General features: G+C 58.0%; 45 protein-coding genes and 6 pseudogenes (1 of these 51 running past the window's edge). 20 read left to right on the top strand and 31 right to left on the bottom strand.

Translation table 11 applies throughout. From position 1 onward, the window contains the following. Nucleotides 1–578, bottom strand: partial view of a DUF1236 domain-containing protein gene (locus tag LAC81_RS37950; protein ID WP_223730700.1) — the 5' portion only. It extends 202 nt beyond the left edge of the window; 578 of the gene's 780 nt are visible here — the first part of the coding sequence; its start codon is at nucleotides 576–578; the stop codon falls past the left edge of the window. Nucleotides 579–854: 276 nt separating this feature from the next. After that, on the bottom strand, nucleotides 855–1,070 hold the full coding sequence (locus tag LAC81_RS37955; protein ID WP_223730701.1) for a hypothetical protein: 216 nt from the start codon (nucleotides 1,068–1,070) through the stop codon (nucleotides 855–857). Nucleotides 1,071–1,289: 219 nt separating this feature from the next. Between LAC81_RS37955 and LAC81_RS37960 the strand changes: the two genes are divergently transcribed. After that, nucleotides 1,290–1,505: a hypothetical protein gene (locus LAC81_RS37960; protein WP_223730702.1), complete on the top strand. Its 216-nt coding sequence runs from the start codon at nucleotides 1,290–1,292 to the stop codon at nucleotides 1,503–1,505. A gap of 178 nt (nucleotides 1,506–1,683) precedes the next feature. Here the strand turns inward: LAC81_RS37960 and LAC81_RS37965 are convergent. The 3 genes and pseudogenes from LAC81_RS37965 to LAC81_RS37975 all read right to left on the bottom strand — a co-directional run bounded on the left by LAC81_RS37965 (nucleotide 1,684) and on the right by LAC81_RS37975 (nucleotide 6,336). Beyond that, nucleotides 1,684–2,378 (bottom strand): annotated as a pseudogene (locus LAC81_RS37965) (IS5 family transposase). Nucleotides 2,379–2,450: 72 nt separating this feature from the next. Beyond that, on the bottom strand, nucleotides 2,451–2,867 hold the full coding sequence (locus LAC81_RS37970) for a response regulator (RefSeq protein WP_223730703.1): 417 nt from the start codon (nucleotides 2,865–2,867) through the stop codon (nucleotides 2,451–2,453). Beyond that, nucleotides 2,848–6,336 carry a chemotaxis protein CheB gene (locus tag LAC81_RS37975; RefSeq protein ID WP_223730704.1) on the bottom strand — a complete coding sequence of 1,163 codons (3,489 nt, stop codon included), beginning with the start codon at nucleotides 6,334–6,336 and terminating at the stop codon, nucleotides 2,848–2,850. The genes LAC81_RS37970 and LAC81_RS37975 overlap by 20 nt, the downstream gene beginning before the upstream one ends. A gap of 249 nt (nucleotides 6,337–6,585) precedes the next feature. Between LAC81_RS37975 and LAC81_RS37980 the strand changes: the two genes are divergently transcribed. Both LAC81_RS37980 and LAC81_RS37985 read left to right on the top strand, forming a co-directional pair. After that, nucleotides 6,586–7,566 carry a chemotaxis protein CheB gene (locus tag LAC81_RS37980; protein ID WP_223730705.1) on the top strand — a complete coding sequence of 327 codons (981 nt, stop codon included), beginning with the start codon at nucleotides 6,586–6,588 and terminating at the stop codon, nucleotides 7,564–7,566. 170 nt (nucleotides 7,567–7,736) lie between these two features. Then, the gene (locus tag LAC81_RS37985; protein ID WP_223730706.1) at nucleotides 7,737–7,910 is read left to right on the top strand and encodes a DUF1328 domain-containing protein; all 174 of its coding nucleotides are present in this window, start codon (nucleotides 7,737–7,739) and stop codon (nucleotides 7,908–7,910) included. 126 nt (nucleotides 7,911–8,036) lie between these two features. Here the strand turns inward: LAC81_RS37985 and LAC81_RS37990 are convergent, their stop codons facing one another. From LAC81_RS37990 to LAC81_RS38010, 5 genes are all read right to left on the bottom strand, one after another. Continuing rightward, nucleotides 8,037–8,276 (bottom strand): hypothetical protein, encoded by a 240-nt coding sequence (locus LAC81_RS37990; RefSeq protein WP_223730707.1) that lies wholly within the window; start codon nucleotides 8,274–8,276, stop codon nucleotides 8,037–8,039. 149 nt (nucleotides 8,277–8,425) lie between these two features. Then, on the bottom strand, nucleotides 8,426–8,701 hold the full coding sequence (locus LAC81_RS37995) for a DUF982 domain-containing protein (RefSeq protein WP_223730708.1): 276 nt from the start codon (nucleotides 8,699–8,701) through the stop codon (nucleotides 8,426–8,428). A 34-nt stretch (nucleotides 8,702–8,735) separates the two neighbouring features. Beyond that, nucleotides 8,736–9,071 carry a hypothetical protein gene (locus LAC81_RS38000; protein ID WP_223730709.1) on the bottom strand — a complete coding sequence of 112 codons (336 nt, stop codon included), beginning with the start codon at nucleotides 9,069–9,071 and terminating at the stop codon, nucleotides 8,736–8,738. A 105-nt stretch (nucleotides 9,072–9,176) separates the two neighbouring features. After that, nucleotides 9,177–9,764: a cysteine hydrolase family protein gene (locus LAC81_RS38005; RefSeq protein ID WP_223730710.1), complete on the bottom strand. Its 588-nt coding sequence runs from the start codon at nucleotides 9,762–9,764 to the stop codon at nucleotides 9,177–9,179. A gap of 90 nt (nucleotides 9,765–9,854) precedes the next feature. After that, entirely contained in the window at nucleotides 9,855–10,112 is a 258-nt protein-coding gene (locus tag LAC81_RS38010) for a hypothetical protein (protein ID WP_223730711.1), read from the bottom strand. A 662-nt stretch (nucleotides 10,113–10,774) separates the two neighbouring features. Between LAC81_RS38010 and LAC81_RS38015 the strand changes: the two genes are divergently transcribed. Then, complete coding sequence (locus LAC81_RS38015; RefSeq protein ID WP_223730712.1) at nucleotides 10,775–12,886, top strand: catalase; 2,112 nt, start codon at nucleotides 10,775–10,777, stop codon at nucleotides 12,884–12,886. 72 nt (nucleotides 12,887–12,958) lie between these two features. Here LAC81_RS38015 and LAC81_RS38020 read toward each other — a convergent pair. After that, nucleotides 12,959–13,913 (bottom strand): annotated as a pseudogene (locus LAC81_RS38020) (3'-5' exonuclease). Nucleotides 13,914–14,729: 816 nt separating this feature from the next. Between LAC81_RS38020 and LAC81_RS38025 the strand changes: the two are divergent. Next, entirely contained in the window at nucleotides 14,730–14,951 is a 222-nt protein-coding gene (locus LAC81_RS38025; protein ID WP_223730713.1) for a hypothetical protein, read from the top strand. Nucleotides 14,952–14,992: 41 nt separating this feature from the next. Here the strand turns inward: LAC81_RS38025 and LAC81_RS38030 are convergent, their stop codons facing one another. From LAC81_RS38030 to LAC81_RS38040, 3 genes are all read right to left on the bottom strand, one after another. Further along, nucleotides 14,993–15,178 (bottom strand): DUF3606 domain-containing protein, encoded by a 186-nt coding sequence (locus tag LAC81_RS38030; protein WP_223730714.1) that lies wholly within the window; start codon nucleotides 15,176–15,178, stop codon nucleotides 14,993–14,995. Between the two features lie 195 nt (nucleotides 15,179–15,373). Continuing rightward, on the bottom strand, nucleotides 15,374–15,664 hold the full coding sequence (locus tag LAC81_RS38035) for a hypothetical protein (RefSeq protein ID WP_223730715.1): 291 nt from the start codon (nucleotides 15,662–15,664) through the stop codon (nucleotides 15,374–15,376). After that, nucleotides 15,661–15,843, bottom strand: a complete 183-nt coding sequence (locus LAC81_RS38040; RefSeq protein WP_223730716.1) for a DUF3606 domain-containing protein — start codon at nucleotides 15,841–15,843, stop codon at nucleotides 15,661–15,663. Before LAC81_RS38040 ends, LAC81_RS38035 begins: the two co-directional genes overlap by 4 nt. Before the next feature lie 172 nt (nucleotides 15,844–16,015). Between LAC81_RS38040 and LAC81_RS38045 the strand changes: the two genes are divergently transcribed. After that, on the top strand, nucleotides 16,016–16,264 hold the full coding sequence (locus LAC81_RS38045) for a hypothetical protein (RefSeq protein WP_223730717.1): 249 nt from the start codon (nucleotides 16,016–16,018) through the stop codon (nucleotides 16,262–16,264). Between the two features lie 445 nt (nucleotides 16,265–16,709). Here LAC81_RS38045 and LAC81_RS38050 read toward each other — a convergent pair whose 3' ends face one another. The 3 genes from LAC81_RS38050 to LAC81_RS38060 form a co-directional block, all read right to left on the bottom strand. Next, a complete protein-coding gene (locus LAC81_RS38050; RefSeq protein WP_223730718.1) occupies nucleotides 16,710–17,075 on the bottom strand; it encodes a hypothetical protein in 366 nt (121 codons plus the stop codon). Nucleotides 17,076–17,971: 896 nt separating this feature from the next. Then, entirely contained in the window at nucleotides 17,972–18,199 is a 228-nt protein-coding gene (locus LAC81_RS38055) for a hypothetical protein (RefSeq protein WP_223730719.1), read from the bottom strand. A gap of 90 nt (nucleotides 18,200–18,289) precedes the next feature. Next, nucleotides 18,290–19,612: a PQQ-dependent sugar dehydrogenase gene (locus LAC81_RS38060; protein WP_223730720.1), complete on the bottom strand. Its 1,323-nt coding sequence runs from the start codon at nucleotides 19,610–19,612 to the stop codon at nucleotides 18,290–18,292. A gap of 68 nt (nucleotides 19,613–19,680) precedes the next feature. Between LAC81_RS38060 and LAC81_RS38065 the strand changes: the two genes are divergently transcribed. Beyond that, nucleotides 19,681–20,400 carry a hypothetical protein gene (locus LAC81_RS38065; RefSeq protein ID WP_223730721.1) on the top strand — a complete coding sequence of 240 codons (720 nt, stop codon included), beginning with the start codon at nucleotides 19,681–19,683 and terminating at the stop codon, nucleotides 20,398–20,400. A 300-nt stretch (nucleotides 20,401–20,700) separates the two neighbouring features. Here LAC81_RS38065 and LAC81_RS38070 read toward each other — a convergent pair whose 3' ends face one another. Then, on the bottom strand, nucleotides 20,701–20,868 hold the full coding sequence (locus tag LAC81_RS38070) for a hypothetical protein (RefSeq protein ID WP_223731084.1): 168 nt from the start codon (nucleotides 20,866–20,868) through the stop codon (nucleotides 20,701–20,703). 24 nt (nucleotides 20,869–20,892) lie between these two features. On the opposite strand from LAC81_RS38070, the pseudogene LAC81_RS38710 reads away from it, so the two are divergent. From LAC81_RS38710 to LAC81_RS38090, 4 genes and pseudogenes are all read left to right on the top strand, one after another. Further along, nucleotides 20,893–20,976 (top strand): annotated as a pseudogene (locus LAC81_RS38710) (hypothetical protein); the annotation flags it as partial. A 134-nt stretch (nucleotides 20,977–21,110) separates the two neighbouring features. Next, complete coding sequence (locus LAC81_RS38080; RefSeq protein WP_223730722.1) at nucleotides 21,111–21,686, top strand: sensor histidine kinase; 576 nt, start codon at nucleotides 21,111–21,113, stop codon at nucleotides 21,684–21,686. A gap of 2 nt (nucleotides 21,687–21,688) precedes the next feature. Further along, on the top strand, nucleotides 21,689–22,030 hold the full coding sequence (locus LAC81_RS38085) for a response regulator (protein ID WP_223731077.1): 342 nt from the start codon (nucleotides 21,689–21,691) through the stop codon (nucleotides 22,028–22,030). Nucleotides 22,031–22,123: 93 nt separating this feature from the next. Continuing rightward, nucleotides 22,124–23,401, top strand: a complete 1,278-nt coding sequence (locus tag LAC81_RS38090) for an HWE histidine kinase domain-containing protein (protein WP_223730723.1) — start codon at nucleotides 22,124–22,126, stop codon at nucleotides 23,399–23,401. A gap of 28 nt (nucleotides 23,402–23,429) precedes the next feature. On the opposite strand, the gene LAC81_RS38715 is transcribed toward LAC81_RS38090, so the two are convergent. Next, complete coding sequence (locus LAC81_RS38715) at nucleotides 23,430–23,741, bottom strand: hypothetical protein (protein WP_223730724.1); 312 nt, start codon at nucleotides 23,739–23,741, stop codon at nucleotides 23,430–23,432. A 181-nt stretch (nucleotides 23,742–23,922) separates the two neighbouring features. Here LAC81_RS38715 and LAC81_RS38720 point away from each other — a divergent pair, with 181 nt between their 5' ends. The 3 genes from LAC81_RS38720 to LAC81_RS38110 all read left to right on the top strand — a co-directional run bounded on the left by LAC81_RS38720 (nucleotide 23,923) and on the right by LAC81_RS38110 (nucleotide 26,308). Then, nucleotides 23,923–24,216: an HWE histidine kinase domain-containing protein gene (locus tag LAC81_RS38720; RefSeq protein WP_223731078.1), complete on the top strand. Its 294-nt coding sequence runs from the start codon at nucleotides 23,923–23,925 to the stop codon at nucleotides 24,214–24,216. Nucleotides 24,217–25,368: 1,152 nt separating this feature from the next. Continuing rightward, nucleotides 25,369–25,683, top strand: coding sequence for a PepSY domain-containing protein (locus LAC81_RS38105; protein ID WP_223730725.1), 315 nt, complete (start codon nucleotides 25,369–25,371; stop codon nucleotides 25,681–25,683). A 28-nt stretch (nucleotides 25,684–25,711) separates the two neighbouring features. Continuing rightward, nucleotides 25,712–26,308, top strand: a complete 597-nt coding sequence (locus tag LAC81_RS38110) for a general stress protein (RefSeq protein ID WP_223730726.1) — start codon at nucleotides 25,712–25,714, stop codon at nucleotides 26,306–26,308. 71 nt (nucleotides 26,309–26,379) lie between these two features. Here the strand turns inward: LAC81_RS38110 and LAC81_RS38115 are convergent, their stop codons facing one another. The 3 genes from LAC81_RS38115 to LAC81_RS38125 form a co-directional block, all read right to left on the bottom strand. Further along, a complete protein-coding gene (locus LAC81_RS38115) occupies nucleotides 26,380–27,909 on the bottom strand; it encodes an HlyD family type I secretion periplasmic adaptor subunit (RefSeq protein WP_223730727.1) in 1,530 nt (509 codons plus the stop codon). 5 nt (nucleotides 27,910–27,914) lie between these two features. Continuing rightward, nucleotides 27,915–29,675: a type I secretion system permease/ATPase gene (locus LAC81_RS38120; RefSeq protein WP_223730728.1), complete on the bottom strand. Its 1,761-nt coding sequence runs from the start codon at nucleotides 29,673–29,675 to the stop codon at nucleotides 27,915–27,917. Between the two features lie 68 nt (nucleotides 29,676–29,743). Then, complete coding sequence (locus LAC81_RS38125) at nucleotides 29,744–33,871, bottom strand: beta strand repeat-containing protein (protein ID WP_223730729.1); 4,128 nt, start codon at nucleotides 33,869–33,871, stop codon at nucleotides 29,744–29,746. A 607-nt stretch (nucleotides 33,872–34,478) separates the two neighbouring features. Here LAC81_RS38125 and LAC81_RS38130 point away from each other — a divergent pair. Further along, the gene (locus LAC81_RS38130; RefSeq protein ID WP_223730730.1) at nucleotides 34,479–34,736 is read left to right on the top strand and encodes a hypothetical protein; all 258 of its coding nucleotides are present in this window, start codon (nucleotides 34,479–34,481) and stop codon (nucleotides 34,734–34,736) included. Between the two features lie 372 nt (nucleotides 34,737–35,108). Here the strand turns inward: LAC81_RS38130 and LAC81_RS38135 are convergent, their stop codons facing one another. After that, nucleotides 35,109–35,807, bottom strand: coding sequence for a hypothetical protein (locus LAC81_RS38135; protein WP_223730731.1), 699 nt, complete (start codon nucleotides 35,805–35,807; stop codon nucleotides 35,109–35,111). A gap of 293 nt (nucleotides 35,808–36,100) precedes the next feature. Between LAC81_RS38135 and LAC81_RS38140 the strand changes: the two genes are divergently transcribed. Next, complete coding sequence (locus LAC81_RS38140; protein ID WP_223731079.1) at nucleotides 36,101–36,742, top strand: response regulator; 642 nt, start codon at nucleotides 36,101–36,103, stop codon at nucleotides 36,740–36,742. Between the two features lie 50 nt (nucleotides 36,743–36,792). On the opposite strand, the gene LAC81_RS38145 is transcribed toward LAC81_RS38140, so the two are convergent. The 4 genes from LAC81_RS38145 to LAC81_RS38160 all read right to left on the bottom strand — a co-directional run bounded on the left by LAC81_RS38145 (nucleotide 36,793) and on the right by LAC81_RS38160 (nucleotide 46,151). Continuing rightward, entirely contained in the window at nucleotides 36,793–37,251 is a 459-nt protein-coding gene (locus LAC81_RS38145; RefSeq protein ID WP_223730732.1) for a hypothetical protein, read from the bottom strand. A gap of 868 nt (nucleotides 37,252–38,119) precedes the next feature. Next, nucleotides 38,120–39,472 carry an HlyD family type I secretion periplasmic adaptor subunit gene (locus LAC81_RS38150; RefSeq protein ID WP_223730733.1) on the bottom strand — a complete coding sequence of 451 codons (1,353 nt, stop codon included), beginning with the start codon at nucleotides 39,470–39,472 and terminating at the stop codon, nucleotides 38,120–38,122. Continuing rightward, nucleotides 39,469–41,202, bottom strand: a complete 1,734-nt coding sequence (locus LAC81_RS38155; RefSeq protein ID WP_223730734.1) for a type I secretion system permease/ATPase — start codon at nucleotides 41,200–41,202, stop codon at nucleotides 39,469–39,471. Before LAC81_RS38155 ends, LAC81_RS38150 begins: the two co-directional genes overlap by 4 nt. Before the next feature lie 8 nt (nucleotides 41,203–41,210). After that, nucleotides 41,211–46,151, bottom strand: coding sequence for a beta strand repeat-containing protein (locus LAC81_RS38160; RefSeq protein WP_223730735.1), 4,941 nt, complete (start codon nucleotides 46,149–46,151; stop codon nucleotides 41,211–41,213). A gap of 941 nt (nucleotides 46,152–47,092) precedes the next feature. On the opposite strand from LAC81_RS38160, the gene LAC81_RS38165 reads away from it, so the two are divergent. Both LAC81_RS38165 and LAC81_RS38170 read left to right on the top strand, forming a co-directional pair. Then, on the top strand, nucleotides 47,093–47,278 hold the full coding sequence (locus LAC81_RS38165; RefSeq protein WP_223730736.1) for a hypothetical protein: 186 nt from the start codon (nucleotides 47,093–47,095) through the stop codon (nucleotides 47,276–47,278). Nucleotides 47,279–47,971: 693 nt separating this feature from the next. After that, the gene (locus tag LAC81_RS38170) at nucleotides 47,972–48,502 is read left to right on the top strand and encodes a hypothetical protein (protein WP_223730737.1); all 531 of its coding nucleotides are present in this window, start codon (nucleotides 47,972–47,974) and stop codon (nucleotides 48,500–48,502) included. A gap of 150 nt (nucleotides 48,503–48,652) precedes the next feature. On the opposite strand, the gene LAC81_RS38175 is transcribed toward LAC81_RS38170, so the two are convergent. Beyond that, entirely contained in the window at nucleotides 48,653–49,822 is a 1,170-nt protein-coding gene (locus tag LAC81_RS38175; RefSeq protein ID WP_223730738.1) for a zinc-dependent alcohol dehydrogenase, read from the bottom strand. Nucleotides 49,823–50,044: 222 nt separating this feature from the next. Between LAC81_RS38175 and LAC81_RS38180 the strand changes: the two are divergent. Beyond that, nucleotides 50,045–50,473: pseudogene (locus tag LAC81_RS38180) on the top strand (molybdopterin dinucleotide binding domain-containing protein); the annotation flags it as partial. Nucleotides 50,474–50,573: 100 nt separating this feature from the next. On the opposite strand, the pseudogene LAC81_RS38185 reads toward LAC81_RS38180, so the two are convergent. From LAC81_RS38185 to LAC81_RS38195, 3 genes and pseudogenes are all read right to left on the bottom strand, one after another. Next, nucleotides 50,574–50,762: pseudogene (locus LAC81_RS38185) on the bottom strand (hypothetical protein); the annotation flags it as partial. After that, nucleotides 50,757–50,954, bottom strand: a pseudogene (locus tag LAC81_RS38190) (hypothetical protein); the annotation flags it as partial. The pseudogenes LAC81_RS38190 and LAC81_RS38185, both read right to left, overlap by 6 nt. Before the next feature lie 303 nt (nucleotides 50,955–51,257). Next, on the bottom strand, nucleotides 51,258–51,512 hold the full coding sequence (locus tag LAC81_RS38195) for a hypothetical protein (RefSeq protein ID WP_223730739.1): 255 nt from the start codon (nucleotides 51,510–51,512) through the stop codon (nucleotides 51,258–51,260). 101 nt (nucleotides 51,513–51,613) lie between these two features. Between LAC81_RS38195 and LAC81_RS38200 the strand changes: the two genes are divergently transcribed. Then, nucleotides 51,614–52,462, top strand: a complete 849-nt coding sequence (locus LAC81_RS38200; protein WP_223730740.1) for a DUF1206 domain-containing protein — start codon at nucleotides 51,614–51,616, stop codon at nucleotides 52,460–52,462. Nucleotides 52,463–52,884 lie beyond the last annotated feature (422 nt).

The following is a 52,884-nucleotide window of genomic DNA, read 5'->3' on the forward strand; positions in this document are numbered from 1 at the left end:
TTTTCTTCGCGGATCACCTGTGTAATTTCGGTCTTTTGCTTGACAGTCACATTTGTCGTAGTCGAATTGGAACCCTGTGTTTCCTGGGTCGACTGGGATTTGCTCTGGTTTGACTGTTTCGTGCTACCTTGATCGGTGTTCTGCTCCGTGGAGCTCTGACCGTTGCCTGACTGCGTGTTCGCGCCACTTTGTTGCTGATCGCTTTGTTTCTGATCCGAGCTGCTTTCAGACTTGCCCGGCTGTTGTGTCTTGTTCATATCAGGCTTTTTTTGCTCGGTCGCAGATTGTTGCGTATCTGACTTTTGAGTATCGGCTGACTTCTTTTTGTGTTTCGTTGAGCCTTGAGTTTCATTCTGCTGTGTTGCCCCCTGCGTCTCGTTTTGTTGCGTTGAGCCTTGCGTCTTGGACTCCTTACTCTTTTGGCCATCGCCCGTCGGGCATTGCGTACCAGCCGGGCATTTTGTCGATTGACCCTGTTCGGTCTGCCCCTGCGTGTTTTGCTGCGTTTGGGCGAAGGCTGGAACGCCAACGGTGCTGAGGCTTAGCGCCAAGGTGCTTGTGATAAGAATGTTTGGCATTGGAACTCTCCAACTGGTTGGTCCGCACTGCCGCCTAACCATCACGTTTTTCTAATGTTCCTTTCGCGTTGAATTTCCCGTGTAAATTCAGGTGCCGGCGCTGGCGGTGCTCTTAAGCCTAAGCCGCAGAGGGTCGGTGCAGTCGTTGAGGGAAGGCACGGATGGAAGATGCCAATGATCGCCTCTGCCCAATCTGACAGGGCTTGCCCAGGGATCTTGGCGACCCTTCCTCTAGCGCCGTGCTGCGCCAGCGCCAGCACCTGCGCGGCAACGATTTCATCGGAGTACATTGTTGACGACGATGCCCGATCTTTCCGAGGGGCGTTCCACCCGCTCGAGTTCGGTGATCGCCGCTCGAGCACCCGTCAAACAATCCGGCAGACGGTCATTGGCCTCCTTGACACCATGTTCCACCCTGCGTGACTTGCCGGTTCGTGCGTTGTCGCCCCAGCCTCCGGTGGAGAGCATGTGCGTTGGCGCGACTTTAGGCATCATGGACTCAGGGCCATCTGGTTATGCAGCCCGCTGAGGCGAGGATTGCGGTCGTCGGATACAGGCTACAGCCCGTCAGTATGCGCAGCCAGTAGCACCGGCGCGTGTTTCGATCACGGGGGAAATGCTCTCGAACACTGAACCTATTAATTTGGGAACATCCCGCTCCCCTTGCAGTTATGGGTGCTCTTCGGGAATCAGGTTTTAGGGAGCAAAACCATGGCGGGCGAATACAGATTAGAACTTCATTTCGATCCATTGAGCCATAGGGCATTGTTGACGTGCGGCGCGCATGAATATCTGATGCCCGAGACCTACCCGGATCGAGACGCAGCCTGCGAGGCTGCGCGTCGTTATGCCTGGGAAATGTTGGGTTTCAAGGCCGCCCGTCCCGAGATGACAGGCCCGTGCGACGTGCCGGTCTGGCTTCGATGAGGCGAAGCGGTGTTCCGTCGTCTAGTGGAACCCGAAAAACGAGAGGATGGCGATAACAATAACCACAAGTCCCACGAGATAGATCAGTTGGTTCATAAAGCGGTCCTCCTATTTTGGAACTAACCAACGAAGCGGCATTTCGTTCCAACTTGGAGGAAGGATGTTGGTGGAGAGCGCACTAGGGCGTCGACTCATGAACTTTGACACCAGATTCTCGCTTGAAGAATCTTTCAACAAGGTTCCGCTGCCGATAGACCCAGCGCGAGAACACGAAAGAGCCCTTGCGGTTTGTCTTCGGCGGGATGTTGGCCCGGGCCTTTCGCTCAGCCGCCTTGGCCCGAATGGCATTGCTGTCATACCCCTTGTCGGCCAGGAGGATGTCTCCCTCGCCGAGTTCGTCCGTCGGCGCGCCGGCCTCGGTGCAGTCGGCGATCTGTCCGTCGGTCAGGCGAAGTGTAACGGGGCGACCTTCGGCGTCGACGAGCGCGTGGATTTTGCTCGTAAGCCCGCCGCGGGAACGTCCCATGCCGCCATCATCTCCATCCCCGTTTTTTCCGTGGCCGCATGCTGATGAGCGCGGACACAGGTCGATACGATCAGGACGATGTCGCCATCGTAAGCCTCCGAAACCGCCTCAAGAAGCCGATCCCAGACCCCGGCTTTGCGCCAGCGGACAAAGCGATTGTAGCAGGTGGTCGACGGACCGTAGCGTTCCGGGATCTCCGCCCAGGGCGAACCCGTCTGGAACCGCCAGAGGATGCCATTCAGCACCCGCCGATCATCGACCCGGGGCACGCCGCGCGGCTTGTTGGGCAACAGCGGCGACAGGATCGACCATTCATGATCCGTGAGTTCGTAGCGGCGACGCGTCATAGAGGCTTCCTCATTCGGAAGCCTTGAATCACGACAGGCGATAAACACCAAGCAATTTTATGAGTTTACGCGCTAGGCCAGGAGTTCGCTCTTGTTGCGGCCGGCTCGCAAGAGAAGCGTCGCCGCTTCAACCAGTTCGTCCATTCTGGCAGGCTTGTCGACGAAAGGAACTTTGCCGTACTTCACTGCCATGTCATCAGGCAGTGGCTGCCCACTATAGAAGAAAAAGGGGATTTTTCGTTCGGTCAGCAAATCACAAACAGGCTTTGTCGTGGTGCTGACGAGGCGAATATCCAATACCGCAAGTGAGAGGTCCTCCCGGCTAGCCGCCGCAAGCGCCTGTGGTAAATCAGCAAAAGGCCCGACAACATCCGCCCCGGCCGTCTGCATCGCTGCTTCGACGTCCAGGGCGATGAAGAACTCGTCTTCCAAAACAAGTATTTTCGCGCCTTGAAGTACCTGACCGCCGTTATCGGTCCCCATTGCCATCATGGGTCTCCGGAAGCTCAATTTTGATCGTGCAGACCAAGCCGGACGGGTTAAAGTCACGTGTTACCGTCGCACCCGGCAAGCTTTTCTCGATCATTGCACCGCCAAAACCCTGTTTGGCGGGCGGCTCGACCGGCGGTCCACCGCTTTCCTCCCAGACAACTATCAACTCGCGGTGGTTGTTCCCACGTTTCCAGCTAAGCTTCACGCGACCGTCCTCGGTGTGGAGGGCCCCATACTTTGCAGCATTGGTGGCAAGCTCGTGCAGAACGAGACCAAAAGGCGTGGCGAGCGACGGTGGCAGCTCAAGCGGTTCGCCTTCCATCTGGAGTTTTTTCTTGTCTCCGCCGTAAGCGTTCAACTGGCTCATGGCAAGTGTCCCCAATTCGGCCCCCCTCCACTCCGATTTGAACAGCAACTGGTGGGCGCTAGCCAGAGCAGACAGCCGGCCTTCAAAACGCTCGACAAATTCATCGCTTGAGCTCGTCGCACGCAAAGTCTGACGGGCAAGTGACTGAACAACTGCAAGGGTGTTCTTGACGCGGTGGCTGAGCTCGTTGACGAGCAACTGCCGGCGTCTCTCCCACCGCTTCCGGTCCGTTACATCCCGGGTGCTTTCGAGCACAAGCCGCCGGTCGCCGAGGGGGAGCAATTCGATTTGACTTTCGATCGTCAGGACCTGCCCGGCCTTGGTGGTGTGGCGCAGCTCACCACTCCACTGACCGGAGCCGAGAAGCGACTGACGTAGTTGCTCGAAAGACGATCCGGGCACGTCGGTCTTAAGCAGCTCTTCTTTTCGCTTGCCGACGGCCTCGTCGCGCGAATAGCCGTACAGCTCCTCGCTGCCGCGGTTCCATTGTTTGATCCCGTTGTCGAAGTCCCAGACAAAGATCGGCGAGCGCGAAAGGTCAATAAGGCGCGAGGCCTGTTCGAGGCGCTGCTTGCTTTCCCGTGCGACTTCTTCGGCTCGGCGTCGCTCCGTGACGTCGACAAAGGTTGCAACAACGCCGTCTATCTTGTCGTCGATGGTTCGGTAGGGCCGTATGCGAACGAGATACCAGCCGTCGTTACGGCTTTTGACTTCGTGCTCCACTGGTGCAAGGTTTTCAAGAACAGACCGTGCGTCGGCCGCCAGGTTCTCATACTCAAGCTGGTGCGTGAAGTCGGTGATAGGGCGCCCTTCATCGTTCTGGGTCACGTTGAAGATTTCGGTCAACCGCGGCGTGAAGCGCTTGATCCGCAGCGATGGATTAAGAAAGAGCGTCGCAACATCCGTCGCTGCCATGAGGTTCTGCAGATCACTGTGGGCACGCGAAACACTCTCGAGCTTGAGTTTCAGCTCGTTGTTGACGGTCTGTAGCTCCTCGTTAATCGACTGCAATTCTTCCTTGCTGGTTTCGAGCTCTTCGGCCGTGGAACGATATTCCTCGTTCATCGACTGAAGCTCTTCATTGGCGGCGCGCAATTCCTCGTTTGCGGCCTCTGATTCTTCTCGCGTTACTCTCAGTCTGTTCTGCGCGAGCTGTAGTTCCTCTTGCAATTGGCGGATCGTCTGGTTCACCGCTGGTCTGTCATCGGGGTTCTCGGATAAGACCTCCTCTGTCTTTTCGAGCGACTCCCCCTCGATGAAGAGGACCAGAACGTGCCGTGTCGGATCGCCGCTCTGAATGACCGGCTTGACCTGGATATAGACCCGGTGCTGTTGCCCTTCCAGGTGCGCGAGGATTGGCATGCTCAGGGTCGCTTCGTTTCGCTCGAACGCCCTGTGAAGCGCTGCCCGAAGGTCAAAACGAAACTCTTCTCGCACGAGATCGGTCGCATCGGTACTGACTGGGCCACCCGATGGGCGTAGGAACCGGCCAGCGTTCTCAGACAGATGGATGGCGCGATGGCTTTCATCTACCAGCATGCTTGGGGGAGCAATCTTCTCGAGCATCTGGCGGTGAAGAGCGACGTCGCTGATGCTGCCGCCGGCCGACGGCGGACGGGTGAAAATCGGTGCGCGTTCGGCAGAATGGTGCGGTCCAAGCAATACCGGCAGCGCCGGTCGACGGTCGTTGTTGCTTGCGAGAGATCGATAGATGCGCGCTTCCCGGTCGACGGTCCGAAACAGGCCGGCAGGATGGTCTGCATTTTCGGAAGACCCGAGGAAGAGGAACCCGCCAGCATTGAGGGCGTAGTGGAAGGTGTTGCAGACTTGCTGTTGCAGCGGCCGATCGAGATAGATCAGCAAGTTGCGACAGGAAATCATATCCAAATGTGAGAAGGGGGGATCGCGCAGAAGACTATGACTTGCGAACATGACGACGTCGCGCAGTTCGCGGCGGACACGGTAATGTTCCCCTTCGCGCTGAAAGAACCGGCGCAACCTTTCCTCCGAGAGGTCGCTCTCAATGGTCATCGGGTACCGTCCTTCCCGGGCGATTGCTAGCGCCCGATCGTCGAGATCAGAACCGAATACCTGAATCTCCGGAGAGAGGTCTCTGCGGGCCGCTTCCTCAAGCAGGAGGATGGCGATCGTATAGGTTTCCTCCCCCGTGGCGCAGCCCGGTACCCACACCCGGATTCTCTCCTCCATTTCCTTTGTGTCGAAGATTTGGGGAATGGCGTTTTGCATTAACGAATTGAATGCGGCCTGATCGCGAAAGAACATAGTGACCGAGATCAAGAAGTCGGTGAAGAGCGCCTGAGACTCCTCCGGCGTATCACGCAGATACGTGTAATACTCGGCAAGCGTCTCCTTGCGTGTGACCTGGGCTCGTCGCGCTATCCGCCTGAGGATGGTTGCGCGCTTGTACTGAGAAAAGTCGTGACCAGTACGGACCCTGACATGCGCGAGGATCCGGCCGAGCAAGTCCTCATCTCCGGATCGAACATAGGTTGACGGAAGGTGATCGCGTGCCGCAAGAAGTTCGGCGAGGCGATCCGTGATTTCGGGTAGCGGCAAAACGAAATCCGCCATCTCGGTAGCGATCGCACTGCGCGGCATCGAGGCATATTCAGCCTCGTTCGGATCTTGAACCAGGACTATCCCACCGGCTTCCTTGATGGCGGTGACGCCGATCGCACCATCGCCCCCCGCTCCCGTGAGGATTACAGCAAAGGCCGGCCCGTGGTCTTCAGCAAGCGAGCGCAGGAACAGATCGATTGGTGCCCTTCGCGCGTGCTTTTCTTCGAATGGAAGCGCTGCGATCGTTCCGTCTTCGATTTTCAGTCGCCGGTTCGGGGAAATGACGTAGACATTATTTGCGTTCAGCGGTGCGTCACGGTCGACCTGCGTCACCGGCATGGACGTATGCGCTGCGATGATGCTGGCGAGTTCGCTCCGATGCTCGGGATCGAGGTGAACAATGACAACGAAAGCCGCATTCGTGTCGTCGGCCATCTGGTCGAAGAAGGTCTGGAGCGCCTGAACCCCACCTGCCGAGGCACCGATCGCTACGATTGGTAGATCTAGTTCTTCGTCCATACTCCACCTCCTGCCGTCAGCCCCTTCGTCGGATACCACCGCGAAAACGAGTTCACGCCTATCTCTGTCACTCAGTGCAATTTTCACCCACGGAACGGCCGAGCATTCTACACCCGACTGCACGTTATAGGCAGAATCCTTATAGCAGCGAGGCTTCCGATACCAAGTGGATTTGGGAAAACTTCCCTATCTCAAAAACACTTTAGAACAAATTTACAACTGGTTGGTTCTGGTCCAGGGAGAAAGCACATGGGCACCCGCAATTTCATCGCAATAGGCGGGTCGGTTGGCTCGGTCGCAGCTGTGAAGCAATTGCTTTCGCAGTTGCCGGTCGGGTTTGCGCCTTCAGTCTTTATCGCCCTTCATGTCGGCGCGCGGGGGAGCAACCTTCTGGCGGATATCTTTGCTGAAAACGCGCCGATCCCGGTCACAACAGCTGTGGATAGTGAGACCATTGAAGCGGGACATGTCTATGTCGCTCCAGCCGATCGTCACCTGATCGTAAGCCAGGGCTTGATCTGGCTTGGAAAAGGGCCGCGGGAGAACCTCTCACGTCCGGCAATTGATCCGTTATTCCGCTCGGTTGGAGCCGACTACGGCGCTGCCTCGATCGGACTCGTTCTTTCGGGCATGTTGAACGATGGCGCAGCTGGCCTTGCTGACTTGAAGCGTTGCGGCGGGATCGCCATCGTCCAGAACCCAGCAGACGCCGAAGCGCCAGACATGCCAGTGGGGGCTCTGGCGGCAACCGACGTTGACTATCGCGCCTCTCTTGCTGATCTCCCAAAACTCCTCGTCAAGCTCGTCGGCGAACCCGCGGGCTCCTCTCCTCCCGTCGCCGACGACATCAAGCTCGAAATTGACATAGCACTTGGACGGCAATCGGGTGCCGCAGTGATCGCCGAAATCGCTGGCGCAGTGCCGTTGTCCTGTCCTTCGTGCGGGGGGGTACTCTCCCAGATCAAGTCATCCCCTCCTTTGAGATTCCGCTGCCAGGTTGGCCATGCGTTCACTTCTGACGTACTTGCATCAGACGAAGAAGGAACGGTTACCGGTGCAGTACGGATGGCGCTTCGCGTCATCGAAGAGCGCATCACACTGAGCGAAAAAATGGCTGAGGACGCCCGCCGAAGTGGGCGCAAGGCGGCCGCGCTTGCGAACGAAAAACGGGCTGAAGAAAGCCGAGGTTATGCCGAGGTGTTGCGGCGAGGATTGGCCGAAGGCTTCTAGAAAATTGTCAGCGCTTAAGGGCGGAACGGAGGCTTCTGCCGCTTGGCTTGACGTTGTCGAGTGGTAGGTCATGGCACTTGGAACAAACTCTCAAACCAGGAGTTCGAAATTGGCTGCCCTGGCTATGCGTGCGTTCAGCGCACGATCGCGTCGATTGAGAAGGAGTCGTTATGCTTAAATGGGCCCTAATTTTCTTCGTGGTCTCGGTTGTGGCGGGCTTGCTCGGCTTTACGGGTCTGTCGGCCGCATCTGCCGGCATTGCCAAGATTCTCTTCTTTGTCGCCGTGGCGATCTTTATCATTTTTCTTGTACTTGCCTTCATGGCGGGCAGCATCGCTTTTTGATGCGGCCTGTTGGCCCCTCCAAGCGCAATATTTTTGGCGACATGAGAGGGGCTCGGCAAGTTTCACTCAGCCCGTCCTTAAGACCCGGGGCGCAACTAGGCCGGGGAGCGCCAACACGTGCCGTTTTCAAGCTGGAGACAAGCGGTAAATCTGGCCATAAAGATGCAGGCCGGCTCGAATTTCCGCAACGCGCCTTTCGGCCTCCTCAAACGAATATGCCTCCAGCGAAAGCGTCCAGACGCGCCCGTCAAACCGATATTCCAAACCATAATGGAAGAGGGGACGACCGAATGCATCTTGCGAGACGCAATCGCGATCGGGCGCCTCGAGCGCCGACCGAACTTGCTGCAGATCGATTATCTTCATTTCCACATTCCCGTTCGTGATGTTATTTGCGTACAAGTGTCAATGAAAATGGCTCCTCATGGGCGCAATCGGTTGCTGCGGATCTTTGCTGCTGGTCGGTGGCCCCCTGCGGGGAAGCCTGCCATTGCAGGCCCCGTTCATCTATTCCATCAGGGCGGTTTCGCGTCAGTCCAGGATTTTACCCGCCAGCCTGCTTCCTCGGCCGCCTCGAGAAATGCCTGCCGGGCGGCGTCCGGGGTGGTTGATCCTAAAAGGCCTGCCTCGCAGGTGGTAACTGCCGCGGCTTTCGCCGATCCACTTTCCACCGGCCAGTGGTTTTTCAAGCAGAGATAGGCGTCGCGGGTGCTTTGCACCTGGAGCACCCGGCCATCCCGATCAAGGATCACGGGCTCGTCCCAGAGTCGGTCTACCTCTAGATTCGTCATTCTTTGATCCCTTCTTTCTCGTATGCGCCGGTTGTCACAGTTTTCGCTTGTCGCCGATATCACCGGGGTGCTCTTCCGCCCCGGCAATCGCGTGGAGAGACCGTTGGCTCTGCGGTTGGCCACCGATCTCTATCCTGGCACGCACTTCTGCGCGCGTTAGGATCGTCCTCATCTCCTCGGTGAGGGCGTATTGAAACGCAAAGTCTGCGTCCGGGACGACACCCGGATCCTCCTCGTGATCCTGAACCACCAGGTCATCCCGAAGATGGAACATGATCCTCTCCCATTGTTCTGGAAGTGACGCACTCGACGCCAGCAGTGCAGTCAGGATTTTGCGATGTGCAATTAGCTGCAGTTCCAGTTTCTCCATGGTGCAGATCCTGTTGAAAGGTCTTCAAACTCCGCCCAGCGAAGTTGGTTCCCATCACAAGGGCTGGCCAGAATTGACGAGGCTCGCTTACAGTACCGCTACAGGTCATGCCGAAGGCATTGCCATCAACCATTCTTCGGTGGTTGCGATTTCGACTTGTACGGAAAAACGATTGCCTAAGAGCAGGAGCGCGGCATCATGCGTTGTGTCGGCGGAACTGTATACGGCATCTTTCAGCAGGACCACGTGCATGCCAAGATCAATGGCACCCAGCACCGTCGCCAGAACGCAAACATCGGTCTCCCCGCCCGTAATGACGATCTCCTCGACGTGATCGTGGATTAGGAGCCGCTCCAACGTCCCACTCAGCCATGGAGAATAGGTGCGCTTGTCAAGAATCCGCGCCGGCGGCACCAGACGCTGCAAGGGGGAGATAAGATCGATCAGTCCGGGCTCCAGGCGTGTCGCCGTCATCATGGGCCACTTATCGTAGTAAGTGCGCCACATGCCAGCCATGTCTTGAGACGCGGTCGGAGGCACAAATCTCGTAAATATGGTGTGCTGCGCAGATCGTGTGGCGACCTCCGTCACCTGGTCGGCGATCTTGCTCATCCATTTTGCTTGCCAAGGCGTTTCCTCCTCGAACATGCGCTGCATATCGACACAGAGATGCACCCATTTTCCCGTTTTCATTGCTACCCCATCAAGTTATAGCCATGACCGCAACGGGGGCCGCCGTGAACTCCGTCATCAACGTTCGTTTGCTCACCACGCTCATCATGGCTACCATTGCCGGTGGCCGTTGATGACAGCGCGCCAGGACCCCGCTGCAGTCGCATCTATCTTCCGGAATTCGATCGCCAAGCCGACCACCATTGCCGCCGTGATCGCAGCATTCTCAAGTTCACATTTGCGCCACTGACTATCCTGGTTTGCATTGGCAGGCCCGGCAAACACCGAAATGGACAGAAGCGCTATCGAAAACGCTAAATCGCCGGCAATTGGCGTTAGCGCTAGGGCAGCATCAGCGGCGCTTTTCACCTCTGTCCCTCCGCCGGCGTGCGACGGGGCAGTTGTACTGACGAAAACCACACTTGCGACGACATTGCAAACGGCCATGCGCAACCTTGTGTTTCGAGGGATCCGCCGCAATTGGGGACGCGCTTGCTCGGGCATTGGGCGATTGGTTTGTCGGTCATCGGCAGAGCCCATCGTGTGCTGAAAGGCTGCCATACAGGCGCGATGAGGCAGTCTCTGGTGATTGATCAAGCTGGCAGTGAATGCGAGGCGCGTCGGAAACAACCGCAAAGTCCCCAGCCCAATCACAATCGCCAGCAGCACATCTTGCTGAAAGGTCGTATTCGATCGCCTCGCGGACTAAGAGCCTGAGATCCGACTGAACGACGCGATGGCAAACTTCTGTCGGTTGCGGCGATATGGTGATGCGAGATCCTTCTTCCATCGCGGGCCTCCAACAAAGCTGATTGCTTAACTAAAGTGGTCGTCTATGTACTTTCACTTCTGCACCAACGTGGCAGAACGCAATTGAGTTCCGACCGCAAGCAAGCTGGGGGGTCTTTTCGGACGACTGCGGCCTTTCGGTTTTGCCACAAGGCAGCAAGGAACATACCGCTCCCTTCGAGGTTGGGCTGCGCGCAAGGCGCATCACTCATTCGCTTCACTCATTCTCAGGGAACATCGGTATGGCCAGATCTGCCAAGCAGACATCGAACAAGCGTTCCAACATCCGCGGCGAAAAACTCGTTCGAGGCAACGGAGGGGAACTTCATCAGATGGCCGAAGGGGATCAGAATGTCCTCACAACCGCGCAGGGCGGCCCCGTTGCAGACGACCAAAACACATTGAAAGCAGGAGAGCGAGGTCCCGCATTGCTGGAAGATTTCCACTTTCGCGAGAAAATCTTCCACTTCGACCACGAACGTATTCCCGAGCGTGTTGTGCACGCACGCGGCTACGGCGCCCATGGGTATTTTGAAACCTATGAATCACTGGCAGCCTATACCCGCGCCGATATTTTTCAACGAGCCGGAGAAAAAACGCCCGTCTTCGTTCGCTTCTCCACCGTCGCCGGATCAAAGGGGTCTTTCGATCTCGCGCGGGATGTACGCGGCTTTGCCGTCAAATTTTATACCAAGGAGGGAAACTGGGACCTCGTCGGCAACAACATCCCGGTCTTCTTCATCCAGGATGCAATTAAGTTCCCCGACATCATTCATTCGGTGAAGCCCGAGCCGGACCGTGGGTTCCCGCAGGCGCAGTCGGCCCACGACAACTTTTGGGACTTCATATCGCTGACGCCGGAATCCATCCACATGATCATGTGGATCATGTCGGACCGGGCCATTCCTCGCTCGTTTCGCTTTATGCAAGGTTTCGGGGTTCACACGTTTCGGCTGGTGAACGCAAAAAATGAATCCATTTTCGTGAAGTTCATTTGGAAGCCAAAACTGGGCATGCAATCAGTTGTGTGGAATGAGGCCGTGAAAATCAACGGGGCTGATCCAGACTTCCATCGGCGTGATCTCTGGAACGCTATTCAGTCTGGCGACTTTCCGGAATGGGAGTTGAACCTACAGCTTTTCGACCAGAATTTTGCAGACAGCTTCGACTTTGACGTCCTCGATCCTACCAAGCTTATCCCGGAAGAAGTGATCAAACCTATGCCTGTCGGTCGGCTTGTACTTGATCGAATGCCGGAAAATTTCTTTGCCGAGACCGAACAGGTGGCGTTCATGACACAGAACGTGCCACCTGGCATCGATTTTTCAAATGATCCCCTGCTGCAGGGACGGAATTTCTCGTACCTCGATACACAGTTGAAACGGCTCGGCAGCCCGAATTTCACCCATTTGCCCATCAACGCTCCCAAATGTCCGTTCCACCACTTTCAGCAGGACGGGCATATGGCTATGCGCAACCCGGTCGGCCGCGTCAATTACCAGCCTAATTCATGGGGTGAAGGACCAAGAGAAAGCCCCCAGCACGGTTTTACCAACTTCGCTGAGGAGATCGAAGGCCAAAAGCTACGGATACGCTCTGCAAGCTTTGCCGATCATTATAGTCAGGCACGGCAGTTCTTTATCAGCCAGACGGCGACGGAACAGCGACATATCGCGATGGCTTTGACGTTCGAGCTAAGCAAATGCGAAAACCCGGCGATCCGTGAACGCATGGTCGCCCATCTTCTCAATGTCGATGAGACTCTCGCTGAGACCGTGGCGGACAAGATTGGCATCGAGAAGTTGCCTGAACCGGCCGACGCCGCCATGCCCCCCCGGGACGATCTTCCTGCCTCCCCGGCGCTCTCGATTATCAAAAACGGCCCCGCCAGTTTCGCCGGCAGGAAAGTCGGCGTCCTTGTGACCGCAGGAGCCGATGCGGGGCTATTGAATGCGCTCCAGGCAGAAATCGAAAAGGAAGGTGCCGTCATGGAAGTGATTGCACCGAAAGTCGGGGGCGTCGCTGCTGCCGACGGCACCTTGGTGAAAGGCAAGCACATGATTGATGGCGGTCCCTCGGTGCTGTTTGACGCAATCGCGCTTGTTGTTTCCCAAGAGGGGGCAGACAGGCTTCAAAAAGAAGCCGCAGCCCGCGATTTCGTTGCGGATGCCTTTGCCCACTGCAAGTTCATCGCGTTTTCGCCCGAGGCGCAGTTACTTTTGAGCCAGGCCGGGATCGATCCCGAACCGGACGAGGGTTTGATCGCACTTGACGATCAAAAAGCTGCCGGGAAATTTGTTGAAGCCTGTCGCAAGTTGCGTCTTTGGAGCCGAGAGACGACGGTGAAGCTTTAGACAAAGCGCCGCGCGCTATAGAATTTGGGCGGTTTGCCGCGAACCGCCCAACCGGGCTTACCCAAGGGGTTCCTATGCTTTGAAGCGATCGAAAGCCGTTAAACGTTTCGTAGGCGGATCGGCATCCCATTGATAGATGTCGGACCGTAAAAAGCGAATTTCCTCCCCAAGGCTATCTTCGGCAACTTCGTTCCACCAGGATTTCGGTCGTCCGTCGCTGCCATCCGACCAGCGGTAGCCGCGCGCCTTCAGGTGATCCTTCATGTCATAGGGGCTGTTTTCCGCATAGACGCGGACGCGGGATCTTTGGCTCGCCTCAAAAAGCTCGGCAAATGCCGTCCGGTTTGCCTCCCCGTTGTCGCGTGCCAGAAACTCAAGCAGAGCGAAGCAGTCGTCGAGCGCACGGTGGCCTTCATGGAAGTACCCCGATTGCCCTATCAGATAGGCGAGTTTTGTTCCTTCGAAGCCTCGTGAAATCCAATCGATTTCTGACACCGAGCATGCCCAGGCCTTATCAGCGAACATGGGGGAGAAAGCCTCGCAAAATGGACGATCGAACCCGGCGTTGTGCGCGATGAGGAGGTCGGCGGGCTCGATGACTTTACGCAACGCCTGAGCGTCGATGATCTGGTCGTAGACCATTTCGTCTGTAATCCCGGTCACGCGTGATCTCTGCGGGAATTGGTGCGCTTGGCTGCTGTAGACCCCCATAGACCGCAATGACGTCGCCAATACTGCCGAGGAGGTCGAAGGTGAACGCGATTGTGCCGATTTCGATGATTTCGTCCTTGCGGTGATTGAGGCCTGTGGTTTCCGTATCAAGGATTACTCCTCGCAATGGAAATTCCGCTCGCGCGACCGTCGAGATTGGACGGGGCTGAAGCTTTTCAAGGACGCGATAGCGACCAGTAGCCCTCAAATGCCGAACCATCTGATCTTCGCTTATCCCCGGCTTGCGCTCAGTCGCTGAATCGTCGTTGCGGCTTGGTTGTCCATCCCGGACGAAGAGGTCGAACTGCTGCGTCATACGTTTTTCCAACTCGCGAAACCCTTCAATCGGTCTAGGCCACAAACGGCTATAAGCGATCCGGGAAGAAAGTGAAATCGTGCAATGTACGACCTTGGGTCACCAGCACCGACGCCGCCATCGCAAACAGCTTCTTGGCGACGTGCCGGTCCCCTCCGCTGCCTGCGAGCAATCCGATACGCGGCTCACGCCGCCAAACCTTTGAGGCGCCATGACGTTCCACCATAGGACCTCAGTCTTATCCGCAACGGCAAAGGTCCTAATTTGCTTGTTAAGTGAACGGACAGCGTTAGCTCCCCCTGTAGCCCACGGCGTTTCGGCCCTAAGCAGCCGTGGGAGGTGACGGCTCCAGGCCCATTCTCGAAGTCCCCGCACGCCGGGCCTGGTGCCGCTACCTCACCGATGCAACTCTCAACGGATAAGAATTGTCATGGTAACCAACGGGGGTGCTTAAACACCGACGGAGGTCCCACACACCGCGGCCTGGAGCCAACTTGGGACTGCTGCGCCGAGGGCGAGCATGTCCGGACCTTTCGGGGGTTAATTCAGAGTACGGATGGAACGGCTCTTTCTGATCAACGCAATTATTTTCGATAAAAATTGGATATCTCTTCGCGGCCCATGCGCTTGCACCGATGTGATCGAACAGAAAGCGAGCCTGGGCGGCCCCGACCAAGCTCCACTAAGCGGTTTCCGGTCCCATCCTGCGGATCCTCCAGCTGTCGCGGCAGCCTCGCCGCGGTCGGTCACCTCGAGCTAGCGAGTAGGCCAGCTTCGACGTTCCAATCGGCGGATCCGGTGATCCATGAGCAAGCGATGCAGAACGATCGTCTCGGCCTGGGTTTTCATTTCTCGAAGTCTTCTTCGATTGTTGACATGAAGGAAGTAGAGGTCCTCAAAGGTCGCCAGGACATTGCGCGCGACCCGTACCTCGCGGCCCCCTTCCTCGAGGGCGCGGACGATCTCCGTCTGCAAGACAAGATGACGTTTTGCGGCCTCAACTTGGCAATCTGCCATTACGAGTCCGCGTTCGATTGAGGCCAGGCTCGTCATGCAGCACTCAGTTGCGGACTTCGGTTTCACGGGCTCCCCTCTTTCCCGCGTAAATGCGCCAGCACCTTGTCGCGTGCTGGACTTGCGATGCGAATTGCCTCGAGAGCCTTTTGTCGGATCACTTTCGCAGTTTTCATGATGTAGGCGACTTCATGCTCCTGCGTGGACACGAATTGTCTGTCCCGGCCTTGTTTCTTGGGGTCGTCAACCATGGTCTCCTCCGCTTCAATCGGTCGGTAACGTGTTATTCAACAGGAAGGGGCTAATTAAGGATCGCCAAGAAGACCTCAATCAGGACTTCGGTGTACGTCCAACATCCGATCACGCCATTGGTTCCCAGGGGTGACAAGGAGCGCAGATCGATGCATCGCTTGCTGTGACAAGAGGTCTCTCTTTAGATTGCGGGCCTACAGCCATCGTTGGCGCAGAAATGACCCTCGCTTGGCTTGCGCCTCGACCCGCAGCCTTCGAAGTCGTTCGAGTGACGCGGCATGTATGTCGAAACTTTTCTCAAAGGTAGTCAGCAGCATCCGAGCGATGCGGGTGTTCTTCCCGCTTAGATCCGCCTTTTGTATCGTCTGTCGCTGCATGGTGAGTTGATGGCTTGCCCGTGCAACACTTCCTTCCGCCATTTGCATCTGGCGATCGATCAATGCGAGGTCGATCTTGACGCCCTTGCGCAAGCGATGTCGGATCATGGCGCGACCTCTCGGCGTTGACGGAGGTATGCCAGTACTGTTTCACGCGCCGGTCCGACGGTTCTGATCGCCTCAATGGCCTCCCCCCGCGTGACCTTTCCAGCCAGAACGATATAGGCAATTTCCTGCGTCGACACGAAAGGTGTGCCGTCGCGACGCATTCTCAGATCGTTGAGCATCGTCTCTCCCCGAAAGAGCGGCCAGTCTATCTGAACCGTTTACTAAACTGCCCCAGTCAGCCTCGGGCCGCATCAAACTCTCAAAGCCCGGATTGGTTCCCTAGCAAGGGGGTGCTCTGCCGGAACCAACCGCGTTCTTCGGCGTTAGCCCCATTGAGCGACGGAGGTTGCCATGTTGTTCCGCATTCGGGCCCAATTGACGGCTAAGGGGGAAACAAGCTTTATAGCCGACGAAGCCGACTGCGTTCGTTGGATGATCCGCGCGATGGGGCTTAGCGAGAAGATGGCCACACTCTTCCTCACAGGCGTTGCGATGAGGAATGCGCCATTGGAGCTCTCGCATCCGCATGGTCTGAAGATTGATTTTGCGACTGGGGACGGGCGTCAAAGAAATCTCATGACAATAATGACGAAGACGTGAAGTCGCCGATTTAGAGGGAACCCCTGCGAGCGTGGTTTTGAGCCGGGCTGTCGGCATCGGCCGTGGCAACTACAGCCCCCGGATGCACACTTTTGGCCCCTTGTCGCGTTTGGGGCCATTTTTTGCCGTCGATCGACGTCGGGTTGCCGGGCAAACAACGGAACCTCTCTGTAGGGACAAGGATATTGGTCACGGCAGCGTGCGATGACCCGGCGGCCGGACTTCGCCGTTCCTCCATTCTGCAGGGATCCAAACAATGGCCTCGTAACGCCGACGGGCCTCCGGCAGCTGCGGAAAGAAATGCTCGGGCTTTTCCCAGTTTAGAACGGGTTGAGAGTATAAGGTTCCTGCTGGTTCGGCAAAATCGTTTGCGCCCGGTGGAACGCAGGAGACACCGATCGGAAATCGCTGCGGGAGATCACCGAAACGGCCCGAAAATGTATCGCTAAAGGGCAGCTATTGTTTCGGCGATCTCGCGCAAGGGGATTGGTTTTTGAAGAAGCTTGACGTTTGCGAAATCAACAGGGATCGAACCTGGATCGTAACCGGTCACGAATACGAACGGCACGCCACGCTTAAGCAACTGATGCGCGAGTTCAAACTTCGCTCCACCGCCGCCCAGATTGACGTCCACGACAGCGGCAGTTGGTGTCAGTTCTGCTAGAAGCTCGACCGCTGCCGCTTCAGTTGGGCAGGGTCCTAGAATGTCGGCTCCCGCTTGGCGAAGGGCGACTGCCATGTCGATCGCTGCGTAGTAGTCGTCTTCGACGATAAGGATCGCATTTCCGCTGAGATCCGGTGTTCCCGTCATATCCAGGACTCCTCGATAGATCTTTTGACGGCGCGGGGGCGTCGGTTTCCGCGGCGCCAATCGGCAGCTCCATGTGGCACCTGGTGCCCTCGGGTCTAACCCCAAGGCTGCCGGATCAGTAAGCTCGTAGGCCCCAATGCATGCGGGTCATTCCCCTTTTTAAATATGCTTGCAAACGCAACCGTCCAGATCGCAGGCCGGGTGCCAGCAGCGAGTAAAAATATTTGTTCTCGGTCCGTAATTCTGCCGGAACCAAAATAATATTCAAAGGTTCTAATTCGTCGCAAATTCCATGGCGGTTCAGCCCTGGTCAAGGATACGCGATAGCACCAGAGCGATCCGGATCGGAGCGCTTTGGTGCTTTGTGAAGGCACGCGGGATAGGGGGAGCTTCGAAATGGGGCGCAGGGACGGCGATGAAGGGCAGGACACGGCATTTTCGACGGGATTGCCAGTCGGGTTGATGCTAGTCGCAGTGCTCGGGATCATTGTCTATCTGATTTTTGGCAGCACTTTTCCCGACGGCGGTCGGAAAATGGTCGTTCATCTTCCGAATGCAGCTTCGATCCCGCAATAAACCCGTTAATTGAGGTGGATGGAATGAGTTTAATGCAACTCGGTCGAGCCCGTTTGGCAATTGCACTACCTCGGCATCGCCGCGCGCTGTGCTCTGCGAAGGACGATTTGATGCTTGACCTTTTTGAGTCCTACGCACTCGCATCGACAACGCTTGATACAGTTATGCGGGAGGTTCCGTCGCGGCCGGAACTTGTTAGCGAATATCAGCAAATATGCGTCGAACTTCAATCTGAAGTAATTAAGACGCTCTCCTTCCTGGAGAGCCGAGCACGGGGTTCCCTCTAAAGCATCAGGGGCCGGCCAGCAGGCTGTTCCAATCTATCCTTGCGAAGCAAGGCTGGTTCTGATCCCCGCTTCAGCAAAGCGCGTTAACTGTATTTGGCTGGCGTCCTCAGTGTAAAGAACATGTACAGCGGAGCCGCGGGCTGTTAGTTTCTGAGCTGCGTCGAATGCCTCTTCGAAACTAACAGGTACTGCATCGCCTCTTGTCGCGGGATTATCCTTTTCCAAAACGTAAAATGTGGCGTTGCGGATATCGAGGCTCATCAGCGTTTTCCTTTACGGCCCAAATAGCTCGCCGCAAGGTTTGTTCCAAAGCCGTTCGACGATTTTGGGGGAACGTCGTCCCTCAGCTTTCTATTTTCGGCTTACCCGCCAAATGACGTTGCCAACATCGTCGGCCACAAGCAGGGAGCCGCTCCTGTCGAAGGTGACGCCGACGGGGCGCCCCCTCGCCTTGTTGTCTTGGTCGAGGAAACCCGTCAGGACATCCTTCGGCCGCCCGACCGGTTTTCCGTTGCGAAACGGCACATATATTACCTTGTAGCCGCTATGCTGGCGACGGTTCCACGAACCGTGCTGGCCGACAAACGCACCGTCACGATAGGTCGATCCCAGGGACGAAGCCCTGGCAAAGGTCAATCCTAACGATGCTGTATGGGACCCGAGCGCATAGTCCGGTTTCAAAGCCCTGGCGACGAGGTCTGGTCTCGACGGCTTGGCGCGCGTGTCTACGTTTTGACCGTAGTAGCTATAGGGCCAGCCGTAGAAGCCGCCATCGCGCACCGACGTGATGTAGTCGGGGACGAGGTCGTCGCCGATTTCGTCACGCTCGTTGACGGCGACCCATAGTGCTCCGCTTGCTGGCTCGAAGGAAAGTCCGTTTGGATTGCGCAGTCCCGAGGCAAAGATGCGTGTTTTTCCGGTGGAAGGGTCGACTTGAAGGACGGAGGCGCGACCCCTTTCGGCTGGCATGCCATTCTCTCCAACATTACTGTTCGAGCCGACTGTCACGTAAAGCTTCCTCCCGTCCCGGCTTGCGATGACATCCTTCGTCCAATGATGGTTGATATCGCCGGCCGGCAGGTCTGTGATCTTTCGCGGTTTGGTAGTCACTTGCATCTGGCCGCTTGCATAGGGAAAGGCGACAAGGGAGTCAGTCGCGGCAACATAGAGCGTTCCCTTTGACAACGACATTCCGAAAGGTGAGTTCAACCCCTCGATGAACGGTCGGCTGATGTCGGCGACCCCATCGCCGTCGGTGTCTCGAAGAAGGGTTATCCGATTGGCGCTCTGTGTCGCGGCACCCGCGCGTTTCATAGCCTGCGTCATGAAGAACTTGCGCAGGCTAAAGCCATCATCGTGCTTGGCAGGGGCGTTCGTTTCCGCAACGAGAACGTCGCCATTTGGAAGGACGTAAAGCCAACGTGGATGGTCGAGCCCGCTTGCAAAGATGTTGACCCGCAGACCTTTGGCCGCTTTCGGCATCGTGCCGTTCGGCCATCTCTTTGCCTCCGCAACATTGACCGTCGGGATCAGGGTGGGGCGTGGCATCGGCAGTTTCGGGTGCGGGCCGTATCCTTCGCCATTCGCGATCGTTGCTTTTTGCGCCGAGACGCATGCGGTGACGGACAGAGCGACAAGCAGGAGAAGGGATGTGAGTGTTGCGGGACATGTCATGAGATGCCCTCCGGCATTGGACACCGCATCTCCTGCCATTTTCCGGATCTTGCGGGAGCGTCCAACTCATGACCTTAAAAATGGTTCCATTTCGCTTGCAGCTCCAACGCGCGCCAAAGGGAACCGTTGTTAGACTTGAGCGTTTAAAAAGCGATCGAGCGTTCGTCTATCGGGGACCCGCAAGCAACATGTCAGACGCTCAAAACACGTCAGATAAAGGAGTGCAAGAAACGGAATGGCCGACCCGTGCTGGCGAGATGGAGCTCTCGATCGATCAGCATGATTGGTCCGAGACTCTGCTCGGCGCCAGGGAAACCTGGTCTCCAACCCTTCAGGCTATAATCCGCCTGTTGGTCGCGAACCGCTTTCCGATGCTTTTGTGGTGGGGACCGGACTACGTATCGATTTATAATGACGCCTATCGACCCGTGCTTGGCGAAAAGCATCCTTGGGCGCTCGGCAAGCCGGTCAGTGAATGCTGGAGCGAAATCTGGCATATCTTGAAACCACTCATCGATAAGCCATTTTCTGGCGGACCGGCGACCTGGGATGACGACATCGAATTGGAGATCAACAGGAATGGGTTTCTGGAAGAGACCCATTTCACCATCGCCTATAGTCCGGTCCCCGACGAAGCGGCCATCAATTTGGATTGGCGGTGTCCTGGCGACCGTCACCGAAATTACCGAAAAAGTTGTCGGAGAGCGCCGAATGGTGGTCCTTCGCGATCTGGCAGCACGTACGGGGGAGGCACGGGACCGCGTCGCAGCGTGCTCGATTGCGGCTAAAACTCTGACGACGCATGCGAAAGACGTGCCGTTCGCGCTTTTTTATCTTCTCGATGAGGATCGCAAGCACGCCCGGTTGGCGGGGACTGCGGGAGTTTCCCCAAGTCATGTCCTCAGTGCTCAAACTGTTGCGATCGGACGGGACGACCTTCCAAATGGTTGGGCTTTTCACCTGAACGCTGACATCGTCACCGTTGACGATTTGCCTTCGCGGTTTGCACTGAAGGGCGAAGACATCCCGACTGATCAAGCGACAGCCGTTGTGTTGCCATTTTCCGCATCCTTGTGGTCGGCATCAACCTACGCCTCAAGCTCGATGCGCGCTATTACGACTTCCTTGAACTCATAAGAACGCAAGTCTCCAGTGCGATCGCCAATGCCCAGTCCTATGAGGAAGAGCGCAAACGTGGCGAAGCATTGGCGGAAATTGATCGGGCCAAGACCGTGTTTTTCTCCAATGTCAGCCATGAGTTTCGCACGCCGCTGACCTTAATGCTCGGGCATATCGACGACCTTCTCACACGAGGCGGTCAAAGCGGGGAGAACCGCGAGAGCCTCCTTGTTGCTCATCGCAATTCGCTTCGTCTGTTGAAACTCGTCAACACGCTGCTTGAGTTCTCCCGCATCGAAGCAGGGCGGCTGCAGGCCAACTTCGTGCCGACGACCTTGCGATTGCCACAGCAGACCTGGCCAGCGCATTTCGCTCGGCCATGGAAAAAGCTGGGCTCAACCTCACGGTTGATGTTCCCTCGACCTGTGATATTGCCTATGTCGATCGTCAGATGTGGGAAAAGATCGTTCTCAATTTGCTGTCCAACGCCTTCAAATTCACCCTTAAGGGCGGGGTCGATGTCAAGCTTCTGCCTGAGGGCGACAGTTTAATCCTTACGGTCAGCGATACTGGGATCGGAATTTCTCCTGAGGAATTGCCACGGATATTCGAGCGTTTCCACCGGGTCGAGGGTGCCGAGGGGCGTACACACGAAGGGTCTGGAATAGGTCTGGCCTTCGTACAGGAACTCGTAAAACTCCTCGGAGGCGCCGTTTCCGTGGAAAGCCAACTTGGCAGAGGCACGACGTTTCGGGTGTCGATCCCACGGGGCGATGTTCACTTGAGCGTCGCTCAGTCCGCCCATGTCGAGAACGTCAAGGCAAGCGAGGTCAGTGTTTCTCCTTTCATCGAAGAGGCACTGAGATGGCTTCCTGACACCTACGAGGCCGAAAACTGCCCGAGCTCGAGGATGCCCCACATGTCGAGGCCAGACAAAGCCCAGACCGCGAACTGATCCTGGTTGTCGATGACAATGCGGACATGCGCGACTATTTGCGCCGTTTGCTTGGCGCTCACTACAACCTCATGATGGCTGGTGACGGCCTCGCGGCCCTGTCCCTGGTCGCTTCCGAAAAGCCCGATCTGGTTTTAAGCAATGTGATGATCCCCGGCATGGATGGCCTCCAGCTGCTCACGACCCTTCGGGCCGATCCGCAAACAAGCACGGTGCCAGTTATCCTCTTGTCGGCGCGCGCGGCTGAGGAAGACCGCATCGAGGGAATGGCGCTTGGCGCAGACGACTACATGATTAAACCCTTCAGCGCACGCGAACTCATGGCGCGGTCGAAGCGCATCTGAAGATCGCTCGCTATCGAAAGCGACGAACGGTTTCGCGCCTTCGTAAACGCCAGTTCCGACGCGATCTATCAGATGGGCTCCGATTGGCGCGAAATGCACTATCTCGAAGGCAAGGACTTCATCGCTGACACGCATACCCCTGATGAACACTGGCTCGAAAAATACATCCCGCCTTGCGATCAGACATTGGTGCTCGCAGCGGTGAAGGATGCCATTCGAGGGAAAGCGCCCTTTGAACTTGAACATCGGGTTGTTCGCGCCGACAAAAGCCTCGGATGGGCTCATTCGCGTGTCATACCGATGCTCAACGCTCGCGAGGAAGTCACCGAATGGTTTGGCGCGGCCCGCGACATCACGGGCCGCAAACAGGCAGAAGAAACAAAAGAGCTGCTCTTGAGTGAGCTGAGCCACCGCGTCAAGAATATGCTGGCTTCAGTTCAGGCGCTTGCTCAGCAGACGTTGCGCACAGCTCCGAACCCAAGGGCCTTTGTCGAGAGGTTCACGGCCCGCCTACAGTCGATGTCGCGGATGCACTCGCTTTTGACCCGAACAGGTTGGAAAGGTGCCGATCTCGATGACATTATTCGGGACCAGCTTTTGCCAGGCATCGTGGATAGCGGCCGGATTTCGTCTGCCGGACCACCCGTCAGGTTCGATGCTCAAACGTCGACGCATATGGCGATGATCTTGCATGAGCTTGGCACCAATGCGGTAAAGCACGGCGCGCTTTCGACGCCCGCCGGGCACGTCTCCATCGGCTGGGGTGTCAGCGAAGCATCGTTGCGTCTGGTGTGGGAAGAGGAGGGCGGGCCCGCAGTCGGACTAGTGGGAAATGGCGGATTTGGAACAAAGTTGGTTGAGCAAGTGGCGAGGGGCGCTGGAGGCGCCGCGAGCAGCTCGACGACCATGGGTGGGCTACGCTGGGAGATCACTATGCCTCTTGAAGTGAACGATGTGAAAGGCGACGCTGTGGCTCCGGCGGATGCTACTCGCTCTCTAGCATCTCGGAGCGCGACAGGACTGAAGGGCAAGAGATTTGTCGTCATCGAGGATGAAGCCCTCATCGCAGTCGAGATTTCTTCCATCCTGGAAGAGCAAAGGGCCGAGGTTGTCGGGTGGGCTTCGAGTGTTGACGACGCCTTGCGCATTATTGATGAAAATGACTTCGACGGCGCCCTCCTCGACGCCAATTTGCGCGGTCGGACCGTTGATGAAGTTGCGGCGGCCTTGACCGATAAGAATATCCCCTTCGTCTTCGTGACCGGTTACGGTCGTGAAGCTCTTCCTGCGGGCTTTGGCGATACGCGGATCCTTATGAAACCGTTTGACCCCTTGCAACTCGCCGAAATGGCGAAGTTGCTCGTCTCATAGGCCGATCCGGTCGTGGTGGCAGTCTTGTTCATTGATTTTCGGACGGTCCTGGGTAATTTTTGAAGCGCGCGGCCGAAGAGCAGTTATCGCGGCGACTGGCCACAGGAGCGCGTTTATCACTTGAGTTCGTGGGGCAGGCAACATGCAGGTCGGTATCGGCGATCCAGGCGTGGCCAATCATCTCAAGGACGATGACCAGGTCGGGTTTCGCGAGATCTTCGAATATGCAGGGGTTGCCGTCTGGGAACAGGATTTTTCTGCCGTCGCCGATTTGTTGGACGGCTGGCGCAGCAGCGGCGTAGACGACCTGCGCGCCTTCCTCAACGCCAATCCCGATCAAGTGCGCGAGGCTATCGCCCGTGTGCGTATCATTGACGTCAATCGCTTCACCGTGGAGCTGTTTGAGGCATCGGCGAAAGACGAGTTGCTACGCTCGCTATCCGAAGTCTTCTTGCCGGAGACCTCCCCGATCTTCGTTGAGGAGCTTGTGACCCTCTGGCGCGGTGGTCGCCGACTTGGCAGTGACACGGTCGTGCGCACCCTTAAGGGGCGACGGCAGGGTCAAGAACCTGTTTTCAGTTGCAAGCAGCGTCGTATCGCTGAGCGCGAGATCAGCGGCAACCCCCGAAGAATTGTGTACGGCTGTCAGGGCAAGATTGGCCTCGCTGTCGAAAGCACATGCGCTGACATTGCCGGCATCTCATTCCAATGAGGGCGGAGAGGGAGTAGCCAGTATCCAAGCCTTGCTGGTGACGCTCCTGTGGTTTTATGATGGCATTGCCGTGAATGGTCAGAGGCATAGTCGTACGCGGTGATGACGTCAGCGTCTCACGCGCTGCCGTGACCGGCTTCGCACTCCTACTACATGAGTTTGCAACAAATGCGGTTAAATACGGGGCCTTGTCGTCACCCAGTGGCGATCTCGATCTGGAGTGTCTCAATCGAGGAGACGTTCTCGAGTTGATATGGACTGAACGCGGCGGACCCTCTGTAGTACCTGCCAGCACTGAGGGCTTCGGAACCAAACTCGGCAAGCTGACGATCGAAAAGCAGTTCGGCGGCGAAATCATCCGCCTATGGCATTCCGACGGCCTTGTGATCCGTTTGAGCGTTCCACGTGGCAACCGACTGCCTGACTTGTCCTGGATTGGTCGGATGAGCACCTAGGCTTAGCCTGCCCGTCAGCCCGTGAAAAAAATGCCTCACTCAAAGTGATTAGCCAATTTGATGATAAATGCGTTGCAGGAGGTAGCTGCATTTGCAAAAATATCTGTGATTGCGCTCCGGATTAACACAAGTATGAGATGATTATTGTGCCGGTATATTGTCGCGCAACTCCTCAATTTTTCAGAATGCGCGCAGCGCTTGAGCTTCCGCTTGCGGAGGCTCAAGCGCTTGGTTCATCTTGGGGCCAGGGGCCGGGTTGGGATGACTTTGGCAGCAATCGCCTTAGCTCTCGGATAGGGAACCAATTTTTTCCTCGCACGTTTTGACGCTGGGCTACGGACTTCGCCTTTCTCCACCGTAGCCCGTTGAGCACACTCGACATTGGCTCCGTCGCTTCCGTCGGAGCCATTTTTTCGACTGGAAAAGCGTTGCGCCCATCATCTTTCTTTTGCTCGCCGTCCAGCAATTCTACGGGCCGTTGCTCAGCGCATTGAGCGTTGATCAGGAAAGTTGGGAACATATCCAGTTCGGCGTTGTTTGTAAGCGCTGCTGATCCTCGTCTAACGCGGATTAATGGCTTGGCTCCTGTTTGCTCCATCTTCGGGGGCCTTTTGTGCTGGACACTATTGGCCCCGTCTCGCCTGTTTCGGGGCCACTTTTCCTGCTGGAGGTGTCCCGTTTTGTGAGGATTTACGAGTGCGTGTTTTTTGAACCGCTTCGGGCAATCAAATTTGGAACCAAATTGCTTTCTGCAGGTTTAACAACCCGGGATCAAACCCGATCTGTGAAGAGGTAACGATATGAAAAATATCAGCATTTTTGCTGCGGCGCTTATGTGCGTTGTGGCTACGACAACGTATGCCCAAACGACACCATCACCAAATGGAGACACGCCCGCGGTCGCAACGCCCGATACGAAGAACCCGACTGCTCCGGTGGAAGGTGCCAACAGCTTCACCGAAACCCAGGCCAAGGAACGCATCGAGGCGGCCGGATATACCGACGTCACCGGGTTGAAGCTCGACGACAAGGGCGTGTGGCAGGCAACTGCAAAGAAGGGCGGCAAGTCCGTCGCCGTTGCTCTGGATTATCAGGGCAATGTCACCGCGAAGTAACAGCGACGCGTGAGCACAGGAGAGTAAAATGAGAACCGTGACAGGTCTTTTCGATGATTATGCCGAAGCGCGCGACGCGGTAAGGGATCTTGAAGCCGCCGGCGTTCCATCCGATGACATCAGCATCGTCGCCAACAATAGCGGCGACTGGTATTCGACAGATCGTTCTGATGCCGCAGAAGGTGCTGGCACCGGTGCTGGCCTTGGCGCCGCCGGCGGTGGCGTGGTCGGGTTGCTGACCGGCTTGGGCCTGATGGCTATCCCGGGCGTTGGCCCCGTTGTTGCCGCTGGGTGGCTCGCCTCCACCGCCGCTGGCGCGGCGGCCGGCGCTGTGGCCGGCGGAGCGGCGGGCGGCATCATCGGCAGTCTGACAGACTCCGGCGTCGACGAAGACGACGCGCAAGTATATGCCGAAGGCGTTCGTCGCGGCGGCACGCTCGTGACAGCCAGGGTCGACGACAGCCTCGTGCTAAAAGCTGAGCAGATCCTGCAGCAGCGTAACCGTGTCGATCTTTCGGGTCGCCGCAACGCCTATACCGAGGAAGGGTGGTCGCGTTTCGATGAGAATGCCGCCCCCTACACCGTGGATGAAATCGACCGGGAGCGCGCGCGTTACCGGATGTAATCTCCCGCTGTTGGCCCGGCCTTTTCAAGGCCGGGCCTTTTTACTTGTCTCCACCAGCTGTTACATCCCGCTCAGTTCTCCAGAAGGCCGCGGCGGCTGCTGTCGAGGATCGGGGCAAGGAGATAGGCCGCCAGGCTTTGTTCTCCGTCCATCAACATGACTTCGGCGGGCATTCCAGGAAGCACCTGCACATCCCGAAGGTTGGCAAGATCATGCTGATCGACTTCCACTTTCGCCAGAAAATAGGTCACTCCCGTACGTTCATCTGTCATGGCATCTGCTGATATCGATCGCAATTTGCCGTGGATGAGAGGAAGACTGCGTTGCTTGTATGCAGTTAAAATGACGCGAGCGCGCATGCCAGGTGTGATCCGCTCAATGTCGATCGGGCGGACCTTGGCATCAATAACCACGCCGCTGTTGCTTGGAACGATGTCCAGCAAGGGTTGCCCGGGTTCGATCACGCCGCTTTCTGATCTCGCCTGCAGGTTCATGACGATGCCAGCGAGCGGAGCGCGAATGACTGTGCGCTTCAAAATGTCCTCCCGCGAGGGCAATTGGCCGCTCAATTCCGCCTTCAACCTTCGGGTCTCCGCGAGCTCGCCGCTTATTTTCTCCTGACGCTCTTCGACGATCGTCAGCAGCTGAAGTTTGGCCTCCCCAACCGCCTGTGCATTCTCCGCAATCTTGGCACGGTTGCTCGCCTTCGCAGCCGCGATGTTTGCTCGCTCCCGCTTCAATGCCAGGATCCGAGGTTTACGCTCCAGGTGCTTTTCGACGAGGACCTGTGCTGCCGATATTTCCTCGTCGATCAGCCCGATTTGTTCAACCTCAGCGGCAATGACCTCCTGCAATCCTCCGTTTTGCTCCTGCAGCTGGCGGATGCGTGCATCGAGGATCTGTGTTCGTCCTTGGTGTGCTGCGCGCCGGCTAAGAAGCAACTGCCGTTGCCCCTCCATCAGTCGTTCGAGATCGCCGGAGGCGTTATCGACGAGAAAATGAGGAAAGCTGATCTCAGCACTACCGGTCCGCTCTGCTTCGAGGCGCGCTTCGGTCGCCAGAACGTGCAGAAGTCGCTCGCGAACCTCTGAGTTGAGTGCCTTAGCCTTGGTGTCATCAAGGGTGATCAATGGATCCCCAGCCTTGACCACGTCGCCCTCACGGATATGGATCGACCGAACAATGCCCCCCTCGAGGTGCTGGACGGTCTTGCGATATCCGTCAGGGCTCACGATCCCCGGGGCTAGCGCTGCAGTCGCAAGGGGTGCGGCCAGCGACCAGCCCACGAACACGATCGCGAACAATGACATGGCAGCGATGCCCAATCGTCGGGGCGAGCGTGTGAGATTTGCGAGCGTCCTGGCGGGAGGTTCCGATTGATGCGAAGCGATCGATTGGTAGAAGCGAAACAGCCCGAACGACGCGACGGCGATCGTGCTCCAGATCAGAAGGAGAATGGTCGTTTCATTCAGTTCGATGCCGGCCTGCGTCAAGAAGCTGCCTGTGACGGCAATTAGCTTGCCATGGCCGGCCTTCGCTGCATCGAGCCAGAACTGCGGCCTGAATTCGTCCCAAGTGATGCCGGCAACAGAGGCGTCCATGGCTTTCACTCCGCTACTGAAAGGGTGCTTGCCCGACCGGGCGTGGGGCCTTCCTGGGAAGGGGCAGCCTGAACGGCTCTAACCGGTGGCAGGGGCGCTCTCACCGGTCGCATTACCTCGTCACGTGGTCCGAATGCCGCTACAGTGCCGCCGTTGAGTGCCAGAACCTTATCGGCATAGGGCAACATCGACAGATGATGGGTAATAATCAGCACGGTCGTCCTTGCGTGCTTCAGTTTGACAAGTGCAGCAATGAGCGCGCGATCGCCTGCTTCGTCCATGTTGGAGTTTGGCTCGTCCAGCACCAGAACGGCGGGGTCGCCGTAAAGTGCGCGAGCAAGACCCAGTCGCTGCCGCTGACCGAGTGAGATGCGCCGCGAATGGAGCGTTATCTCAGTTTCATAACCATTGGGAAGTGCGAGGATAAGCTCATGGACGCCCGCAAGTTTGGCCGCACGGATAACGGCTTGGCTGTCGACTTCCCGGAAGCGCGCAATGTTCTGCGCAACGGTGCCAGGCAGAAGCTCGACTTGCTGCGGCAGGTACCCGGTATACCTACCAAGCTCTGCCGGATCCCAGGCAAAGACGTCCGCTCCGTCAAGTCGTACATGGCCCTTGGCTGGTTTCCAGGCTCCAACGGCCAATCGAGCGAGTGTCGACTTACCGGCCCCCGATGGGCCGATGATGGCGCATGTCTCTCCAGGGAAGATTGTGACGTTTACAGCGCTTAAGATCGGGTGCTGGACGCCTGGGGGGACGTAATACACACCTTCAAATGAGAGCCTTCCCTCTGGGCGCGGGAGCGAGACGCGCTGAGCGCTGTCATTTGCGTTTCGGGCGAAGAGTTCCTTGAGGTTCGCCTGCGCCGTCCTTGCCGCGACGAAGGATCGCCAGGCGCTCGTCGAGCGCTCGATAGGAGCGAGCGCGCGGCCCATGACAATCGAGCCGGCAACCATGGCGCCTGCAGTCATTTCCCCGTGTACTACGAAATAGGCGCCGACCGCGAGGATCGCGATCTGCAACAGGAGCCTCAGGCTGCGTGAGATCGACAGAATGGTTGTTGTCCTGTCAGCCAATAGCTGCTGTTCCGCCACCACTTCGACCTGGCGGCTGCGCCAACGTTCCAGGATCGCTTGCGTCATTCCTAGGGGTCTTATTGTTTCGCCTGCATCAACAAAGCGCATCGCATTTTCCTGGTGCGTCTTGGTAAGCGCCCCTGCCTGCTTTTGTCTTGTGCGTGTAAGCGCATCGTTGGCAAAGGTAAGGCCGAGCAACGTTAAAGCACCAAGCGTCGCGACCAGACCGAGTGCCGGATGCAAGATCCAGATGAAGACGAGAAAGATGAGACTCCATGGTGTATCGAGAAAGGCAACAATGGCATCGCCCGCGTAGAAGTTTCTGAGATCGCCCACCTCCCGCGTGCCGGCGCGGCCCTCTTCCCCTGCAAGCCGTATCTCCATGGCCTGTCTCAACATAGGTGCGCTCAGTTCGCTATCGAGCCAGCCGGCGGCCCGACCAAGGATCATTCGCCTTGCCTGCTCAAGCGCACCGTAGATGGCGACCGAAAAGACGGCGATGACAGTCAGCCAGAGCAGCGTGTCCAGTGACCCGCTCGACAGCACCCGGTCATAGACTTGCAGCATGTAGATGCTGGTGACGAGCAGAAGCAGATTAAGAAGACCGCTTAGGACGATCAGCATTGGCAACTGACGCCTGATCGCCTGTGTCACATCCGTAAGGCAGGTATCCCGCGGCTGAGCATCCATTCCCGTTTTTCCCCCAGACCGTACTCAAACAACTGCGGGCCCGTCCTCGTAAGGACGGGCCCGTCTGGTCACACAACGGCATCGAGGTCGACCGAGAATGTGTCCTGATGGCTGTCGTTGTCATTGTCGAACAGTGTCGCCGTGAAATCCAGGTCCAGCGGTTGCGCTGGATGCTGCTCGGTTATGCTGAACTCGATCACCGGGATCTTGACGGTCCCGCTTCCCATGAAGAGTTGAATGGCATCGATATTGTTGGGACCGCTGGTGCTGCCGACGAAGAAACTGACCTGGCCGCCCGCCTCTGGCGTCAAGGTGGTAACTTTCGCGCTGATATTACCGACGGTGCCATCGCTATAATAGACGCGGTAGAAGATCCCCTCGGTCGCGGTGTTGTATCCGCCAACCGAGTTGTCGATGTAGATTTTCATGCCGCTGAAGAGGAAGTGCGGATCGACGACGAAACTCTCATCGAATGCCCCTCCCTGGGTTGTCGCACCGTCGACGCCGGCATTTGCGTTTCCGTCGAAGTTGTTGTTGCCAAGCCCTATCCCGGCGGTGCTGACGTTCATCTGTGCCGGGCTGAGATAACTGGCTCCAGCCTGGATGCTTGCTTCACTTGCGTTCAGGAAACCCTTGATAAGGTCGGGATCGGTTGTGGCCTTGACTGCGGAGAAGACGATGTCCTTTGCCGCAACCGTAAGGGTGCGAACCGGATCGGGCCCGCCGGCATCGAGGGATCCGCCCGCAGTTGAAAGCGTGGACGTCGATGATGGAATGGCCGTTATCTGGAAGTCATAAGTGTCCGTGCTCGGATGGAAGGTAAGTGTATAGTTGACTGTTTGGTTGTTGACGACGCCATCATTGGTGAAGTCGTCCGTGATGGAACCGGTGAACACGAAGTTTCCGTTCCCGTCCGGAGCAGTTAATGTGCCAAGTGAAGTGTTGGCTGTGACAGCTGCATGCGCATCGATCGTGTAGCTGTTTAGTGTCAAATTGAGCGACTTAAGGCCGTCAGCACCAGGCAGATCGGACCAGGTGCTGCTTTTGACGCTGGTATTGAAGAAATCGGTTATGTCGTTGACGGCAATGGTCGGCGTGTCGTCATCGGCATTGATGGTGATCATGTTCGTGGTCTTGTCGCCATCGCTATCGTTGACCTGGTAAGTCACGGTGAAGCTGACGTCGTTTTCGGTATTATCTCCGGTCTGGCCATCGAGCGACGGATGCATGATCGCGGCGTCCTGGGTCACCGTATAGGCACCGGTCGCGGTGTTCATCGTCAGCGTGATGACCGTCGTGCTGCCCTGTTTGATCAACAGGTTGTTGCCATCCTTCACATAGGTAAAGCCGCTGGGCTGTCCAATCGTGAGCCACTCGACCGACCCCGCTCCATCGGCACCGAAGGCAAAGCCGACCGTGCCTGAAGTATTGGCCGTATCCGGCGTGACATCGCCTGTGCCACCGGCATTGCCGCCAGTTTCCGTATCATCATCGAGCTGCACCGTGATAGTGCCTGTCGCCGTCGGCGTGTCGTCGTCGGCATTGATCGTGATGGTGTTGCTGGTCTTGTCGCCGTCGCCATCGCTGACCTGGTAGGTCACAGTGAAGCTAAGGTCATTCTCCGTATCGTCTCCGCTCACACCATCCAGCGTCGGGTGCACGATTGCCCTTTCCTGCGTCACCGTGTAAGCGCCGGTGGCGGTGTTCATGGTCAACGTGATGACGGTATTGAGACCTTGCTTGATCAGCAGGTTGTCGCCGGACTTCACGTAAGTGAAGCCGCTCGGCGCGCCCAAGATCGACCATTCGATCGAGCCGGCGCCGTCAGCACCGAAGGCAAAGCCGACCGTGCCGGACGTGTTGGCTGTATTCGGATCGACGTCGCCGGTGCCTCCGGCACTGCCACCGGTCTCGGTCTCGTCATCCAGCTGCACGCTGATCGCACCTGTAGCCGTCGGCGTGTCGTCATTGGCATTGATGGTGATGGTGTTGGTGGTCTTGTCGCCGTCAGCATCGCTGATTTGGTAGGTCACGGTAAAGCTGGCGTCATTTTCCGTGTCGTCTCCGTTTGCTCCATCCAATGACGCGTGCGCGATTGCCCTTTCCTGGGTGACCGTATAGGCGCCGGTGGCGGTGTTCATAGTCAAGGTAATGACAGTATTGCTACCTTGCTTGATCAGCAGGTTGTCGCCGGATTTTTCGTAGGTGAAGCCGCCCGGAGCTCCAGATGTGAGCCAAGCAACTGATCCGGCACCATCGGCACCGAAGGCAAAGCCAAGCGTGCCCGATGTGTTGGCTGTGTCGGGCGTAATGTCGCCGGGGCCACCGGCAATACCGCCCGTCTCGGTCTCGTCATCGAGCTGCACGCTGATCGCACCTGTCGCCGTCGGTGTATCGTCGTCGGCATTAATGGTGATCGTGTTGGTCGCTGTATCACCATCACCGTCGGTGACTTTGTAGGTCACGGTGAAGCTGACATCGTTCTCTTCGTCATCTCCGCTTTGTCCATCAAGCGACAGATGGGAGATCGCCCTCTCTTGGGTGACCGTATAGGCGCCAGTCGCTGTATTCATGGTCAACGTGACGACGGTGTTGAGACCCTGCTTGATCAGTAGGTTGTCGCCGGACTTTTCATAGGTGAAGCCCGCTGGCGCTCCCGTATCGAGCCAGGCGACAGATCCAGCACCATCAGTGCCGAAGACGAAACCGACTGTGCCAGAGGTGTTAGCCGTATCCGGCGCAACATCGCCGGTTCCACCCGCGATACCGCCGGTTTCTGTCTCGTCATCGAGTTGCACCGCGATGGTGCCCGTTGCAGTCGGTCCGGAATCTTCGATGTGGAGGCCCGGTCCGATATCAAGATGCGAGCTTGCAACCTCGAGGAGTTTGAAGGCGCCTATATCCCAGTCGAGACTGGTCGCGTCCGGACCGGAGTTCTGGACTTTCACCCGGTTGTGGTCAGATACAGTCTCGTAGGAAATGAAGTCCTTCGCACGTAAACCGACGATGGTGACGGTTCCGTCGCCGTTGAAGGTTACGCTCAGATTGAAGGTCTGCTGATTTCCACCCTTGCCGATCGTCCGTGAAACGGTGTCGGTCTCCGCAGTGGTCGTGTTGAGATCATTATCTATTGCCGTCAGAAGGATGTTTCCGGCGCCATCCTTGATCACGACCGACTGGATCGCAACGATCGTATCATTCTGAAGCCCAGGGACAAAAGCGCTGCCTGTTTCCTTGGCAGTCGTATAGGCCACGATGGAGGCCTGCGCAAAAGGCGAGCCGCCTTGGGTTTGCGAGATCTGCCACTCCGCCGACCGGGCGGACAGAAGGCTATCATAGGTGATCGCGCTGGTGTTGCCCTTGTCGAGAGTGAGCAGTGAAGGAGAATCCTTCACGAAGGTGAAGACCATGGCCTCGCCGTTTGCGTCTTTCGATGGATCGACGCCATCCAGCAGTTGATTGGTGTTTCCGATGGTGGTGCTGCCACCGCCCTTGCTGGTGTTGACGGTTTGGTTTGCCTGGTCGGAAATCACGATGATCTGGCTTGATTGGTCACCGAAGGCATTCCAGTTGTTCTGACCGGAGGCAAGCGTGTTCAGATCGAAAGATAGCTCTTCGGAGGCGGAGACAAACAGGGTATCGGCGAGGATCGAAGTCGCATCGTCGTGATCGGACGTGTTGCCATGTTCCATGGCCTCGAAGGTTACCATCCAGATCTTGGCGCCGATAAGGACGCCGCTGCCGTTGAAAACTTCCTGAATGTAGGCCGCAAAGACGATACGTCCGTCGGTGCTGGCACGGCCGAGTACGATGTTGTCATTGGTCGGATCGGTATAAAGCAGGACATTGGCATTGTCTGACGTGACGTCCAGACCACTGTCGACGCCGTTCAGGGCGTCACCGTCACCGTCAGTAAATGCCAGATTGGTGACGTTTGCCGTCGCACTGATCTCTATGAAGTTGGAAGGGCTTTCTGCAATTCGCCCAGCCGAAGCGAAGGTCGTTGAAAGACCGAGCTGGCCTGTCCCTGTTCCAAAAAGCCTGGCGTAGAAGGATGAAACCTGGCTTTGCAGTCGAGCAAGTACAACATCATTGTCGTCGGCATCACCAGGGACCAGAGGCGTCGCGGTCCCATTTTGCGGGGAAGCGCTTTCATCGAGTGTCATGGAGCCGTTAAGCTTGAACGTAATGGTCATCGTTCCTCTCCCTGATCAAATGGCTTCAATATTCGTTGGTGCCTTGTTCTCCAGCTGCGCGCCTTACTTTTGAGCAGGCGCGCGTTGGCGGACCTTCGACGCGGGGCACGCAAAGGCGGCCCGTGCCCACGGGTTTTTGAAGCCAGTCAAATTGTTGCATTGAAATAGATATTGCTCTGGCGCTCTTGTTGGCTCCCATCGCTGAAAATGCCTTGACACTTGTTCGCGAGAGGTCCCTCCCCTCCTTCAGATAGGTCGTCAGCCATCCTCTCAGTTAGCGGAGAGCGTACCCAAATGGTATTTGGGGTGAGCGATAGCGGCGGCGTCCTTTAGAAAGATCTAATTTTAATGTTCCTTCAAGCTACCCTTAGGACCTACCCACGAAGGCTTATGGCTTTGCGAAGCGGACAAGAAGGTGGCTGCGTGCGGACGCCGCGGCGAACGCTTCCGGGCGGGCCGTCTCATGGACGGCGGGGCCTGAGCCACAGCTTCTGTCGGACGATCAGGTGAATTATATTACGAATGACCAGAAGAGGAGCGATGCCAGGCGGCCCGCGGACCTTTGGGCGTTCTATTGCAGCACTGTTTGACCAGCGGGGGGATAGAAATGGATGACGATCGCACGCCAATAACCGCGCAGTTTCAAAGCTTCGATGTCAATATTGTCTCTCGAAAGCCGCTTATCGGGTCACTTGGATTGACTGCACTCACGGGTCACAACATTGAGTTGCGCTTGGACCAAAATAGTGCAAAGGCTCTCCTTTTAGCGCTCGCGGCGTTCCTCGCGCAAAACATCGACGACCGGCAGATTGTCCCTGACGACTACGGGGGGATCGTCTTCAATAACAGACGAACCTTGAATTAATGTCATCGCCCGAAATCGGTATAGCCTGGTCGACCTAGAGGTCGGTTTCTAATCATTTGGTCCCAGGTAGCGGCTGGCCTGCCACACCGGCCGAGCGGTCGCGGGCGCCCTGGAGGGCAACTGCTCTTTGAGTGACAGTTCGTGTACGCCACAGAGACGCAGCCGCAGGTTCAAACAGCAATGTTGTTTAGGCCAGGGAGTGGGGCCCGTTTAGAGCCTGACGATCATCCTCCTGCTCACTACCGTTGAGGTCCTAGCAAGGGTGAAGGTGGAACGCCGCTTGTTGCCGGCCGGCGTCAGCCACTGCGATGCGCTTGTGCGCTCCGGTGTGCTGGCCGGCCCGACAACATTCGACGGAACCGGCCCGATTGATTATTCAGCTACTTCCGCGTCCGGATCCGTTTCGTCCACCGGCGGCAGCGTTTCGCGGATTTCGTCGATCTTGCCGACCGCAGGGCCAACACCGAGTATCTCCTTGGCGTCATCGACCATATCGTCGCTCACAACACCGTCCTTGGTGAAGCCGGCGAGCGCCTCGCGCAACGCTTCGTCGCTCAATGCCGGATCGGTGGGAATGGCGTCCACGCCGTTTTCAGCTTCAAACTCGGCATAGGCGATCGCGTAGGCCGAAATCCCGGCCATCTTCGGGTCGCTCGAATTGAGATAGGCGTGGTAGTTCCGGTTGAGTGAACGCAAGCCCGGTGCAGCACGCAGCGGTTCGGGTTCCACGACCGGATCCACCACCGGAGCTGATGTGACGACCTTCTCCGCCTTCGCCGGCTTGGAGGTCTTTTCCTTGCCGTTCGACGTATGGGATTTCTGATGCGACTTCTCGCCGGACTTGTTGTCCTTGGTCTCCTTGCCGCCGCGGGAATTGCCGTGGCTGGAACTGCCGCCGCGATCGCTGCCGTGACCACCACCATGGTCACTACCGTGGCCGCCACCGTTGCCGCCACCATTGCCACCCTTGGCATAAGCGGAACTGTTCAGCCCCAAGCTACCAACAGCCGCGGGCGCGATTGCCAGCGTCAGTGCCATGATGCTTTGCGCGATTAGTTTTGTCGCAGCCATGAGAATCTCCTTGTTCATTCCAATTGCTTGTTCACTGTTCTCTCCTGGCGGGAGTGAACGATCACTGATGCAAGGACGATATCTGCGCCCCGGACGAGGCGCCATCGGCCCCAGACCATTGCCTCCCCGCTTGGGACTTAGGTCCCAGGACGGTGCATCGAAGGTCCAATCAAATTTTCGCCGAGTTTCGACCTTGGTGAGGGCGGCATGGCCTTGCTACAATTGTACGCACCGCACGAACCTTCGGCCCGATCCGAGGGAAATGGCGTGCGTGGCGTTAAGGAGATATGGCAATCATGGTGTCCATTCGCGTTGCTGTCGTCGACGATCATCCGTTGTTTCGGGAAGGCGTGACCCGCAGCCTGTCGGAGATCGAGGGCTTTGAAATTGTCGCCGAGGGCAGCTCCAAGGACGATGCCACCCAGATCGCGAAGAACGTCGCACCGGACGTCATGCTCATGGATATCTCCATGCCCGGTGGCGGCCTGGAGGCCATTCCGGCAGTGTTGGAAATCGCCCCATCGCAAAAGATCATCATGCTCACCGTTTCCGAAGACGGTGACGACGTCACAACCGCACTGGATCGCGGTGCTACCGGCTACGTGCTGAAGGGCGTCGGCGCGAGAACGCTTGCCGACGTTATTCGCACCGTGGCTTCGGGAGAGCGCTATGTGGCCCCGACCTTGTCGGCCAAGCTTTTGTCCAGCCGGACACCGGCGCCAAGCGGAAAATCCGGCATGGTCGCCAGCCTAACGCCACGCGAAAGGGAGGTTCTGGAACTTGTGGCAGCCGGCATGAGCAACAAGCATGTCGCCATCGAACTGGACCTGCAGGAAAAGACCGTAAAGCATCACATGACGCAGATCATGACGAAGCTGGACGTCGGCAACCGCACAGAAGCGGCCATGGTGCTGCGCGATGCGCGTGAAGTCTGATCCACGCTGACCAGAGAATGGCGCAACCGACTTCGCGTGCCACCGCTCACCTAATGCAAGAATGAATCTATGCGTTTTCTATCGGTTGCGGTCGCACGGCGGTTTATGATCGTGCGTCCGCGGGCGTCCTTCATGATGTAGCGGCCGCCTGCAATCTCTTCCGTGATTCCGCCATCGTGGCGAACACCGACATCCGCTCCATTTGCGTTCCCGCGATTGGAGCTGTTGGAACGCTCGCTGTTGGAGTTGGAATTCCCACCGCCGTTCCCGCCACCATTTCCTCCGCCGTTCCCGCCGCCATTGCCGCCGCCGTTGCCATTGCCGCCACCACCGCCGCCGCCGTTTCCGTTCCCACCGCCACCACCGTTTCCATTGCCATTGTTGGCGAAGGCAGCCGTCTTGACGAGCTTGAGCCCGGCACCCGACGTTTCGAGATTGTAAGGCAAAGTAACAGCGAGGGCGCAGACCGCCGGCCAGAATGCTGTCAGAACCATCCGACGCGTGATCATGTTTTCTCCAGGGCGTTTCGTGCGCAAAGCGCACTCAGCGCGGCGGGCAACGGACCGACTTTGCTCATGACCGCGATGCCCCGTCAACTCGCTCTAGCAAAGATCCTGCATGCCACGGACCTTTCCCCTGGGTCGGCAAGACCTTCGTCCCACCCAGGCCAGACTATGGTCGGATCGTTGCGGGGCCGTCTCAAGTGGGGCCTCACGTTCGGCAGCGCAACCAGCAAAATCGGGCGCCGTGACAACTTCGGTGCGTCGGCTGCCCCTGGGCCGTTGTCATCGTGGCTCCGGCGCACGGCACGAATTGTTGCGCAAAAAAAAAGCCTCCACCAGCAATGTAGAGGCTCAGTCGGTGCATGCGAGCCAACTCTCACAGCGGGACTTTTTGAGGATGGAAATCGCAATCAGAGTACGGTGACAGCCAGTGCGCCGAAATACAACACCCTAAACAGGCTAGTGCTCTTCAGCCGAAGGGAATAGGGACGTTCGCAAGGCGTGCGGCCCACTGCCGGTCCGGTTGGGAGCTGCGTAATGGGACTTAGGTCCTATTGAGGGCAGCAAAGGTCTTACCCTGCTTGTCGCGCAGCACCGCCGGACAATAATTTAATGCAACCTTGGTGACATCCACCGCCAGGGTTTGAAAAAAGTGGTTCCGGAGCCGCTTGCGACGCCTTTCCAGGCGGCTCTGGGCTGCGCGGCTGCGACCAACATCCTCCTATCTCGGCCTTTCCCGTTGGTTCCGACATGCACGAAAAGCAAAACTACATGCCTCGTGCGCGAGATCTGCGCCGAGCGGTCCAAGCCGGATTGCGGTACAGTGATTGGGGAGGGGATGGGTTCCGGGTTGCGATGGTCGTTTATACCGTCCTCAATTTTCCCGCATGGACCTGCGAAAAGTTCGCGCGAGTGGTTCACCGATATAGGCAAGCATCGTTCGACTGCCGGTGCGGATCATCACTTCACTGGTCATGCCGGGGAGCAGTTTGCGACCCGCAAGCTTGTCGAGCTCAAGTTCGTCGATCACGATCTTTGCCGTGAAGTAGCTCGCACCCGTTCTTTCGTCGGTCAGGCGATCGGCTGATAGGACTTCGACCCGTCCCTCAAGTGGCGCCACGTCGTAGCGTGCAAACGCCGATATCCTGACATGCGCCGTCTGGCCGATTGCTATGGTGTCGACGTCTTCCGGACGGACCATAGCCTCGACCACCAGTTTCTGGCCGACGGGCACAATCGACATTATCGCTTCGCCGGGGCGCACGACCCCGCCGGCTGTGTGCACCTGCAATCCCATGACCACACCGTCGACGGGCGCTCGGATATCAGCGCGAGCAAGCACGTCCTCGGCCGCGCGCAATTGTTGCTGCAGATCGAAAAGTTCGGCTTCGACCTTGCTGAGCTCGGCCACCGCCTCGTTCAGTCGGGTCGTCGACAGGTTCATGATCTGCTGTTCAATCTCCGCCATCGCTTCCCGGATACGCGCGATTGCCGCGATGTTCGTCGCGCGCTCTCCCTTCAGTTCCCCCTGGCGCCGGCGCAACTGGAGGTGCCGCTCGCGGGTAGCAAGACCTTTCTTCGACAACTTTTCGAGATCAGCCGCCTCCGTTTCGATGGAGACCATCACCTGGTCCTGTGCCGCGACCATGTCTTCGAGACCCTTGATCTCATTTTCGCTTTGCAGGATGCGCTGATGCAGGATGCCGGTTTCATTGCTCAGCGCCAGGCGTCGCGCCCGAAAGACCTCGTTCTGTACGGCGACCGCCTCTCGGGCGGCCGAGGAGGAGGGCGTCAGCAGCTCCTGTTCAAACGCAACCTCGTCTTTTCCGTCGCGTTCGGCCCGTAGCCGAGCGGCTGACGCTTTGCGCGAGATGACACGGTTCTTAAGGAGTTCCAGATGCGCGGCGGCCTGTGTGTCATCCAGCTTGACCAGGACCTGGCCGCTTTTCACATGTTCTCCATCGGCGACCTTCAGCTGCGAAACGATGCCGCCTTCGAGATGCTGGATTACCTTGCGCTCGCCCTCAACCTTGACAACGCCTTGTGTGACTGCCGCACTGTCGAGGGGCGCAAGAGCCGCCCAGCCACCGAAGATGCCAAAGAATGCGAGGATCACCGCACCCCCGGTCGCGATTGCGGGCTTTAGCCGCGGCTGGAGCCGCACGTCGTCTGAGAGCGTGGTTGCCGTGGTGTTGCAGCGACCAAGGGCTAGTAGCTTTGCAATCATGCGCTGACGATCCCTAATCGCGGTGCAGGTGTCGCGGCGCGCGCACGCTCTTCCATTGCACGGAACACATCATTGCGCGGACCGAAGAGATCGACCTGGCCGCGCTGAAGCACGAGAACCTTGTCAACGCTCTCCATCATGTTTGAGCGATGGGTGATGAGAACGAGTGTTCTTCCGGCAGCCTTCAACCTTTGGAGCGCATTGCTCAGTGCTTGCTCGCCATCGCGATCGAGGTTGGAATTGGGCTCGTCGAGAAGCAGGAATGCAGGGTCGCGATAAAGCGCGCGCGCAAGCGCGATGCGTTGGCGCTGGCCGCCCGAAAGCGCCGCGCCCGCCTCCCCGATCTCTGTGTGGTAGCCTTTCGGGAGCCCTTTGATGAGCTCGTGGACCCCGGCCTCGCATGCAGCGCGCACGACATCGCGGAAGGATTGTTCGTTGAGTTCCTGAAACCGCGCGATGTTCTCGGCGACGGTTCCGGAGAAAAGTTCGATATCCTGCGGCAGGTAGCCGACATGCTGGCCACGATCGGCCGCTGCCCATTGCGCAACATCCATGCCGCCAAGGAGCACCCGGCCGTGGCCGGCCGTAGCAGATCCCATGATGAGCCTCGCCAGGCTCGTCTTGCCCGCCGCAGACGGCCCAATGACGGCAAGCACTTCACCAGGCTCGAGCTGGAAGCTCACGCCCTTCAGGATCGGTTCTCCGCCGCCTTCGCGCGCAACGATGACGTTTTCGACCACAAGCCTCCCCTCGGGCCGCGGCAAAGGCAGAATGGGAGCCTCGTCGCGCCGAGCATCGGCTACCGCTGACAGGCGTTGATAAGCAGATCTTGCGCTCACGATCGCCTTCCATGTGCCTATCGCCTGCTCGACGGGCGCAAGCGCCCGACCCATCAGGATAGAAGCCGCCACCATTGCGCCAGGAGACGCTTCAGCGTGCACGACGAGATAGGCCCCAAGCCCGAGAATGCCGATCTGAAGGCCGAGACGCAGGAAGCGTGCCGCCGCGGCAAGGCCGGCCGAACGGAGGCTTGCGGTCGCCTGCCCCTCAGCCGCGGCCTTTTGCAACGGCTTCCAGCTGGACATCATTGCCTGCAGCATTCCCATCGCCTGTATGGCCTCGGCGTTTCGGATTGCAGCTTCCGCTTGCGCATAGGCTTTGCTTTGAGCGCTGCTCGCCTGGGCAATCGGCTGTCGCGTGACAAGCTCGGTGAGCACGGCGAGAGCGAAAAGCGCGATGCCACCTCCCAAAGCCAACCAGCCAAGCCAGGGGTGCAGAAGGAAGATCGCCGCAAAGAAGATCGGTGCCCAGGGCGCGTCGAGGATCGGGAAGATTGCCGAGCCTGTGACGAAGTTCCCGAATTGCTCGAGATCGCGGAGCGTGCGAGCGCCGCCATTGCCCCGCTTTCCTGCCGCCTGTTCGATCGATGCGGCAAGGAGCACCGGTGACAGGCGACCGTTCAGCCAGATCCCGGTTGCGATAAGCAGTTGCGATCGCACGGTCTCCAGTATGGCGAGTGCCAGAAGCGCCACGACGGCGATGACGGTGAGTGCTGTCAGGGTTTCCAGACTGTGGCTCGAAAGTACCCGGTTATAGACCTGCAGCATGTAGAGAGCGGCCGTCAGCATCAGGATGTTGATTGCCGCACTGAAAGCCACGAGCGGCCAGGCGGCACGCCGAAGTTCGGCAATAACCGCCTGGAGGGAAGACTGGTTTGGTGCCCCGCTCATCTTAGCTCCTACGAGAACTGGAAATCGCCGGCATTCAAGTTGCCGAGATTGCCGAGCAGCGTGACGTTGTCGAGTTCGGTCACGAGGATTGCGCCACCCGCAGCACTGGGGTTCGGGTCGTAGTAGACCGCTGCGTGACCCAGATCCGAATTATGGAAGACGAAGAAGGCGCCCGAGGTGATGTTGCCGTAGCTGTTGATCGTGCTTTGGACCGAGGCGTTGGTAACGCTCGCGTCCGTTTTCACGGCGATCTCAGTGCCAGCAACATTTATTGCTGCATTGTTGCCCGACTTGAAGTTGTTCACGGTCAGGTCGTTGTTCCCGACGGAAAACTCGCCCGCTCCGGTTCCCACGTCAAAACGCAGCTTGTCGACGGTCGTTGAACTCGTACCGGCTTCGAAATCAGTGACATGGTTCGCGGTAGCGCCGAAGTTTCCGAAGTCGAAGGTGTCGCCGCCAGCGCCACCGATGAGAATGTTACTGCCGGAGCCCCCGTTCAGCACATCATCGCCTGCTCCACCGGACAGCCAATCGTTACCGCCGCCACCGCTTAAGCTGTCATCGCCGGCGCCGCCGACAAGTGCGTCGTGCCCGGATCCAGCGACGATGGTAATCGTGTCTTCCTGGTTTAGCCCGAAGGCGATGATCGTTCCGCTGTTGTTGGTGAAGGTCTGCCCGTTGCCACCGGCGTTTCCGATCCAGACCCTGACCGTTGTGGAAACCGACTGATTGCCATGCGAATCTGTTGCGACGACGTTGAACGTCAGATCCTGGTTATTGAGATCGCTCGTCAGTGTGAGCGCGCCTGCAGTCGGGTTCAGGGCCAAGCCCGTGGTCGTGCCGCCGCTGAAACTGTAGGTCAACGGATCGCCGTTAGGATCGACCGCAGCGAACGCGCCAAGAACCGTTCCGGAGGCAAGTTTATTGCCGTCATCTCCGGACACTGAACCCGGATTGAATGCAAACGTAGGGGCATCGGGGGCCTGATTGGCGGGCGCATTGACCGTGAGAGCCACTGTGTCGGTATCGCCCAGAGAGCCATCGGACGTTGTGACCGTTAAAGTGTCGGTGCCGCCATAGTTTGTATCGCTGACATAGCTCAACGCAGCCAGGGCAGCGTTGACCTGCGTAAGCGTCCCACTGATGGTCACCGTGGCGGTTGCATTGTTGCTTACTGTCACGCCGCCGCCGGTGCCAACCGCCAGCTTGCCGTGGGCGACAGACACGGTCGTCGACACGTTGGCGCTATCGACATCTGCGACGGCGACGCCGGCGATCGCAGTCGTCGTGTTTGAATTGATGGTTTGTGCGCCGGGCACAGTGTTCGTGGGCGCATCATTGGTGCCGGTCACGGTCCAGGTGACTGTGGCCGGCGTCGAGGTGATGCCGTCCGACACCGCATAGTTCACCGTCACCGTCGTCGGCTGGCCATCGGCCAGGTGATTGTAGGCGGTGTGGGTCGGGTCGAGCGTGAAGGAATGGGTGGCAGCGTCATAGGTGACACCGGCCGGCAGCTGTGCCGGCACACCGGCGACCTGCAGCGTCGTGTTGTCATCGACGTCGCTGGCATTGGCGAGCGCGTTGAGCGTCACGGCCGATCCGCCCTCGGTGGCCCCGCCAGTGACCGCACCCGATACGGCCGGCGCATCATTGGTGCCGGTCACGGTCCAGGTGACTGTGGCCGGCGTCGAGGTGATGCCGTCCGACACCGCATAGTTCACCGTCACCGTCGTCGGCTGGCCATCGGCCAGGTGATTGTAGGCGGTGTGGGTCGGGTCGAGCGTGAAGGAATGGGTGGCAGCGTCATAGGTGACACCGGCCGGCAGCTGTGCCGGCACACCGGCGACCTGCAGCGTCGTGTTGTCATCGACGTCGCTGGCATTGGCGAGCGCGTTGAGCGTCACGGCCGATCCGCCCTCGGTGGCCCCGCCAGTGACCGCACCCGATACGGCCGGCGCATCATTGGTGCCGGTCACGGTCCAGGTGACTGTGGCCGGCGTCGAGGTGATGCCGTCCGACACCGCATAGTTCACCGTCACCGTCGTCGGCTGGCCATCGGCCAGGTGATTGTAGGCGGTGTGGGTCGGGTCGAGCGTGAAGGAATGGGTGGCAGCGTCATAGGTGACACCGGCCGGCAGCTGTGCCGGCACACCGGCGACCTGCAGCGTCGTGTTGTCATCGACGTCGCTGGCATTGGCGAGCGCGTTGAGCGTCACGGCCGATCCGCCCTCGGTGGCCCCGCCAGTGACCGCACCCGATACGGCCGGCGCATCATTGGTGCCGGTCACGGTCCAGGTGACTGTGGCCGGCGTCGAGGTGATGCCGTCCGACACCGCATAGTTCACCGTCACCGTCGTCGGCTGGCCATCGGCCAGGTGATTGTAGGCGGTATGGGTCGGGTCGAGCGTGAAGGAATGGGTGGCAGCGTCATAGGTGACACCGGCCGGCAGCTGTGCCGGCACACCGGCGACCTGCAGCGTCGTGTTGTCATCGACGTCGCTGGCATTGGCGAGCGCGTTGAGCGTCACGGCCGATCCGCCCTCGGTGGCCCCGCCAGTGACCGCACCCGATACGGCCGGCGCATCATTGGTGCCGGTCACGGTCCAGGTGACTGTGGCCGGCGTCGAGGTGATGCCGTCCGACACCGCATAGTTCACCGTCACCGTCGTCGGCTGGCCATCGGCCAGGTGATTGTAGGCGGTATGGGTCGGGTCGAGCGTGAAGGAATGGGTGGCAGCGTCATAGGTGACACCGGCCGGCAGCTGTGCCGGCACACCGGCGACCTGCAGCGTCGTGTTGTCATCGACGTCGCTGGCATTGGCGAGCGCGTTGAGCGTCACGGCCGATCCGCCCTCGGTGGCCCCGCCAGTGACCGCACCCGATACGGCCGGCGCATCATTGGTGCCGGTCACGGTCCAGGTGACTGTGGCCGGCGTCGAGGTGATGCCGTCCGACACCGCATAGTTCACCGTCACCGTCGTCGGCTGGCCATCGGCCAGGTGATTGTAGGCGGTGTGGGTCGGGTCGAGCGTGAAGGAATGGGTGGCAGCGTCATAGGTGACACCGGCCGGCAGCTGTGCCGGCACACCGGCGACCTGCAGCGTCGTGTTGTCATCGACGTCGCTGGCATTGGCGAGCGCGTTGAGCGTCACGGCCGATCCGCCCTCGGTGGCCCCGCCAGTGACCGCACCCGATACGGCCGGCGCATCATTGGTGCCGGTCACGGTCCAGGTGACTGTGGCCGGCGTCGAGGTGATGCCGTCCGACACCGCATAGTTCACCGTCACCGTCGTCGGCTGGCCATCGGCCAGGTGATTGTAGGCGGTGTGGGTCGGGTCGAGCGTGAAGGAATGGGTGGCAGCGTCATAGGTGACACCGGCCGGCAGCTGTGCCGGCACACCGGCGACCTGCAGCGTCGTGTTGTCATCGACGTCGCTGGCATTGGCGAGCGCGTTGAGCGTCACGGCCGATCCGCCCTCGGTGGCCCCGCCAGTGACCGCACCCGATACGGCCGGCGCATCATTGGTGCCGGTCACGGTCCAGGTGACTGTGGCCGGCGTCGAGGTGATGCCGTCCGACACCGCATAGTTCACCGTCACCGTCGTCGGCTGGCCATCGGCCAGGTGATTGTAGGCGGTGTGGGTCGGGTCGAGCGTGAAGGAATGGGTGGCAGCGTCATAGGTGACACCGGCCGGCAGCTGTGCCGGCACACCGGCGACCTGCAGCGTCGTGTTGTCATCGACGTCGCTGGCATTGGCGAGCGCGTTGAGCGTCACGGCCGATCCGCCCTCGGTGGCCCCGCCAGTGACCGCACCCGATACGGCCGGCGCATCATTGGTGCCGGTCACGGTCCAGGTGACTGTGGCCGGCGTCGAGGTGATGCCGTCCGACACCGCATAGTTCACCGTCACCGTCGTCGGCTGGCCATCGGCCAGGTGATTGTAGGCGGTATGGGTCGGGTCGAGCGTGAAGGAATGGGTGGCAGCGTCATAGGTGACACCGGCCGGCAGTTGCGCTGGCAGGTTGGTGACCTGCAGCGTCGTGTTGTCATCGACGTCTGTGGAATTGGCGAGCGCGTTGATCGTGACCGCCGCTCCGCCCTCGGTGGCACCACCAGTGACCGCGCCCGAAACGACCGGCGCATCATTGGTGCCGTTGACTGTGACGACAATGTCCTTGCTCGCTGCTCCGTCGGCAGACCAGACTTTCAATGTCTCGGTCATAACCTGTCCGGCTTTGAGCCCTTGTGTTGCTTCGCGCCCGTTTTCGAGCGTGTAGCTCCATTCGCCTGTCGTCGGATTAAAGGAGAAATTGCCGTAGGTGCCCTTGAGGGCGGCATCAGAGACAGCCTTGAAATGCTTTTCTCCGACATCGACGTCATATACCGCGACCGTACCGGAGGCGGACGGGGTGCCTGTATTGTTGTTGTTCGTTCCGCCCGCCTCCGTCACGTCCCCCGTGAACTTTCCGCCTAGCTCCGCTGCGTCATTCTGGCCGCTAATGTCCACTGTCACCTTGGCATAGCTGAGCGTTCCGTTACCGAGCCGAATGGCGTAAACGAAAGAGTCCTGGACACGGTCCGCGGCCGTCAGCGAATCGAGGCTTCTGGCGCTACCGGCGGTGTGTGAACCATCATCCAGCCTGAACTCGACTTTTCCGTCGCAGATACGCATCCAGTTTCCGGCTGCGGTCTTCTCCCATGATGTCGTGACGTTGCTCTTCAAGAGCTCCGACATCGCATCCGTGCCGCCATCGTCGATCGACCAAAGTGTTTTTGCCTTCCCGCCGAGGTCGTTCGCCATCACGTCAAGGGTGATGGTGTTCGTATTGACATTGTAGAGACCAGATGACTTCAGCTGATCCTCGGTCCACGCAAAAGCATCGTCTTGTGCCTGCGGCGTATTGCTGAACGACGTCGTGCTGCCACCACCCGTGGTTTGCGTAGCCATGCCTTCACCCCTCTCGTCATGCGTACCTCTATCTGAGGCACTTTGGTGTTATGTGATGTCAGTCCGGCGGCTCGCATTTGCGCCGACGGTCATCTCATTCCACCTTGATTGAAAACCTTGATGCGTTCTGTACGGCCCGAAGCCTTGAGTTACTGGCTCGTGCGACGGCGTTTGGGCCTGCGACCGGTCGCGATTGGCCGAGCTGTCGATTGTTCGCAGAGGAAGTTGTGCTACTTTTTACGTCGAGGTAGAGCCAAGACAGTTGTCCAGTTAGACCCGGGTTCGCTGCCGTCTGCACTCCCATTGCGGGCGAGTAAAATTCGCGCACGACTACTCCTGTCGGGATAGCCAAGAAAATCGCCACCCTAAACTAACTTGATGAAATTTATGCTGGTTTCCGCCGCCGGCTTTTCCCCTATCGGCTTCGGAACCCCCCCGTATCCTTAATGAACTCATAACACATCTGTTCGATTAGCAAATAGAAGATTTCATTTCGCTAATTTAAAGATTGTGAACAAAGTTAATTTGATTTGCGGCATGGACTATTGACCTGAAACGAGCCTGGCCCCAGCACTCCCCTAATGAGGAGGCGCTCTGTAAGCATTGACGTAGCCTCGGGGTCGGGCGGGTCGGATCGTGCAGCGCGACGCAAAATGAGAACAGTTGCCCAACCACAAGGTTTTCTTTTAAGGTTGGGGCTCAGGATCCTTCGAATAAAAAGGTTCAAATAACCTGGATCAAGGCAAAAGGTTCCGCCATGGGACTTCAGTCTATGGCAGGTCTCGCAAAGGTCCTAGCCCCATTCTCGAAGGGCTTCATCGCCCTATTTTCAAATAACCATCCCATGGCCCGCCATGGGCGGGCAACGGCACAGATCAGCCTTGTCGTCCCGTCAGGTCGCGTCGATGCCTTTGCCCGCCCAATACTTGAGGAGGACAAACGTGCACGAAAAACACAGCTACGGACAACCTGAGCCGCGCTTTTCGACGGGCCTGCCGATAGGAGTGATGCTTATCACCATGACTGCAATTGCAGCCTACCTTTTCATCGGAAGTACATTGCTGGATGGTGGCGAGCGCGCCGTCGCGATCGTGCTACCTAAACCTGCGGTCGCAAACGCCAATTAGCAATCCTCCCAAATAAGGGCTACGGCTCTATCATTCCTGAAAATGAAGGGGCTGACGGTTTGTCTACGTGCGCTCAATGATAGAACGCCGCGCCAGGATGGCCAAAAGGCGAGCTACGGCCACAAAACGAGACCGGGAAATCGACAGCGGAACATGTTAAGCCCAGCCACAGGCCGTGCGGCAAAGCCGTCAGGAAGCGAGGCACTCCTCGCATATGCCGCAACCGTCCGCGTCCATTTTCGAAGCCGAACGCTTCTTCTGGCAACACTGGCATGTCATCATGTTTCGCGGTTGTTCTTTCTCGCGCTTGGGTGGAATGATTTCGATCTCGTGGTCGTTGATTGATTTTGTTGGCACGTAATTCATCTCGAGGCTCCATGTCGAGGATGGGACCAGAGATAGTATCGATGCAGATCGGTGCAAGATCCGGCGTGAAAGCCTGAAGCCGAAAGTCCTAACCTTAAGGAAATGCCGTCGAGAAAGGTCAAACCGTCAAGGGCAACCGTCTAGAATGTACCTTGCATGCGCGGTTCCCAATGTCGGAACCTAGTCGCCGGCGAAAACGGCGACCCGGACATTTTGGCGGCCTTGGATCGATTTTGGCATGAAGGCCGCGCGTTGATCCAAGCGTAAGGCTTGAAATGGCGCCGTGGCGCTGCATTTTCTCTTCAGATCGTCTGACGGACACTGGTGATGCCTTGGCCATTTGTTTTGACGGGTCTTGAGTACACGCAAGTGATGGAAAAGCCAGAGCAGCGATATTTCCACGTCGTGATATGCGCCTCGAACGCAATGGACAAACCCGTTCTGCTATTTGGCGACCTTGACGAGAGACAGCTCAAAAAACAGTTTCTCATTCCTTATCGAACAGGCGGCCGGCTCGCATTTGGGGCGAAATTTCTGAACGTGTCGGATCTTACAGCCGTCAAAATTTTAGAGACTGTCGAATGCAAGGAGAAAATCCTGAATGCACTGCAGGAAGACAGCTTGAGGGCGATTGACGAACACAATCAAAAATTCATGTGGACGCCAGTCGAGGCAGTTGCATTGGGCTGGGATGAGGAAGACATCATTTACGCCGATGCCGACGTAACACATCGCTACATTGATGGCCCTCCCGGGGCCCCTTCTCATCTGAGGCGCGTTCTTGGCAGTAGGGGCTTTAAGGTTGCGACAGGGACGCTTATCTTTCTAGCCGCCAGTGCATGGTTCGACCTGGGGTGAAAGGGTAACCAACCGTTGGCGCGGTTTGACGTGGCCCGTCAAATTGATCATCGCTCGTTGCGCTAGAAGATGCCGCAGCTTACTTTTTTTCTCGCTCCGTACGGCCGTTATTTGGCCCATGCCAAATGTTGGTCACCCGTTTCCTTCACCTCAGGGCTTTAGAACGACTTTGATGCATCCATCCTGCTTGTCGCGAAATGTCTTGTAGAGGGTAGGCCCCTCTTCGAGCGAGGCTCGATGAGTGATGATGAACGAGGGATCGATTTCACCCTTTTCGATGCGTTCCATCAACGTGGGGAGGTAGTGCTGGACGGGTGTTTGCGCCATTCGAAAGGTCAGGCCGCGATTGATGGCGGAACCCATCGGAATTTTGTCCAGAAAGCCGCCATAGACACCCACAATCGAGACGGTACCAAAGTTGCGGCAGCAATGGATCGCCTGACGAAGCACATGTGGCCGGTCCGTTCCCATGAACGTTGCTACCTTGATGCGATCAATACGGGAATCCCAACTGGCGGCCGGATCGGCCTCAGTGCCGACGGCATCGATGCAGGAATCTGCGCCGCGGCCGTTGGTCATTTCCATGATCCTGTCGTAAATGTCGTTGTCCATGAAGTCGACGATCACGGCACCAGATCGTTCGGCCATGGACAACCGTTCCGGGACGGTGTCGACGGCAATGACACGCCCCGCGCCGAGCATGAAGGCTGATCTGATTGCCATCTGGCCCACAGGGCCGCATCCCCAGACCGCGACGGTGTCGCTCGGCTTGATGTTGCAGAACTCGGCCGCCATATACCCGGTCGGAAACACATCCGATAGAAAGAGCACCTGCTCGTCCGTGAGGCTATCGGGCACCTTGATCGGTCCGACATCGGCATAAGGTATGCGCAGGTACTCCGCTTGGCCCCCGCTGTAGCCGCCCAGCAAATGAGTGTAGCCGAAAAGGCCGGCAGGCGAATTGCCCCAGAGCCTTTTGGCTTTCTCAGGATAAGGATTGCTTCGCTCACACCCCGAAAAGAACCCGCGCTGACAGAAAAAACACTCGCCGCAGGAAATCGTGAAGGGGACCACCACCCGGTCACCAATCTTAAGTTTCGTATGGCTTTTGCCGAGTTCCACGACCTCCCCCATGGTCTCGTGGCCCATGATGTCGCCCCTTTGCATGTCGGGCATTATCCCGTTGAATAGATGTAGATCCGAGCCGCAGATGGCGCACGCCGTCACTTTTATGATCGCGTCTCGGCCATCCTGGATTTCCGGGTCAGGAACGCTTTCGCACCGAATATCGTGTTTGCCGTGCCAGGTGAGCGCTTTCATCGCAGCCTCCAGAAATGGAAAACGACGCCTAACCACCAGGACGCGAAATCGATCCCATGCGAGCAAAGATCGGAACATGGGGAAGCCTCGGTGGTTTGTTGGTCCGCACGCCCAAATGGGCCACCTTACCCGCTCGAGGCAGCTATGACAGTGAACCAGAACAAGCCAAAGATTGAACCTTATGGCGGGCCTTGGGGTGGGGATCGGCCAAGTCGGTAGGCGACGAAAACCGGAAAGGCCAATTTTATTACCCCGGAGGCGCTATTTCCGGAGTTTTCGACGGCGGATGACGGCAAGCTTCTTCATCTTGCGACGTTGCGCTCTAACGACCAGTTCAACACAACAATCTACGGCTATAGCGATCGTTTTCGGGGCGTAGGGGGGACGCGGAAAGTCGTCTTCATGAATGAGGACGATATTGTCCGACTGGGGCTTGCCGCTGGAAATATTGTGACTGTCACGACTGCTATCGACACAAACCACACGCGCAGCGTCAGCGGGATGATCGTCGTGCCTTACGACATTCCGGCTGGCTGTTGCGCGGCCTATTACCCGGAAAGCAATCCGCTCTTCCCTCTGTCTCATCACGACCCGAAGTCCAAGGCTCCTTCATACAAACTCCTGCCTGTTCGGATTAAAGGGCGCGCCTGACTGACACGCTTGGAGCGCACATGGCGTTGAGCGCGGGATCCGCCGGGCCGGGGCGCCGTCCTCCGGCTAGAACGGTTGGAAGGCGCGTGCGTCGGACGACCTACTTTGATCGATCCGGTGCTGTTTCATCGAACCCGACATCCCAATCCTTCTTTGATGTCTTTTTACCCGGCGGCGAGCGCGACCCTGACATGTCCTCAGAGCCTGTCACTACGGTCGGCTTTGCGCTCGCCACGCCGCTGCTTTTACGGTCGGCCCTGGATTTGGCAAATTGACCCTTTGCGTCCTGTCTGGTTTTTAAGGCGTCCGAAGGACGATTGCGTTCCGGATCGCGATTGTTCTCGCCGACAGCGTCTCGATCGCGATCGGGCTCGTCCGTGGCTGGAAGATATCCGCGGGGCCTGCTTTCCTCAGGTCCTTCCCAGCGCGGCGACTGGTCGGTGGTGCCCGCTGGGCCGCTTCTAGGCTTGTTCATACCCATATTCACTCTCCTTTCATTGAGGGTAAACCTGCCTCGACCGCCGATGTTCCGTTCTATTGTATTGCAAGCGTCGGAGGATAGGTGCGTGCGTCCCCGCGGTTGAAAATGGCGAAGGCAGGTTCGGTGCCAGCCTCTCGGGCGGCGCTCGATCGGTGCGCGGTGGCAATGTTGTGAAGTGTGCGAGAACGAACTAGAACTCGCGGTTGCATTTGTGCTTGGTACCGGACCAGAAGGCGGTTAGTCATGCCCTATGACGGGAAAGGCGCCCGCCTTTACCGATGCCGACATGCCCGGGTGTGGCTTTCAGTAGCTTTGGCTTCCTGGGCGCTGGCGCTGATATTGGACGTCTGATCCGAGCGTCGGCGTGTTCGACTGTTCCCCAGCGATGGAGTTGGGGCACTTCGGAATGGCGAAACCAACTTGTCTGGCAAGTGCTGCGTCGCCGATGAATTGCTGCTCATTCAGCGCAACGACGAGATCCGATTTTACTGGGTCGACGACCGACGTTCGTCGAAATGATGCCGAGTATCGACCAAACGTCGACGCGAACAGCGCCACTGCCAAGCGCCACGGTTCAATGATCTCACCGCATGCTGCCCGGCATGGGTCATGGAACCGATATTTGGCCCAAAACGTTAGACGCATTGGAAGGAGCCACCATGCCATCGTCGAAGGTCCAATGGGTAGCGCGGGCGGGATATTGCGCTCGTGGCATCGTGTTTTTCCTCGTCGGGGGCCTCGCGTTTTTCTCCGGCCTTTCAACCAACAAGTCCGACACCAGAACTGCCCTTGATGTCTTGCTGGGGCAGCCTTTGGGAAGAATTTGGGTAAGCGCCATCGCGCTGGGACTGCTCGGTTTCATTGCCTGGCGGTTGGCCCAATCGCTTGGGAACGCTGACCGACATGAAAGCGATATGAAAGGTGTGGCCATACGGCTGGCTCTATTCGGCAGTGCGATTACCTATATGGGTTTAGCCTTCTACGCCATCGGTTTGGTAGTCGCACCGTCGGGGTCAGACAGTACAAGTGGCGAAAAAGGACTTGCGGCATGGACGATGGCGCAGCCGTTCGGAAAATACCTGGTTGGAGCGATTGGCCTGGGCTTCATAGCCGGTGGGATCGTCACGGCTGCAAAGGGAATACTTGGAAAGTACGAGCGCTATCTTAGCGCCCAGGCTCTGGACAGCCAACTGATCAAAGGTGCATCGGTTTACGGTCTTTTTGCCCGAGGGGCAGTCTTCATCGTGGTCGGGGCTTTCCTCGTTTATGCGGGGATCAAGGTAAATCCGCAGGAGGCCGGAAACATCGGCGACGCACTCGCATGGATCCGCAACCAACCGTTTGGACGCTTCCTCTACGCAGCAACGGCGCTAGGGCTTGCTTCGTTCGGGGCCTACAACGTCATTCTCGCAAGATATCGCATTGTGAGGCACCCCCGTCTGGATAAGCACGCCAAAGCCGCTTTACGGTCGTCGGCCAGGCTCTTGGACGACACGTCGCGCCGTTAGACCGACGCCCGGCAACGTTGCCCGAAGCCCGACTTGCGCTTTCGTGACACTCCGTCAGCAGGTGCCACTGGCCATTTCTGGTGGCGCGGTGAATGCGAGGCGGGGTAGCCGCGATTCGGGTGCCATATCGGTGAGTCGCGTGCGAAAAGGTCGCTTCGAATTCCAATTCTCATGCTTTGATACACGGACAGCCAACATTCGCACATAAATAATTCTGGGGCAGGCAGAGCGGGTTCTGGCCGCCTTAACGCATTGAAACAATGATAGAAAATGGCTGTTCGACCCGTCGATGTGGCGACCTCCCCGATGCCGTGATAAGCCTTTGTTAACGTTATATTCCTTGTCAGCTCGGATGAATCACTCATAATAACGCTTAGGTCGGGTTTCTGATCGAAAAACCGTTATTTGAGAGCTGCCTTGCA

It is taken from the genome of Ensifer adhaerens, assembly GCF_020035535.1.
In the GTDB taxonomy this organism is placed as follows: domain Bacteria; phylum Pseudomonadota; class Alphaproteobacteria; order Rhizobiales; family Rhizobiaceae; genus Ensifer.

Coding starts and splice junctions, on each gene's coding strand:
- LAC81_RS38050 (WP_223730718.1), bottom strand. CDS start 17,075: ATGACGGGAACACCGGATCTCAGCGGAAATGCGATCCTTATCGTCGAA.
- LAC81_RS38145 (WP_223730732.1), bottom strand. CDS start 37,251: ATGATCACGCGTCGGATGGTTCTGACAGCATTCTGGCCGGCGGTCTGC.
- LAC81_RS38030 (WP_223730714.1), bottom strand. CDS start 15,178: ATGGTTGACGACCCCAAGAAACAAGGCCGGGACAGACAATTCGTGTCC.
- LAC81_RS38200 (WP_223730740.1), top strand. CDS start 51,614: ATGCCATCGTCGAAGGTCCAATGGGTAGCGCGGGCGGGATATTGCGCT.
- LAC81_RS38155 (WP_223730734.1), bottom strand. CDS start 41,202: ATGAGCGGGGCACCAAACCAGTCTTCCCTCCAGGCGGTTATTGCCGAA.
- LAC81_RS38090 (WP_223730723.1), top strand. CDS start 22,124: ATGCACTATCTCGAAGGCAAGGACTTCATCGCTGACACGCATACCCCT.
- LAC81_RS37980 (WP_223730705.1), top strand. CDS start 6,586: ATGGGCACCCGCAATTTCATCGCAATAGGCGGGTCGGTTGGCTCGGTC.
- LAC81_RS38055 (WP_223730719.1), bottom strand. CDS start 18,199: ATGAGCCTCGATATCCGCAACGCCACATTTTACGTTTTGGAAAAGGAT.
- LAC81_RS38115 (WP_223730727.1), bottom strand. CDS start 27,909: ATGGACGCCTCTGTTGCCGGCATCACTTGGGACGAATTCAGGCCGCAG.
- LAC81_RS38150 (WP_223730733.1), bottom strand. CDS start 39,472: ATGATTGCAAAGCTACTAGCCCTTGGTCGCTGCAACACCACGGCAACC.
- LAC81_RS38065 (WP_223730721.1), top strand. CDS start 19,681: ATGACCTTAAAAATGGTTCCATTTCGCTTGCAGCTCCAACGCGCGCCA.
- LAC81_RS37960 (WP_223730702.1), top strand. CDS start 1,290: ATGGCGGGCGAATACAGATTAGAACTTCATTTCGATCCATTGAGCCAT.
- LAC81_RS38060 (WP_223730720.1), bottom strand. CDS start 19,612: ATGACATGTCCCGCAACACTCACATCCCTTCTCCTGCTTGTCGCTCTG.
- LAC81_RS38035 (WP_223730715.1), bottom strand. CDS start 15,664: ATGATCCGACATCGCTTGCGCAAGGGCGTCAAGATCGACCTCGCATTG.
- LAC81_RS38175 (WP_223730738.1), bottom strand. CDS start 49,822: ATGAAAGCGCTCACCTGGCACGGCAAACACGATATTCGGTGCGAAAGC.
- LAC81_RS37970 (WP_223730703.1), bottom strand. CDS start 2,867: ATGGCAATGGGGACCGATAACGGCGGTCAGGTACTTCAAGGCGCGAAA.
- LAC81_RS37985 (WP_223730706.1), top strand. CDS start 7,737: ATGCTTAAATGGGCCCTAATTTTCTTCGTGGTCTCGGTTGTGGCGGGC.
- LAC81_RS38070 (WP_223731084.1), bottom strand. CDS start 20,868: ATGGCTGACATTGGAGAAAAACACGGTCTTGGCCCGATCAATTTCCGC.
- LAC81_RS37975 (WP_223730704.1), bottom strand. CDS start 6,336: ATGGACGAAGAACTAGATCTACCAATCGTAGCGATCGGTGCCTCGGCA.
- LAC81_RS38025 (WP_223730713.1), top strand. CDS start 14,730: ATGCAGAACGATCGTCTCGGCCTGGGTTTTCATTTCTCGAAGTCTTCT.
- LAC81_RS38170 (WP_223730737.1), top strand. CDS start 47,972: ATGCCTTGGCCATTTGTTTTGACGGGTCTTGAGTACACGCAAGTGATG.
- LAC81_RS37995 (WP_223730708.1), bottom strand. CDS start 8,701: ATGACGAATCTAGAGGTAGACCGACTCTGGGACGAGCCCGTGATCCTT.
- LAC81_RS38080 (WP_223730722.1), top strand. CDS start 21,111: ATGGAAAAAGCTGGGCTCAACCTCACGGTTGATGTTCCCTCGACCTGT.
- LAC81_RS38130 (WP_223730730.1), top strand. CDS start 34,479: ATGGATGACGATCGCACGCCAATAACCGCGCAGTTTCAAAGCTTCGAT.
- LAC81_RS38040 (WP_223730716.1), bottom strand. CDS start 15,843: ATGCTCAACGATCTGAGAATGCGTCGCGACGGCACACCTTTCGTGTCG.
- LAC81_RS38005 (WP_223730710.1), bottom strand. CDS start 9,764: ATGAAAACGGGAAAATGGGTGCATCTCTGTGTCGATATGCAGCGCATG.
- LAC81_RS38045 (WP_223730717.1), top strand. CDS start 16,016: ATGTTGTTCCGCATTCGGGCCCAATTGACGGCTAAGGGGGAAACAAGC.
- LAC81_RS38110 (WP_223730726.1), top strand. CDS start 25,712: ATGAGAACCGTGACAGGTCTTTTCGATGATTATGCCGAAGCGCGCGAC.
- LAC81_RS37990 (WP_223730707.1), bottom strand. CDS start 8,276: ATGAAGATAATCGATCTGCAGCAAGTTCGGTCGGCGCTCGAGGCGCCC.
- LAC81_RS38105 (WP_223730725.1), top strand. CDS start 25,369: ATGAAAAATATCAGCATTTTTGCTGCGGCGCTTATGTGCGTTGTGGCT.
- LAC81_RS37955 (WP_223730701.1), bottom strand. CDS start 1,070: ATGCCTAAAGTCGCGCCAACGCACATGCTCTCCACCGGAGGCTGGGGC.
- LAC81_RS38125 (WP_223730729.1), bottom strand. CDS start 33,871: ATGACCATTACGTTCAAGCTTAACGGCTCCATGACACTCGATGAAAGC.
- LAC81_RS38015 (WP_223730712.1), top strand. CDS start 10,775: ATGGCCAGATCTGCCAAGCAGACATCGAACAAGCGTTCCAACATCCGC.
- LAC81_RS38000 (WP_223730709.1), bottom strand. CDS start 9,071: ATGGAGAAACTGGAACTGCAGCTAATTGCACATCGCAAAATCCTGACT.
- LAC81_RS38120 (WP_223730728.1), bottom strand. CDS start 29,675: ATGGATGCTCAGCCGCGGGATACCTGCCTTACGGATGTGACACAGGCG.
- LAC81_RS38160 (WP_223730735.1), bottom strand. CDS start 46,151: ATGGCTACGCAAACCACGGGTGGTGGCAGCACGACGTCGTTCAGCAAT.
- LAC81_RS38135 (WP_223730731.1), bottom strand. CDS start 35,807: ATGGCTGCGACAAAACTAATCGCGCAAAGCATCATGGCACTGACGCTG.